General features: G+C 63.2%; 42 protein-coding genes and 1 tRNA gene (2 of these 43 running past the window's edge). 22 read left to right on the plus strand and 21 right to left on the minus strand.

The features are described 5' to 3' along the window. A protein-coding gene (locus tag OOZ51_RS07520) for a 4-(cytidine 5'-diphospho)-2-C-methyl-D-erythritol kinase (RefSeq protein WP_265978646.1) crosses the window boundary here: on the plus strand, positions 1-559 show its 3' portion. 419 nt of this gene lie to the left of the window's left edge; only the last 559 of its 978 coding nucleotides appear in the window; its start codon lies off the left edge, out of view; it ends in the stop codon at positions 557-559. A 71-nt stretch (positions 560-630) separates the two neighbouring features. Further along, positions 631-2,472, plus strand: a complete 1,842-nt coding sequence (locus OOZ51_RS07525; RefSeq protein WP_265978647.1) for an ABC-F family ATP-binding cassette domain-containing protein — start codon at positions 631-633, stop codon at positions 2,470-2,472. Positions 2,473-3,232: 760 nt separating this feature from the next. Here OOZ51_RS07525 and OOZ51_RS07530 read toward each other — a convergent pair. Continuing rightward, complete coding sequence (locus OOZ51_RS07530; protein WP_265978723.1) at positions 3,233-3,832, minus strand: TetR/AcrR family transcriptional regulator; 600 nt, start codon at positions 3,830-3,832, stop codon at positions 3,233-3,235. A 275-nt stretch (positions 3,833-4,107) separates the two neighbouring features. Between OOZ51_RS07530 and OOZ51_RS07535 the strand changes: the two genes are divergently transcribed. The 12 genes from OOZ51_RS07535 to OOZ51_RS07590 all read left to right on the plus strand — a co-directional run bounded on the left by OOZ51_RS07535 (position 4,108) and on the right by OOZ51_RS07590 (position 23,817). Continuing rightward, positions 4,108-4,179: transfer RNA gene (locus OOZ51_RS07535), tRNA-Gln, on the plus strand. A 217-nt stretch (positions 4,180-4,396) separates the two neighbouring features. Continuing rightward, positions 4,397-5,833 carry a bifunctional UDP-N-acetylglucosamine diphosphorylase/glucosamine-1-phosphate N-acetyltransferase GlmU gene (gene glmU, locus OOZ51_RS07540; RefSeq protein ID WP_416346360.1) on the plus strand — a complete coding sequence of 479 codons (1,437 nt, stop codon included), beginning with the start codon at positions 4,397-4,399 and terminating at the stop codon, positions 5,831-5,833. Next, positions 5,830-6,810, plus strand: a complete 981-nt coding sequence (locus OOZ51_RS07545) for a ribose-phosphate diphosphokinase (protein ID WP_265978650.1) — start codon at positions 5,830-5,832, stop codon at positions 6,808-6,810. The genes glmU and OOZ51_RS07545 overlap by 4 nt, the downstream gene beginning before the upstream one ends. Positions 6,811-7,096: 286 nt before the next feature. Then, the gene (locus OOZ51_RS07550; RefSeq protein ID WP_265978652.1) at positions 7,097-7,669 is read left to right on the plus strand and encodes a 50S ribosomal protein L25/general stress protein Ctc; all 573 of its coding nucleotides are present in this window, start codon (positions 7,097-7,099) and stop codon (positions 7,667-7,669) included. Positions 7,670-7,773: 104 nt separating this feature from the next. Further along, the gene (gene pth / locus OOZ51_RS07555; RefSeq protein WP_265978654.1) at positions 7,774-8,358 is read left to right on the plus strand and encodes an aminoacyl-tRNA hydrolase; all 585 of its coding nucleotides are present in this window, start codon (positions 7,774-7,776) and stop codon (positions 8,356-8,358) included. 863 nt (positions 8,359-9,221) lie between these two features. Continuing rightward, positions 9,222-11,519: a LuxR family transcriptional regulator gene (locus tag OOZ51_RS07560; RefSeq protein WP_265978655.1), complete on the plus strand. Its 2,298-nt coding sequence runs from the start codon at positions 9,222-9,224 to the stop codon at positions 11,517-11,519. Then, positions 11,497-14,256 carry a LuxR C-terminal-related transcriptional regulator gene (locus OOZ51_RS07565; protein ID WP_265978656.1) on the plus strand — a complete coding sequence of 920 codons (2,760 nt, stop codon included), beginning with the start codon at positions 11,497-11,499 and terminating at the stop codon, positions 14,254-14,256. Before OOZ51_RS07560 ends, OOZ51_RS07565 begins: the two co-directional genes overlap by 23 nt. Positions 14,257-14,469: 213 nt before the next feature. Next, complete coding sequence (locus tag OOZ51_RS07570) at positions 14,470-17,256, plus strand: helix-turn-helix transcriptional regulator (protein WP_265978657.1); 2,787 nt, start codon at positions 14,470-14,472, stop codon at positions 17,254-17,256. Beyond that, a complete protein-coding gene (locus tag OOZ51_RS07575) occupies positions 17,253-19,934 on the plus strand; it encodes a helix-turn-helix transcriptional regulator (protein WP_265978658.1) in 2,682 nt (893 codons plus the stop codon). The genes OOZ51_RS07570 and OOZ51_RS07575 overlap by 4 nt, the downstream gene beginning before the upstream one ends. A 564-nt stretch (positions 19,935-20,498) precedes the next feature. Next, positions 20,499-21,884 (plus strand): nucleotide sugar dehydrogenase, encoded by a 1,386-nt coding sequence (locus tag OOZ51_RS07580; RefSeq protein WP_265978660.1) that lies wholly within the window; start codon positions 20,499-20,501, stop codon positions 21,882-21,884. A 30-nt stretch (positions 21,885-21,914) separates the two neighbouring features. Continuing rightward, positions 21,915-22,919, plus strand: a complete 1,005-nt coding sequence (locus OOZ51_RS07585; RefSeq protein WP_265978662.1) for a dTDP-glucose 4,6-dehydratase — start codon at positions 21,915-21,917, stop codon at positions 22,917-22,919. A 121-nt stretch (positions 22,920-23,040) separates the two neighbouring features. Continuing rightward, on the plus strand, positions 23,041-23,817 hold the full coding sequence (locus OOZ51_RS07590) for a hypothetical protein (protein ID WP_265978664.1): 777 nt from the start codon (positions 23,041-23,043) through the stop codon (positions 23,815-23,817). Between the two features lie 208 nt (positions 23,818-24,025). On the opposite strand, the gene OOZ51_RS07595 is transcribed toward OOZ51_RS07590, so the two are convergent. Continuing rightward, on the minus strand, positions 24,026-25,186 hold the full coding sequence (locus OOZ51_RS07595) for a chitinase (RefSeq protein WP_265978666.1): 1,161 nt from the start codon (positions 25,184-25,186) through the stop codon (positions 24,026-24,028). A gap of 532 nt (positions 25,187-25,718) precedes the next feature. Between OOZ51_RS07595 and OOZ51_RS07600 the strand changes: the two genes are divergently transcribed. Both OOZ51_RS07600 and OOZ51_RS07605 read left to right on the plus strand, forming a co-directional pair. Then, a complete protein-coding gene (locus tag OOZ51_RS07600; protein WP_265978668.1) occupies positions 25,719-27,131 on the plus strand; it encodes a polysaccharide deacetylase family protein in 1,413 nt (470 codons plus the stop codon). Further along, positions 27,128-28,507, plus strand: coding sequence for a glycosyltransferase family 2 protein (locus tag OOZ51_RS07605; RefSeq protein WP_265978670.1), 1,380 nt, complete (start codon positions 27,128-27,130; stop codon positions 28,505-28,507). Before OOZ51_RS07600 ends, OOZ51_RS07605 begins: the two co-directional genes overlap by 4 nt. Before the next feature lie 166 nt (positions 28,508-28,673). On the opposite strand, the gene OOZ51_RS07610 is transcribed toward OOZ51_RS07605, so the two are convergent. After that, a complete protein-coding gene (locus OOZ51_RS07610) occupies positions 28,674-29,750 on the minus strand; it encodes a hypothetical protein (protein ID WP_265978671.1) in 1,077 nt (358 codons plus the stop codon). 429 nt (positions 29,751-30,179) lie between these two features. Here OOZ51_RS07610 and OOZ51_RS07615 point away from each other — a divergent pair, with 429 nt between their 5' ends. The 3 genes from OOZ51_RS07615 (at position 30,180) to sufU (ending at position 34,806) form a co-directional block, all read left to right on the plus strand. Next, entirely contained in the window at positions 30,180-32,855 is a 2,676-nt protein-coding gene (locus tag OOZ51_RS07615) for a LuxR C-terminal-related transcriptional regulator (RefSeq protein ID WP_265978672.1), read from the plus strand. 122 nt (positions 32,856-32,977) lie between these two features. Next, complete coding sequence (locus OOZ51_RS07620; protein ID WP_265978674.1) at positions 32,978-34,312, plus strand: SufS family cysteine desulfurase; 1,335 nt, start codon at positions 32,978-32,980, stop codon at positions 34,310-34,312. Then, positions 34,309-34,806 (plus strand): Fe-S cluster assembly sulfur transfer protein SufU, encoded by a 498-nt coding sequence (gene sufU, locus OOZ51_RS07625; RefSeq protein WP_265978676.1) that lies wholly within the window; start codon positions 34,309-34,311, stop codon positions 34,804-34,806. Before OOZ51_RS07620 ends, sufU begins: the two co-directional genes overlap by 4 nt. 573 nt (positions 34,807-35,379) lie before the next feature. Here the strand turns inward: sufU and nhaA are convergent. The 3 genes from nhaA to OOZ51_RS07640 form a co-directional block, all read right to left on the minus strand. Further along, a complete protein-coding gene (nhaA, locus tag OOZ51_RS07630; RefSeq protein WP_265978677.1) occupies positions 35,380-36,723 on the minus strand; it encodes a Na+/H+ antiporter NhaA in 1,344 nt (447 codons plus the stop codon). A gap of 193 nt (positions 36,724-36,916) precedes the next feature. Continuing rightward, positions 36,917-37,138 carry an SCO4848 family membrane protein gene (locus tag OOZ51_RS07635; RefSeq protein ID WP_265978678.1) on the minus strand — a complete coding sequence of 74 codons (222 nt, stop codon included), beginning with the start codon at positions 37,136-37,138 and terminating at the stop codon, positions 36,917-36,919. A 1-nt stretch (position 37,139) separates the two neighbouring features. After that, on the minus strand, positions 37,140-37,637 hold the full coding sequence (locus tag OOZ51_RS07640) for a DUF2505 domain-containing protein (protein WP_265978679.1): 498 nt from the start codon (positions 37,635-37,637) through the stop codon (positions 37,140-37,142). A gap of 159 nt (positions 37,638-37,796) precedes the next feature. On the opposite strand from OOZ51_RS07640, the gene mfd reads away from it, so the two are divergent. After that, positions 37,797-41,501: a transcription-repair coupling factor gene (gene mfd, locus OOZ51_RS07645; RefSeq protein ID WP_265978680.1), complete on the plus strand. Its 3,705-nt coding sequence runs from the start codon at positions 37,797-37,799 to the stop codon at positions 41,499-41,501. Between the two features lie 4 nt (positions 41,502-41,505). Further along, entirely contained in the window at positions 41,506-42,312 is an 807-nt protein-coding gene (locus OOZ51_RS07650) for a metal-dependent hydrolase (RefSeq protein ID WP_265978681.1), read from the plus strand. A 7-nt stretch (positions 42,313-42,319) separates the two neighbouring features. On the opposite strand, the gene OOZ51_RS07655 is transcribed toward OOZ51_RS07650, so the two are convergent. The 5 genes from OOZ51_RS07655 to OOZ51_RS07675 all read right to left on the minus strand — a co-directional run bounded on the left by OOZ51_RS07655 (position 42,320) and on the right by OOZ51_RS07675 (position 46,904). After that, the gene (locus OOZ51_RS07655; protein WP_265978682.1) at positions 42,320-43,834 is read right to left on the minus strand and encodes an OmpL47-type beta-barrel domain-containing protein; all 1,515 of its coding nucleotides are present in this window, start codon (positions 43,832-43,834) and stop codon (positions 42,320-42,322) included. Beyond that, a complete protein-coding gene (locus OOZ51_RS07660; RefSeq protein WP_323054706.1) occupies positions 43,831-44,307 on the minus strand; it encodes a hypothetical protein in 477 nt (158 codons plus the stop codon). The genes OOZ51_RS07655 and OOZ51_RS07660 overlap by 4 nt, the downstream gene beginning before the upstream one ends. Before the next feature lie 64 nt (positions 44,308-44,371). Continuing rightward, entirely contained in the window at positions 44,372-45,148 is a 777-nt protein-coding gene (locus OOZ51_RS07665; protein ID WP_265978684.1) for a COG1470 family protein, read from the minus strand. Positions 45,149-45,292: 144 nt separating this feature from the next. Beyond that, entirely contained in the window at positions 45,293-45,775 is a 483-nt protein-coding gene (locus OOZ51_RS07670) for a hypothetical protein (RefSeq protein ID WP_265978685.1), read from the minus strand. Positions 45,776-46,004: 229 nt separating this feature from the next. Beyond that, positions 46,005-46,904, minus strand: a complete 900-nt coding sequence (locus tag OOZ51_RS07675) for a helix-turn-helix transcriptional regulator (protein ID WP_265978686.1) — start codon at positions 46,902-46,904, stop codon at positions 46,005-46,007. 181 nt (positions 46,905-47,085) lie between these two features. On the opposite strand from OOZ51_RS07675, the gene OOZ51_RS07680 reads away from it, so the two are divergent. Further along, positions 47,086-48,297 (plus strand): multidrug effflux MFS transporter, encoded by a 1,212-nt coding sequence (locus OOZ51_RS07680; RefSeq protein WP_265978724.1) that lies wholly within the window; start codon positions 47,086-47,088, stop codon positions 48,295-48,297. Between the two features lie 150 nt (positions 48,298-48,447). Here OOZ51_RS07680 and OOZ51_RS07685 read toward each other — a convergent pair whose 3' ends face one another. The 10 genes from OOZ51_RS07685 to OOZ51_RS07730 form a co-directional block, all read right to left on the minus strand. After that, positions 48,448-48,672: a hypothetical protein gene (locus OOZ51_RS07685; protein ID WP_265978688.1), complete on the minus strand. Its 225-nt coding sequence runs from the start codon at positions 48,670-48,672 to the stop codon at positions 48,448-48,450. A gap of 68 nt (positions 48,673-48,740) precedes the next feature. Continuing rightward, on the minus strand, positions 48,741-49,445 hold the full coding sequence (deoC, locus tag OOZ51_RS07690) for a deoxyribose-phosphate aldolase (protein ID WP_265978689.1): 705 nt from the start codon (positions 49,443-49,445) through the stop codon (positions 48,741-48,743). A gap of 133 nt (positions 49,446-49,578) precedes the next feature. After that, positions 49,579-50,472: an FAD-dependent oxidoreductase gene (locus OOZ51_RS07695; RefSeq protein WP_265978690.1), complete on the minus strand. Its 894-nt coding sequence runs from the start codon at positions 50,470-50,472 to the stop codon at positions 49,579-49,581. A 164-nt stretch (positions 50,473-50,636) separates the two neighbouring features. After that, positions 50,637-51,983 (minus strand): patatin-like phospholipase family protein, encoded by a 1,347-nt coding sequence (locus tag OOZ51_RS07700; RefSeq protein ID WP_265978726.1) that lies wholly within the window; start codon positions 51,981-51,983, stop codon positions 50,637-50,639. Next, positions 51,983-52,441 (minus strand): hypothetical protein, encoded by a 459-nt coding sequence (locus OOZ51_RS07705; protein ID WP_265978691.1) that lies wholly within the window; start codon positions 52,439-52,441, stop codon positions 51,983-51,985. The genes OOZ51_RS07700 and OOZ51_RS07705 overlap by 1 nt, the downstream gene beginning before the upstream one ends. A gap of 7 nt (positions 52,442-52,448) precedes the next feature. Continuing rightward, the gene (locus OOZ51_RS07710) at positions 52,449-52,931 is read right to left on the minus strand and encodes a hypothetical protein (RefSeq protein WP_265978693.1); all 483 of its coding nucleotides are present in this window, start codon (positions 52,929-52,931) and stop codon (positions 52,449-52,451) included. Beyond that, positions 52,928-53,902: an acetoacetate decarboxylase family protein gene (locus OOZ51_RS07715; protein ID WP_265978694.1), complete on the minus strand. Its 975-nt coding sequence runs from the start codon at positions 53,900-53,902 to the stop codon at positions 52,928-52,930. Before OOZ51_RS07715 ends, OOZ51_RS07710 begins: the two co-directional genes overlap by 4 nt. Further along, complete coding sequence (locus tag OOZ51_RS07720; RefSeq protein ID WP_265978695.1) at positions 53,899-54,936, minus strand: alpha/beta fold hydrolase; 1,038 nt, start codon at positions 54,934-54,936, stop codon at positions 53,899-53,901. The genes OOZ51_RS07715 and OOZ51_RS07720 overlap by 4 nt, the downstream gene beginning before the upstream one ends. Then, positions 54,933-56,951 (minus strand): hypothetical protein, encoded by a 2,019-nt coding sequence (locus OOZ51_RS07725; RefSeq protein ID WP_265978696.1) that lies wholly within the window; start codon positions 56,949-56,951, stop codon positions 54,933-54,935. The genes OOZ51_RS07720 and OOZ51_RS07725 overlap by 4 nt, the downstream gene beginning before the upstream one ends. Then, on the minus strand, positions 56,948-57,671 hold the final stretch of the coding sequence (locus OOZ51_RS07730) for a GMC oxidoreductase (protein ID WP_265978697.1). 1,958 nt of this gene lie beyond the right edge of the window; 724 of the gene's 2,682 nt are visible here — the last part of the coding sequence; its start codon lies off the right edge, out of view; it ends in the stop codon at positions 56,948-56,950. The genes OOZ51_RS07725 and OOZ51_RS07730 overlap by 4 nt, the downstream gene beginning before the upstream one ends.

Here is a 57,671-nt window from a genome sequence, read left to right on the forward strand (position 1 = left end):
GAACAGTGGCTTATCACGCGAGGAACTTGCCCATCTTGCGGCTGAGTTGGGCGCGGACGTGCCGTTCTCGCTGCTTGGAGGCACCGCCGTCGGGCTTGGCGTCGGCGACGAACTGTCACCGGCCCTCGCAAAAGCGCAAATGGACTGGGTCTTGGTCTGTGCCGACTACGGACTCTCCACGCCCGAGGTCTTCCACGCGCTGGACAGGCTCCGGAATGCCGAAGGACTCGACATTCCCGAACCGCTCGAGGTCGATGCCAAGATCCTGCAGGCGCTGCGCAACGGAGATCCGGGCGCCCTGAGCAAGGTCCTCATCAACGACCTCCAGCGCGCGTCGATCGACCTGGCTCCGCAGTTGCGGGACACCATCGGGCTAGGGGAGTCGAACGGCGCCCTCGCAGGGATTGTTTCGGGTTCGGGCCCCACTGTGGCTTTGCTCGCGCACAACCCTTCCGCGGCCCAGGGACTTGCCGACGACCTGCGGCATCTGGGGCATAACGCCCTTGCTGTTCACGGACCGGTTCCCGGAGCCCGGATCATCTCCGATACCCTCCTATGACAACCTGCCTTGGCAAATTTTTTCGACAAGCAGCGAATTTCCTGATTGTTCACACCAGAAAGTAGTACCCAGTGGCCCACCTGCTCGGCGGTGAAAACCTCACCGTTTCGTTCGCAACCCGCACCATCCTCGACGGCGTAACCCTTGGTTTGGAGGACGGCGACAGGATCGGCATGGTTGGGCGCAACGGCGACGGCAAATCCACGCTCATGCGCTTGCTGGCATTGCGATCGACGCCGGACTCCGGTCGCGTGACCAAACGAGGCGACGTGAATGTCGGTTACCTCGACCAGTCCGATGTGCTCGACGGCGACCTCACCGTGGGGGCCGCGATCGTCGGTGACCAGGCGGACCACGAATGGGCCGCCAACCCCAAAATCCGCGAAATCATGGGCGGCCTCGTTGCCGACGTGGATTGGCACGCCAACGTGCATGCACTTTCCGGCGGGCAGAAGCGCCGAGTGGCCTTGGCCAAGCTGCTCATCGAGGACCACGACGTCATCATGCTCGACGAACCCACCAACCACCTCGATGTGGAAGGCGTGGCCTGGCTCTCCCGGCATCTGAATACCCGTTGGCGGGCAAACCAAGGCGCGTTCCTCGTGGTGACCCACGACCGTTGGTTCCTGGACGAAGTCTGCAACCGGACCTGGGAAGTGCATGACGCCATGGTGGACCCGTTCGACGGCGGCTACGCGGCGTACGTGCTGGCCCGTGCCGAGCGTGACCGAAGCGCATCCGTCGTCGAAAGCAAACGGCAGCAGCTGGTCAAGAAAGAGCTGGCGTGGCTGCGTCGTGGCGCCCCGGCCCGGACATCGAAGCCCAAGTTCCGTATTGAGGCCGCCAACGAGCTGATCGCCGATGTTCCCGATCCGCGCGACTCCGTGGCCTTGAGCAAGATGGCAACCGCCCGGCTTGGCAAGGACGTGCTGGACCTTGAGGGCGTCTCGCTTGATTTCGTGGGCGGTGACGCCGGCCAGAAGCTCTTCGACAACGTCACCCTGCGCCTCGCGCCGGGGCAGCGGCTTGGACTGGTGGGCGTCAACGGTGCCGGAAAATCCACGCTGCTGAGGCTGCTCAACGGGGAGATCGCGCCGAGTTCAGGCAAGGTCAAGCGGGGCAAGACTGTTGTCACCGCCGTGCTCAGCCAAGACGTCAAGGAGATCGACGACGTATCCGATCTTCGCGTGATCGAGGTCATCGAGCGCGAAAAGCGCTCGTTCAGCGTAGGTGGCAAGGAGTTCACGGCCGGGCAGCTCGTGGAGCAACTCGGGTTCACGAAGGAAAAGCAGTGGACTCCAGTCTCAGACCTTTCCGGCGGTGAGCGGCGCCGCCTGCAACTCCTGCGGCTGCTGGTGGGCGAGCCCAACGTCCTGATGCTCGACGAACCCACCAACGACCTTGATACCGACACCCTGGCCGCCGTCGAGGACGTACTGGATGGCTGGCCGGGTACGCTCGTCGTCGTCAGCCACGACCGCTACCTCCTGGAACGCGTCACGGATTCCCAAATGGCACTCCTGGGCGACGGCAAGCTGCGCGGGCTTCCAGGCGGCGTGGACCAGTACTTGGAATTGCGCGAAGCGGCCCTTGCGAGCGGTGCAGTGTCTGGTGGCGCCTCAAGCGGGAGCAGTCGCCCGACGGCGGCAACCGGCTCAGCTTCGACTGCTGCGGCTTCGGGTCCCAGCGAGGCAGAAAAGCGTGAGGCCCGGAAGGACCTGAACAGGATCGACCGGCAGTTAGGCAAGATCGCCCAGCAAGAAGAGAAACTCCACGTCCAGATGGCTGCCAAGTCCCAATCCGGCGACTTCGACGCACTCGGCGAACTGAACACCAAGTTGCAGGAACTGCTCGAAGAAAAGGAAGTCCTGGAACTCGAGTGGCTCGAGGCGGCGGAGGTGCTGGGGGAGTAGGTCGGCTGGGACCGGAGCCTGAGGTTCCGCGCCTGGTGCCTGGTCACCTCGGGTGCCGGGGGTGGCGCCCTTCCGCGTCGCTTAGCGCGGAGGTTCCTTCCCAAAGCTCGCAAGCCCGCTTCGGGGCCCTCGGAACGCCGCTTCAACGCAAAAGGGCTACTCGCTCGCTGAGCGTGCTCCCCGGCCCGTTGCGCCGCGATGCGCTCCTTTCCGAAGAACCGCCGGCCGGCGGTCGCGAGGGGCGGCGGACTTCCGGCGTCGTCTTCCGGAGGTCTACAAGGTCCAGGGCATTCGGAACTCAAGGCGCGGTAGGGAAAGGGACGACACGCGGGGGTGGGACTGCGGATGGGTTCGGCGGATTTCGACAGCCTGATTAGCCCATGACGCGGAGACGGAACGAGGACACGCGGATTCCGGTGTCGTCACGGATTTTGTGTGTCGGCGGGGCGCATGGGCGTCGAAAGTCGAGGCGCGGGTCGGAAGCGGTTGCTTGGTGAATCGTGGGCGCTTCGCGACACCCAAATGGACACATGACGCGGAGACGGAACGAGGACACGCGGATTCCGGCGTCGTCAGGGATTTTGCGTGTCGACAGGGCACATCTGCGTCGAAACCAAGAACGAAACATTGGCAAGAGCCGTGCCGCGGGCCTTCGGGTAGGAACCTCCGCGCTAAGTGACGGCGAAGGTGATCAGCCGCGTAGGCGACCACGGACACGGTCGCGGGGGGCGACCGAGGCATGATCCGGGGCAACCTGAACCTAGCCCTCGCTCCGCAGTTCCGGTTCCTTTTGCAGGCCTGTCAGTCCGTTCCACGCCAAGTTAACCAGGTGCGCGGCTACTGCGCGCTTGTCGGGCTCGCGGTGGTCCAGCCACCATTGGCCGGTCATTGCCACCATGCCTACGAGCATCTGGGCGTACATCGCGCCATCGGCTGCGCTGAAACCGCGCCGGGAGAATTCGTCGGCGAGCAGGTTTTCCACGCGGTCCGCCACATGGGAGAGCAGGGTGGAGAAGGCGCCTTCGGGCTGGGAAGGCGGGGCGTCCCGCATGAGGATCCGGAAGCCGTCGCTCCGCTCTTCTATGTAGCCAAGCAAGGCTAGGGCCGCCTGTTCAACGAGGACGCGTGGTTTGGCTTCGGCTGCCAGGGACTGGTTAATGGCCTCCAGTAGGATTCGGAATTCGATCTCCACCACTTGCGTGTAGAGGCCTTCCTTCGAGCCGAAGTGCTCGTAAATGACGGGCTTGGACACTCCTGCGGCCGCTGCGATTTCGTCAATGGTGGTGGCATCAAGCCCGCGGGCTGCGAAGAGGCCCCGGCCTATCTCGATGAGCTGGGAACGGCGTTGGGATCCAGTCATCCGGGCACGTACAACCTGGCCTGAGGGCACGTGGTTGATCACCTTGGAACCCGTCGAGCGCGGGGGAAGTCCTGTGCTGTTGCTCACGCATCTATCATGCCTCACGCCAAGCGTGAAGCGGCTCGTGGAGGGCCCGCCAGCTCGGTCGGAAAGGACTCGGTGATGCGCCAAGTCGCGAACACCGCGATGGTCATGGCAAACTAGATTCTTGTGTGTGCGACCCGGTCAATCGGGAACCCGCGGGCTAAGCGTCCGCAAGGGCCACGCGCACACGGTCCGCCCTGGTGTAATGGCAGCACCCCGGCCTTTGGAGCCGTGGAGTATAGGTTCGAATCCTATGGGCGGAACTTGTCGGTGATCTGCCGGCACCGCCTCTGAAGGCACTGTCTCTCCCGAAGCTGTCCATTGGCTGCGCAGAAGGCTGTGAATCGGCAAGAGTAGGATAGAGCAGATGCCGCAGCCGGGTTCGCCCGGACGTAACCGAGCAAGGAGAGCGACTTCGTGAGCCCCGATACTACTGGCCCCGCCGCTGTAATCGTCCTAGCTGCCGGAGCCGGTACGCGCATGAAGTCGCGGACTCCCAAAATTCTCCACGAAATCGGTGGACGTTCCATGGTGGCGCATGCCATCCTTGCCGCACGTTCCATAGATCCCCAGCGGCTGGCCTTGGTAGTCCGCCACGAACGGGACCTCGTTGCCGCGCACGTTGAGCTGATCGATCCCGACGCCGTCATTGTGGACCAGGATGATGTTCCCGGAACCGGGCGTGCCGTTGAGGTAGCTTTCGATGCCCTCGATGCGAAGGCCGAACTCACCGGAACGGTAGTGGTCACGTACGGCGATGTTCCTTTGCTGACCGGTTCCCTCCTCTCCGAGCTTGTCGCCACGCACGAATCCGAGGGCAACGCCGTGACGGTCTTGACCGCCATCCTCGACGACGCCAATGGATACGGACGCATCCTTCGTGGCGAGGACGGCACAGTGCTGGGCATCCGCGAACACAAAGACGCCAGCGACGCCGAACGCTCCATCCGCGAGGTCAACTCGGGTATCTACGCTTTTGACGCACGGGTTCTCCGCACGCAGCTGCACAAGGTGACCACCGAGAACATCCAGCGCGAAAAGTACCTCACCGACGTCCTCGAACTGGCGCGCGACGCCGGGGGCCGGGTTTCCGCCGTCGTCACCGAGGACCGCTGGCAGGTGGAAGGTGCCAACGACCGCGTCCAGTTGGCCGCGCTCGGAGCCGAGCACAACCGCCGGATCATCGAAGCCTGGATGCGGTCCGGCGTCACGGTCGTTGACCCGGCTACCACCTGGATCGATTCCACCGTCACCCTGGACGAAGACGTCCGCCTCTTGCCGAACACGCAGCTTCACGGTGCCACCACTGTGGCGCGGGACGCCGTCGTCGGGCCAGACACGACCCTCACCGACGTTTCGGTGGGCGAAGGCGCGAAGGTTACCCGCACCCACGGCGCGGGATCCACGATCGGGGCCGGGGCCAGTGTGGGTCCGTTCACGTACCTGCGCCCGGGCACGGTCCTGGGGGAGACCGGCAAGATCGGCGCTTTCTACGAGACCAAGAACGTGACCATCGGGCGCGGCTCGAAGCTGTCCCACCTCGGCTATGCCGGCGACGCCGAGATCGGCGAGGACACCAACATCGGCTGCGGCAACATCACGGCAAACTACGACGGCGAGAAGAAGCACCGCACCGTGATCGGCTCCGGTGTGCGGACCGGGTCCAACACGGTCTTCGTGGCTCCCGTGACGATTGGCGACGGCGCCTACAGCGGCGCTGGCGCCATCATCCGCAAGGACGTTCCCGCCGGAGCCCTCACCCTGAGCGTTGCCCCTCAGCGCAACGCCGAAGGCTGGGTCATCGCCAACCGCCAGGGCAGTAACTCGGCCCAGCTGGCGCAAGCCGCGCTGGGCTCCGCTGCCACCCCCGATTCATCAAGTACCCAGGCAATCACAGAAGAGGGCATACAGGCATGAGCGAAATTACCGCACACGGCGAGAAGAAACTAGTTCTCGCTGCCGGACGGGCGCACCCCGAGCTGGCGCAGGAAATCGCCAAGGAGCTGGAAACGGAACTCCTGCCTATCGACGCCTACGACTTCGCCAACGGTGAGATCTACGTGCGATCGGCGGAGAGCGTCCGAGGCACCGATGCCTTCGTCATTCAGGCACACCCGGCCCCCCTGAACAACTGGCTCATGGAGCAGTTGATCATGATCGACTCGCTGAAGCGCGCTTCGGCCAAGCGGATCACCGTGGTCTCTCCGTTCTACCCCTACGCCCGCCAGGACAAGAAGGGCCGTGGTCGCGAGCCGATCTCCGCCCGCCTGGTGGCGGACCTCTACAAGACCGCCGGTGCGGACCGGATCATGTCGGTTGACCTTCACACGTCCCAGATCCAGGGGTTCTTCGACGGCCCGGTGGATCACCTCATGGCGATCCCGCTGCTGGCCGACTACATCCGTACCAAGGTCGAAGCAGACAACATCACCGTTGTTTCGCCGGACACCGGCCGCGTCCGCGTGGCAGAACAGTGGGCCGAGCGCCTGGGCGGCGCGCCGCTGGCGTTCGTCCACAAGAGCCGCGACCTCACGGTGCCGAACCAAGCTGTCTCGAAGACCGTCGTCGGGCAGATCGAAGGCCGCACGTGCGTCTTGATCGACGACATGATCGACACCGGCGGAACGATCTCCGGCGCCGTCCAGGTCCTCAAGAACGCCGGTGCCAAGGACGTCATCATTGCCTGCACGCACGCTGTGTTCTCCGAACCGGCGGCGCAGCGCTTGGCGGATTCCGGCGCCCGCGAGGTTGTTGTCACCAATACGCTGCCCATTCCGGCAGACAAGCGCTTCCCGCAGCTCACCGTGCTGTCGATCGCGCCATTGATTGCACGCGCCATCCGCGAAGTGTTCGACGACGGCTCTGTCACCAGCCTGTTCGACGGCAACGCTTAACAGCTTTCTCGGTTTCCTCGGCTTCCTCGGTTTTCGGCAATCGGGGCGGGACTGCTAAACTCTTGGGGATACCTTGGCGAGGGAGAGCACATCCGGATTGCGTTTCTACGTGATTCCGGATTGCGGGTCTCCGTTATCGACTGGGTCTGAATCTCCTTCAACGAAGGCGGACCGGCTGCTCCTGCGGCTGGGATTCCGCTGGGCGTGGAAGGTCACCACAGACCTCCGCCCTTGCTGATCGACTTGCCTGGCATTGTGCCGGCGCCACAGTAATCAAGGAGTACACATGTCTGAGCAGAAGCTCGCAGCAGAACTGCGCACCGAATTCGGCAAGGGTTTCGCCCGCCGCGCCCGTTCGGCCGGCCAGATCCCGGCCGTCGTCTACGGTCACGGCGCAGAGCCCATGCACATCAACCTGCCGGGCCGCGCCACCACGCTGGCCGTCCGCGTTTCCAACGCCCTGCTGTCCCTGGACATCAACGGCGAAGAGCACCTGGCCCTGGTGAAGGACATCCAGCGCGATCCGATCAAGCAGATCATCGAGCACATCGACCTCCTGACCGTCCGCAAGGGCGAAAAGGTTACCGTTGACGTTTCCGTGCACGTTATCGGTGAAGCTGCCATCGGCGCCGTCGCCAACCAGGAAGCCACTACGGTTTCCCTCGAAGCCGAGGCTACGCACCTGCCGACATTCGTCGAAATCAGCATCGAAGGCCGCAAGGCCGGCGAGCACGTCCACGCCTCGGACATCGTCCTGCCGACCGGTTCGGAACTGCTGACCGATCCCGAGACGCTCATCATCCACATCTCGGAGGCCACTTCGGAAGCCGAGGAAGAGGCAGCTCCTGCTGCCGAGTAGTCTTCGCGACTAGCTGGGGCAAAAGCCTTTGCGAGTGGCCGGGGCCCTGTGGGGTCCCGGCCACTTCTGTTCGTTCAACCCCCTTGATTCCCTAGGATGACTCCATGACAGACACTTGGCTGATTGTCGGCCTTGGCAATCCCGGCAATGAATACAGCCACAACCGCCACAACGTCGGCCAGATGGTCCTGGACGAACTTGCTTCGCGCATGAGCGGAAAGTTCAAGGCCCACAAGTCGCGGGCGCAAGTTGTGGAGGGCAGGCTCGGGATCGGCGGCCCGAGGGTGGTTTTGGCGAAGCCAATGAGCTACATGAATGTTTCCGGGGGTCCTGTTTCCGGCCTGGCCAAGTTTTTTGATATCGCTCCGGACCACGTGATTGCGGTGCACGACGAAATTGATATTCCCTTCAACACCGTCAAGTTGAAGATCGGCGGGGGAGAAGGCGGCCATAACGGCCTGCGGGATATCTCCAAGGCTTTGGCAACCAAGGACTACCTGCGGGTCCGTGTGGGCGTCGGCAGGCCGCCTGGCCGGATGGACACGGCGGATTATGTCCTCAGGGATTTTGGATCGTCGGAAAAGAAAGAGCTGCCATTCCTCCTGGATGAAGCGGCAGACGCCGTTGAAGTATTGATGACCGAGGGTCTGCTTGCCGCCCAGCAGAGATTTCACGCCGTGAAGGCCTAGTCCCCACCGCCTCCCTTGCCTCGCTTCGCTCGCCCAGGGAACCCTGGCGGCGTGGGCCCACCCACCGCCTCCCTTGCCTCCCTTGCCTCGCTTCGCTCGCCCAGGGAACCCTGGCGGCGTGGGCCCACCCACCGCCTCCCTTGCCTCCCTTGCCTCGCTTCGCTCGCCCAGGGAACCCTGGCGGCGTGGGCCCACCCACCGCCTGGAAGGCGCTGATCCTGGCAGCGCGGCCGCCCGGGGATCCCCGGGGCGCGCCGTTGATTCCCATGTACCCAATCCAATTGTTTAACAAGTACCCTGATGGCTCGCCCACTGACTAATTGATTCGGGGGGATCGCTATGATACTTTGCAAATCACTGCTGGGGCTGAGGGAATTACGAAAGCAAACGACCCGCTGAACGTCACGTCCGCCAAAGCTACGAAGGTAGCGTGATCTAAATTGCGAGCAACACCGGAATCTGAAATAGGGCGGCATCCAACGGAGCGGCAAGCCCTTGGCGCCGCAGAACGTCGGAAATGGTCGTCGCTGGTCCGGCAGGATCTTCAGAGCACGGTTATAGAAGCGCTCGGCGAGCCATCTTTTTATGGAGTGGTGGTAGTTGGAGCACCCGGGGTTGGCAAAGCGACGTTTGCCCGCTCCGTAGAGACACGGCTCGCCCCAAAAACACACGTACTGCACCTCCACGGTTCAGCGGACACCACAATTCCCTTTGGGTCGATGGCCCATCTGGTCGCCCGATTGCCCGCTGATGCTGGAGATTCCCCCGGGGCGATCATCCACGGCATATCGCAAATGATAAGTTCGGACGCCGCGGGGCGCGAAGTGCTGTTGGTCCTATCGGAACTTCCTGCAATGGACACCATGAGCACGGCCGTACTGGTGCACTTGTTAATTAGTGGCACGGCGAAAGTCCTCGTTACTGTCCGCCAAGTCACTGACATGCCGGAAGACCTGGTCAGGTTGCTGAAGGACGGACTGCTCCACGAAGTTCAGCTCCAGGTTTTTTCCCGGGCGGAAGTGGCCAAATTGCTCACGGGCGTCCTTGGGAAACGAGTGACCGCAACTGCCGCAAGTGCCCTGCATGCATCCAGCGGTGGAAATCCCTTGGTGCTCCAAGCCATTGTCACCGAGCAGCTTCGCTCGGGGAACCTGCATCTGGCCGGACAGGTTTGGGCGATGAAAGGCGAAATCCATCTTTCTTCCGCGGAAGTCCTCACCGATCTGGTCCGTTCCCGACTTGCCCGGGAGCGCCCGGCGGTCCAGGAAGCGCTGGAGCTGCTTGCCCTCATCCGGACGGCCCCACTCGCCGTGCTGTTGGACGTCCTGGAACCTGAAGTGGTTGCGGAGATGGAGTGGTCCGGTTATCTTCGCATCGAACCGTCAGGCGCCCGCCGTGTGGCGCTGCGTGACGAGTACATGGGTGAGGTCATTCGAGGCTGGATGGACCTGCCACGACGGAATGAACTGCGCCGGCTAGCCGCCGGGGTTATCGGTGGCATTACGCAGGACCTGGACGCCGAGGCCCTCCTGGGGTTTGCCTCCTCCACGTTGAACGTACGCGAAACGTTGGAACCCACTGTGGCCCTGGCGGCTGCGACGGCCGCGAACAGGCAATTCGATCCTTGGTTCGCTTTGGAATGTGCCCGGCAGATTGGGCGGGAAGACAAGGAGTGGGTGGCCGCGGCCCAGCAACGTTGTGTTTCCCACGTCATCCTGGCCGAGCACGAGGCTGCGGTCGCCGCTTTGAAGGATGTGACGCCCGAGCAACTTCAGCGCCTTTCGGCGTACGACTACGCGGACTATGTCCAGGAGCTCTGCAGCGCGCTGCTATGGATTCCGGGTGGGCACCTGCAAATTCCCGGTCTGGTCGCCGATGCGGAGGAGGACCTTGCCCGCCGATCACAAGCGGGCGGCACTGATGCCGCCGAGCTTGAGCGAGCACACGGGATGCTCAAGCTCGCCCGATTTGAGCTTCAGGTCCATCAGGGCGAATATTTGGAAGTTACTGAAGCCTTGGAGCAGGAATACCGGGATGGCAGCGACCTCCAACAAAGGTTGAGTTGCGGAAGCCTGCTGACGATGGCCTGGGCGGTACTTGGCCGGGAAATGGAGGCAATCGAACTGGCGCGCGAGCTGAAGCACAAAATACAGCGGGCAAAGGCACAGCCCCGGTTGCACAACTGGTTGTCCGAAGGCCTGTTCGCCGCCCTGCTGTGCAGCGGACAATGGGAAGAATTGGCCCAGATGCTGACAGCGACACTCGACCAGCAGCCGAAGAACATCCACTACCTCGGCGGCGCGGCCGAGCTTGCCTTGGGGGTTTCCTACACGTACGCCGGCCGGGCCGCAGTGGCGATTGACACCCTTCTGGGAGCCCAGGCGCAGCTGGAGATCAGACGCAACTACTACGGACCCGCACTGGCATACTCTGCGTTGGCCTTTGCCTATGCGCAGGCCGGCGATGTGAAGGAATCCCGGACGTTTCTCGAATTGGCGGAAAAAGGGCAAGGGGAGACGGCGTGGTTTCCCGCATGGATGGCCGAATTCTGTGTCAAGATGGCGCGGCGCTGGTTGAAGGATCCTGGAGCGAAGCAGAGCCTGATCGAGTCGGCCAACCGGGACCTGGCGAAAGGACGGACCACGACGGCGTCCATCAGCCTCTTCGGGGCCACCGTCCACGGTACCGAGGAGGAGCTTTTGCTTTTGGAGCAGGTTTCATCACGCCGCCAAGGCAAGATGGCGGCCGTGAACCGGATGGTGGCGGAAGGAACCCGAAAGAAGGACCCGAAGACCTTGCTGCTGGCCGCCTCCGTTGCCCAGGAGCTGAAGTTGGATGCGGTGGAGTCGCGCTGCGCCGTCCTGGCACTGGACATCGCCCGGGAAGCTGGCGATTCATCATCCGTCAGGTTCGCCCAGCAACGGTTGGACCGCCTGGTCGGCACCGTTCCGGTACTGCCCCTGACACCACATACTTTCGGACCCGAACTGACGGAAAGGGAACGGCAGGTTGCAAAGATGGCCAGTCAAGGGTTGAGTAACAAGGAGGTGGCCAACCAACTGCAGGTTTCGGTCCGAACAATTGAAGGCCACCTCTATCAGATCTTCACGAAAATGGGCATCTCATCAAGGAGCGAGCTTGAAGGAACCGCGCAGGCATGACAACGCTGCGGCGTTGCATGGTCCTGCCGGAGAAGGCGGCACTAGGCCGCTTGAACCTTGGCTGGACTTTGGGCATTTGCTCCCTGGAATTACGGCCGCAATCCGTGCGGATGACTGTTCGGCTGTCTTCATCGTGGGCGATTCAGGCCTCGGCGCCTCATCCCTTCTAGCCCAGCTCGGGAGTATCTTTGGCAAGGACTTTGCGGTAGTCCCGATTCATGGAAGTCCGTCACTTACTGCCGTCCCTTATGGGGTGTTGGCCCCGTATCTGGCACAACTTTCCGTTGCCGACATTTCCTCGCGCGTGGCAGTGCTGCGCGCCCTTTGGGCTCACCTTGAGAGCATCCGCAGAGGTACCGGTCCAGCTTTGCTCCTGGTCGATGATGCGCACTACCTGGACGACGCCACGTGCGCGATGCTTACTGAGCTTGTTCAGGCAGGATGGGCCAAACTCGTGGCCGCATGCGTCCCCCGGCCGGGGGTACCGGGACCCCTCTTGCGCCTGTGGCACGAAGGAAGTGCTGAGTGGTTTGACTTGGAGCCCCTGACGGCTGAGCAAGGCCACGAATTGTGCGAGGCCTTGCTGGGGGGAATCGTGCTGAGCAGCACTAGCCACGGATTCTGGACCGAGGCCGGAGGCAACACCCTGTTGTTGAAGACCCTTGTTCGGGAAGCCGAAAGCTCGGGTTCGCTTGTTCAGCGGCACGGTGTTTGGCTCAAGACAGCCGCAACACCCATCCACACTGTGAAGCTGGAAGCTGTGGTCAAGCTTCAGCTCATGCGCATTTCGTCCGCAGGCAGGGATGCCCTGAGCTTGATCGCACTGGCCGAGCCGGTGGACGAGAAGCTGATCAACGTTGTCGCCGGTGAAACGGCCGTGCAGGAGTTAGTGGACCAGCATTTGATCAAGCCCTCCGGCAATGGGTTGCCAACCCTCCGGCTCGTCTCTCCCGTCTACGGAGAGGTACTTCGCAGCGTCGTCCCAGCTGCCCAGAGCCTGCAACTGCACCGACAATTGATTTCGCGGATGGACGTTTTGGAAGACAACCCGGACTCCCTCCTGCGGATGGTTACGTGGTCCCTTGACTGCGGGGCAGACGTGCCCGACCGTCTCTTGATCAGAGCGGCGGTCCTTGCCGGGAGGCTCCTTCAAAGCGAGGCGGCATTGCGTATGGCGACCGCCGTGCGGGATATGCAGTGGCAAACGGTTGCTCAGGCCATCATGGCTAGGTCGTACTTCAACCTTGGCCGCCGCGACGAGGCCGCGGCAGTCCTGACCCAAGAAACCCTGGACGGCGACGCCGGACCCTCCCACCTGATATTCGGCAGCCTGCTTCGTGCCGTCACGCGTGCCGCTGTGGGTCAACCCGCTTCCCTGATCCTGGCCGATACCAAAGCTTTCCGTGAATGGGGCGAGCAGCAACCCGGCCTCCAGGGGCAGCAGACACCGGAACTGAAAGCCGCAGTGCCACTTGCTGTCGCCCTGATGGGCCTGGTTGCTGGTTCCTTGGACGGTGAATACCGGCGGATGGGCCCGGACCTGGAGCGCGTCCTCCTTCAGGATCGATCCGTAGAAGGTTCCTCGGCGGTTCTGTTCAAGGCCTTGGCGTTGTCCCTGAAGTCAGAGCGGCTCTGCGCCCTCGGCTTCGGACGCCAGGGGAAGCTGCTGGCGTTGGAAGCTGCCGCCGTGGAACAGCCCCAAGAGAACGATATATTCTTCGTCCCCGAGTTCATCGCTGCCCGCCAGGTCGTTTGCGCCTTGGCTGCCGGGGACTGGGCGGACGCTCAAAAGCTCCTCGACAGCTACTACGAATCGTCGGGTGTCGCCATGGCTTCCTTCGGCGGGGCAGCTTACGTAGTACTCGGCTATGTTGCCATCAGGCAGGGAAAATCCGGCGATGCCTTGCCGCTGCTAACTGCCGGCCTCGAAGCCTTGAGGGACAGTGATCCGCAGAATCTCTTCGGTCTGTGTGCCGCAATGGCATTCTATGCGGCAGCCGGCGCCGGGTTGCCTGAAGCTGAACGCTTCAGGGCGGACTACAAGTCCTGGGGGCAACACGGCATGCATCTTCTCTCGGCCCAAGCCAGCAACTTTTTCGAAGCCGCGATTGAACTCCTCAAAGGTGACGGCTCCGGCGTCGAAGGGTTGTATGTCAACGCTGACGATGCAGCGAAAGAAGGCGCTACCTTCCTTGAACTACATGCCCTGGAGCTGGCGCTTGGCCTGGGAGACACCACCAGGCTGGACCGGTTTTGCGAAACTGCGGCCGCAACTGAGGGCGCGTGGGCCCAATCCCTTGCTGAGTACGGGCTGGCACTCAAGTTCGGGGGTGCCGGCCGGTATTTGTCCGCGGGGGAGAAACTTCAATCAGCCGCTGTCTACCACCTGGCCGCGAGGTCTTACAGCTTGGCGCTGGATGCCCCGGATCGTGGACGCACCAAAGAGCTCATGGCGGTCGCGCGGGCGGGGCTGGCCCGCTGCAACGAAGAATTGGGTCAGGGAGGCGAGGAAACACAGCACGAATCGGTGTCTCCAAGACTGACCAAGAGGGAATGGGACATTGTTAATCTGGCGGTCCAGGGCCTCAGCGACCGGCAGATTGCGGACACGCTGCTTATCTCGGTCCGCACTGTCGAAGGACATCTGTACCGGTGCTACTCGAAATTGGGGATCACCGGAAGGGACGAACTTGCCGGGGCTGTCGCCGTCGTACAAGCCTCACCCGAGGCCGGCTGAACCCGAGGAAAGACGCACAGCATTGGTAGCGCACTCTCGCTTCGGGGGGGACGCTACTGCCGGCGCCGAGTAGCCGCCACCCGCGGCAGGGGTACTCATACCCGCATACGAGTATCGGGCCGTAGGAAAGTCGAGTACCCACTACTGGTGTAGGGCGGACGCCTAGCTGGTTAATTGGGGGGTGTCACCACTCGATCACTGGGGGTCTCGCTCATGTTGACAGCAGGCAGTGCATCTACGGTCCACGCCGCTCGGTCCGGAAACGGGTCGCGGTACCAGGCATTCGACGCATCGTCGTCTTCATCCCCCATGGAAGGCGGCGAGGGCAAGTCGGTGGTCTCGATGGCGTGGCCGCCGATTGGACCCAGGGCCACTGTTGACGACATCGCACTTGCGCTCGCAACATCCAAGGGTGGCGTACTCGTTACGGGCCCGTCCGGGAGCGGCAAGAGCTACTTGACCAACCGCGCGGTGAACGAAATTCGTGGGCATTCGTTCGTCGTCGTCATCCGTGGCAGCGCCGCGCTGGCGGGATCACCGTACGGCGCCCTCAATATTCTCTTGAGCGATCTTGACCCGGGGTACCTGGCCCATCCTGTCCTGGTGTTGTCAGGACTCACCGCCTTACTCCGTGAGCGTTCCGAGGGAAAGCCGGTGTACCTGGTCATTGAGAATGCGGCCGAGCTGGATGAGTTGGCGGCCATGACGGTGGCCCAACTCGCGCGGAACGGCGCTGCACAGCTTGTCCTGACCTGCACGGATCCGCAGCGGCTCTGTGGCGAGATCACGAGGCTCTGTGGCGACGGCTTCCTGAACCGGATAGACCTCAAACCACTTACTTTCCAGGAATCACACGCCTGGCTCGAGGCCGGCCTTGGAGCAAAGGTCTCACCGTCGGGTGCCCACGCCCTTTGGGCAGCCAGCGGGGGCAACCCCCACTACCTCAAGATGCTCGCGGCAGAGCTCTCCGAATCGGGAGCGCTTCTGAAGCGCGACGGCGTCTGGGTTCTGACGTCACGGAGCGAACTGCACGGCCGGGCGATCACGGATCTCATCACCACCCGGCTGGGCCGGATGGGCAGCGGCGAGCGCAAAGTCCTGGAGATCCTCTCACTGGCAAAGGCCGTCCCCCTGGAATCCCTGCTGGCGCTCGCGTCACCGGACGATGTGGATTCCCTCGAGAAAAGGGGCGTCCTTGTGGTGGACGATTCGCTGCCCAGTATGGCCAGGCTGCAAAGCCAGCTTGTGGGCGACGTGGTCCGGGCCAACGTTCCTCCCGGCCGCAGCAACGAACTGCGGGACATGCTGGCCCAAGCGACGAATCCGTCCCTTGGCCAGCGCCTGATGTTGCTGCACATGGCTTCCTGGGCATTGGACTGCGGAGCCGAACTCGGTACGGAAGAAGCCCTGGACGCTGCCGCCGTGGCGAATCAGCAACTTGACGCGCGGCTGGCCTTGCGCTTGGTCCGCTCCATTCCAAACTACTCCCTTATGCCCGCGGCTGTAGCCGAGGAAGCCCACGCATTGATGACACTGGGTGACGTAACCGGTGCCCGGAACGTCTTGAAGCAACACCAGGAAGGACCCGGGGATGAACCCACCCTGTCTGCATGGGTACGGCTCAAACTCGCCGAGAGCTCGGTCCTTCTGGCCCGACGCGAAACCACTGCCCAGGCTTGCGAGACCTTGGCACAGGTCCGGCGGCGCCTGGACGACGGAACTGAGACGGTCGGTGGAGGGCAGGATATCGCCGGACTTCGGGAGGAACTTGTCCTGGCAGAATCGCAGGCGGCCAGCTATTCGGGTTCCTACGCTGAGATGGCAGCAAAGCTGGAAGAGGTACTTCAAGACTTTGAGTCCCACGGCACGGAGTTCCGTCTACTCGCCGGAAGCTGGCTGTGCGAGGCCTGGGCCTTGACGGGACGGCAGTCCGAGGCGGCGGACATGGCCGAGCAGCTGATGGCCGACTGTCATGATCCTGCTGTTTCGGTCGCGGCAGCCCGCCGTGCGACATCGCGCCTCAGGTTCGCCTTCGTACTTGCCGGAAGGTGGGATAAGGCAGGGGAAATGGTCCAGCCGGAGGACGACGTCTTGGTCTCGACGGCAGAGGCACTCCCCACGGCCCTTGATCTTCCCAAAGCGATCTTCCTTTGCCTCCAGGGACGGGCCCAAGACGGCATGGAAGCGCTCGTTCCAGTCATAAGCCAACTGCGTGTCCAGGACAACGAAGGCATGCTCGATGTCGCCTGCACTGCGGCTGCCTACGCGTCGGCATTACAGGGTGAGCACGATCAGGCCCTGCGCTACCTGAAGGAAGCGTCCACCCAGCAGCGCAGACCGACTTGGCGGAAGGAGCGGACGAAAAAGTACCTCGCGGCGTTGGCCCGGGAGCGCCTCCAGGGCCCCGAAACCGCCGTCGAGGAACTTCTCCGCTTGGCCGACGCCGACCGGAACGAGGGTGCTCCCGGTCACGAGATATTTTGCCTCAGTTCAGCGGTTCGGCTGGGTGCTGTGGCGGCCGCTCCCCGGCTGCTGGACTCGGCACTCAGTTGCCAGGGACGATTTGCTGAACTGTGCGCCGTGTACGCGAGGGCGATGATATCGGGCAGCGCCGAGATTCTTCTTGAGGCAGCACGGTTGGCCGAAGACATGCAGAACGACAGGTTCGCCTTCGACATCGCCGAGACCGTGTTGCATCTGGAACACGTCCAGTTGGACAAGTCGGCACTCCGGAAGGCCCGGCAGCTTGCGGAGACCTGTAGGCAGCGCCTGCGCACCCCGCAGAGCGGCAACCAAGAGGGACTGAAGCTGACTGCGCGCGAGTTGGAGATTGCCAAACTGGCGGCAAAACGGGAAAGCAACAAGGGCATCGCCGCGAAACTCCACGTTTCAGTACGCACGGTAGAGGGGCACCTCTACCAGATCTTCGGCAAGCTGAAGATCGTGGAACGCTCGGAACTGAGCTTTGCCCTTGGCAGCGTTGAAGGTGGTGCGCGATGACTGAGGTGGTTTCCACCGAACCGTTGGTTGGACGATTCAGCGTCATGGCCGCCGTCGTCGATTGTCTTCTCGATATCAACGGCCCGGGTGTGCTGCTTTTCGGCGATGCAGGCATCGGCAAGACTGCACTGATTAACGAAGTGGTCCATGAACTGGGCCATCGGATCCGCCCCTTCAGGGTCTTTGCCGGCCCGACTCTGGCATCGGTACCCTTTGCGGCCTTGGCGCCACTGTTGACCGCCCTGACACCGGGCCAAATCAACGAGCCGTTGTCCGTCCTCAGGGCCGTCGTGGCGGCATTGAACCCGGCAGGGCAGCCGCACCCGGCACCGGCCGTCCTGATCGTTGAGGACGCACATCACATCGACGACAGGAGCGTGGCTGTCCTGGCCCAGCTGGCGGCAGCGGAAGCCGCCAAAGTCGTATTTTTGTGCCGTCCGTATCCTGCCCCGCCGGCAGAGGTTTTCTCGATGTGGTCCGAGGGACTCGTGGATCGGTTCGACCTGCATCCCCTCAACGAGCAGGAAGTTAACCAACTTTGCGCCCAGGCCTTGGACGGGCCAGTCGTCCAAGGCGCCAGCGCCCTCCTCTGCAAGTACTCCGGGGGAAACCCGATGTTCTTGCTGGAGCTCATTGACCACGCCAAGTCACTTGGCCAGTTGATTTGCCGTAACGACGCCTGGATGCTTTCGGGTGAGCTTCGGGGAACCAGCGTGCGTTTGATGGACCTGGTGAGAAACCAGATCCTCCTCTTGGGACCCGAGCTGCGTGAGACCCTGGAGACCGTAGCGTTGGCAGAGCCAGTTCCGCTGAACGTAGTGCAACAGGCAAGCTACTCCGACGCCGTGGATGAACTGCAGGAGCTGCATTTCATTGAGATCGCGTCCGACCCCGCACGGCATGTCCGGCTGGCCCAGCCGCTGGTCGGCGAAGTGATCCGCCAGCTGGTCCCCACTGCCCACAGCATGACCATTCGACGGCGCATCGTGGACTTGATGGAGGCCAAACCGCAGACCATGGACGGCCTGCTGCGTTACGTTTCATGGGGGTTGGAATCGGGCACCAAGGTCCCGGATGCCGACATCCTGGAAGCGGCCCAACTGGCAAATCGGCTGTTCATCCCTAGTTACGTGGAACGGGTGGCCGGTGCGATCAAGGATCCGTCCCTGCGACTCGCCGCCCAGGTGGAGGTGGCACGGGCCAAATGGTACCGCGGTGATATTAGGGGAGCGGTGTCGTCTCTTGCCGGGGTAGTGGACCGGACGAGTGATCCGCGGACGGTCCGGTACGCATCGATGTTGGCGGCCCAACTTGCTGGGCGGCAAGGCGTCGGGCCGAACGCCATCAAGCAGGCAGCCTACGAATGGGAGGCGGCCCTCGCCAGGCTCGCCGAGGCTCCGCAGGGCATCGACCCCGGGGAACTGGAACGCGGAAAGCTGGGAAGCAGGCTCCTTTCGCTGCAAGGCCTCCAAGCGGAAGGCCACTATGTCGAGACGGAGCGCGAGCTCCGCCAGATTTGGAACGAAACCGACGACGACGAGTCCCGCCTGGTGGCGGGAGCACTCCTCGCGGAGGCCATGGCGGTCACGGGCCGGCCGGTCTCAGCCCTCCAGATTCTGATGGGTATCCAGGAGATGGTCGCCACGAGCGGCGATTGGAGCCTGCAGTACGCGGGCTTTGTCATGCGCTGCTACATCCTGGCCCTGCAACAGGCGGGTGAGTTTGACGTTCTCGACACTTTCCTCAGGAATCATGTTTCCCAAGGACCGAACTCGCTGATCTATTCGGGCGGGATGCTCCATCTGGCAGCCGGAATGGTGGACTTGCGCAGGGGAGACCTGGGGCTTGCGCTGCCACGGCTTCGCCAAGCGGTCAGCATGCTGCGGGTCTCAGACATGGGTAGTGACCTGCCCGACGCCGTTGCTGCCGCCGCGTACGCGGCGTCGATCCTGAAACGCCGTGACACGGCTGCGTCGTACTCAAGCGAGTACGACGCAATGATCCGGGAAGGTGTGCATCCGTCCCTGCTGGCTCAGGGCCATGCGGCAGTGGCGAGAGCCGAACAGACCGGCTCGCAAGTGGCGATCGCGCGGCTCATGTCCCTTGCGGATTCGGCCGCCGCGGACGGCGCGATAGGCGCTGAGGTTGAGATCCTGATGTTGGTTTTGAGGCTGGGAGACCCGAGCGTGGCGCGCAGGCTGGCCGCGGTAGCCGAGGGCACTGAAGGCCGCACTGCGGAGTTTGCCCTGAGCGTTGGGCTGGCCCTCACGCACAAGGACGCGGATCGACTCATTGAGCTCAGCGAATCAGCGTCCCGGGAGGGACTGGAACTCGCTGCAGCCGATTGCGCGGTCCACGCCCTTCGGATTCTGGAGAGCAGGGGGGACAAAGCGCGCCAGCTTGAGGGACAGCGACTTCTCAAACGCCGCACCGCTGCCCTCGACAAGGCAGGTCCGGCTATGGATGGGAGTACCCCCGATCTCCAGAAGCTCACCCGGCGTGAGCAGGAAATCGCAGCGCTTGTGCAGTCGGGATCAAGCAATAAGGACATTGCGCTCAGCTTGGGACTGTCATTGCGCACCGTTGAAGGCCACCTCTACCGGATGTTTGCCAAGCTGGGCATTAGCCACCGTGAAGACTTGATGAACGGTGCCGGCGGTACGGAGAACCTGGGCTAGCCGCTACCGAAAGTTCGGCTGCCCGATGCACTGCGGCCACTCCATTGCGGTGCCCGTTTCCCCTAGTCTCCTTCCGCCGTCGTCCGGGTTCCGAACTCCCGATCCCTTGGTGCGCACAACAGGGATGCGGGCCTTATCTGAACCGCGATGCGCGGGATTCACGGGCACGAAGGCCAAAAGCGAGTACTGAATCGAGTGGTTAAAAGTGCTCGGACGGGTAGTCAGCGGATTCGGGCGGCACAGCGTATCCAAAGACGGGTAGGGCCCACTCGCGCCCGCCCTAGGGGTTGGTTAATACGCTCTTTCTTGATGGCAACCGCCAATCAATTGGGGACGAGTGGGTCTCGAGATGAAACGCAGGAAGAATTCTTTGCTACAGGGAAACCAACCGGTAATCCGGCGAGAAATCAGCTCCAATGCGACCGGTTTCCCGCGCTCTGCGGGTACCCCCACAAACGAGCCGGCGGCGCGCGGTCTCGTGCCCTCTGAGACCAGGGCACATCCCGTTTCGTCGCCGGCTTTTTTTCACGCCGGAGACAACAGGCACCGGGAGGTCGACTGACCATGACACCGAACACGAAGGTAAACACTCTCAAGACAGAGCTCAACGGGAAGTCTCAGTCCGTGCACGCGCCGGTGCCGGCATGGCCGGAGGGCGGCGAAACTCAGACCACAACCACGCAGGACCAGACATTCACTTTCGACGTGGCGATCGTGGGCATGGGATACGTAGGCCTGCCCACGGCCTTGGCCATCAACGCCTCCGGCCGCCGCGTACTGGGCCTGGATGTGTCCGATGCCCGGCTGGCCGTGATCCGCGAGCAGCGGGCAGATCTTCTGGATTCCGACAAGGAGCGGCTCAGCAACGCACTCTTGGACCCGACCTTCATGTTGAGCAGCGATTTGTCGTTGCTTGCCCACGCGGCGGCCGTGGTTGTTTGCGTTCCGACCCCGGTTGACGAGTATTTGGTCCCGGACCTCGGTATTCTCCGGGCGGCCTGTGCCTCCGTAGTCGACTTTGCCACTACTGGCCAGCTGCTGATGCTGACCTCCACAACGTATGTGGGATCCACCCGTGACCTGCTGGCCTTGCCGCTGGCTGCCAAGGGGCTCATTCCGGGCAGGGACGTGTTCGTTGCATTCTCGCCGGAACGCATCAATCCCGGGGTGGACTCGTTCTCGCACGAAGACGTTCCCCGGGTAGTTGGCGGCGTGACCCCGGCATGCGGTGAAGCTGCCGAGCGGCTTCTGAGCGCGAGCACCAAGTTGGTCCACGTAGTGCCGTCGGCGGACGTCGCCGAAATGACAAAGCTGGTGGAAAACACCTTCCGGGCCGTCAATATCGCCTTGGCGAACGAGTTCGCCGATATCTGCCATGAACTCAACATGGAGGTCATGGACGTCATCGATGCGGCCTCCACCAAGCCCTACGGATTCATGCCGTTCACACCTGGCCCCGGAGTCGGCGGACATTGCATCCCGTGCGACCCCCACTACTTGCTGTGGCAATTGCGCAAAGCCCGCTTGACGGCACCAGTGATCGAACAAGCGATGGCAGGAATTGCAGGCAGGCCGCACCAAGTGGTGGAAAAGGCCCGGCGCATCCTGTCGGACCGAAACCACGGTGTTGCCGGCGCGCGCGTGATGGTCCTCGGGGTTGCCTACAAGCCCGATGTCGAAGATCTTCGGGAATCCCCGGCGTTGGAGATCATCGCAGCCTTGATCGCCGACGGAGCGGAAGTAGCGTACTCCGATCCCTGGTGCAAGACCGCGCCCGACGGCCATGGCGGGACGCTCAAATCCGAGCAATCGCCTGCTGACTGGGGGGCGGATCTGGTGATCCTGCACACAAGGCACAGTCAGATGGACATTGACTGGCTGGCCGGAGCATCCGCAGTTTTGGACACCACGTACCGCTTGCCCAAAGCCGACAACGTAACCCGGCTCTAGATCCACCAGGTTTAGACGGAAGCAGGAGAAATGAAGACAGCAGTCACCGGCGGTGCCGGATTCATTGGCAGCCACCTCGTTGAGCATTTGTTGGCGGCCGGCGACCAAGTTGCGGTCTTGGACAATTTGTCGACGGGACGCCTCGAGAATCTCAAGGGCGTGATCGGCCACGGGAATTTCCACTTCGTGGAGGGCACCATTCTCGATCGGGACGCCGTGGACAAAGTTGTGGCGGGTGCCGACAGGGTCTTCCACTTGGCCGCCGCCGTTGGCGTGAATCTGATTGTGGACCACCCGCTGGAGAGCCTCCGCACGAACATCCATGGCACGGAAGTGGTCCTGGACTCTGTCCTGGAGTCGGGCGCCTCACTATTGCTGGCATCCACGAGCGAGATCTACGGCAAGAACACTTCGGACAGCCTTTCGGAGGAGGCGGACCGCATCCTTGGATCTGCGCTCAAGTCGAGGTGGACTTATGCTGCGGCCAAAGGTATTGACGAGGCATTCGCGCATGCATACTGGCGGCAATTCGGGTTGCCCGTTGCTATCGTGCGGCTCTTCAACACGGTAGGACCTCGCCAGACAGGCCGCTATGGAATGGTTGTCCCGCGACTTGTGAGGCAGGCGCTCGTCGGCGAGCCTCTGACGGTGTACGGAGACGGCCAGCAGACGAGGTGCTTCTCCTACGTCGGTGACATCGTTCCCGCCATCACCCGTATTTCGGAGGAACCGCTGGCCTACGGGAATGCGTTCAACCTCGGTGGGAGCTACGAGATTTCCATTCTTGCGCTGGCCCAACGGATCGTTGAACTCCTCGGGAGCGAAAGTCCCATTACCCTCGTTCCTTATGAGCAGGCTTACTCCGAGGGGTACGAGGACATGCGCCGGCGCGTTCCGGACAACAGCAGGTCCCGCGAGCTTGTTGGCTTCGACCCGAAGACCACCCTCGATGAAATCATCCTCAACGTCGCAGCCGACTACAAGCCGGCCAAAGTCCTGGATCCTTCGGGTTGGAAGGTCACCCTGGCCTCTTGAACGAGGGAGCAGGATAGCCTACACCGTACGGACAGGTGGCCGGACACGTGGAGGATCCGCCAACCGGTCGCCTGCCCACGCCAGACGAACGACCTGCCGAACCCACTCCCAGGAGCGCGATGTGAATTCCTCAGGATCCGGACCCGGGCGCCCTGGTCGCGGTGGAGTGGCTGCACTTGCGGTCCTGGCCCTGCTGACTGCGGCGTGCACTGGGCCGGCACCAGGGCCGAGTCCCTCATCCACGGCCGCCGGGCGATACCCTTGGCACACGGGAATCGTGGCAACAACCTTTTGGGTAGGGGAGATCTTCGACCCTAAGGCAGCTGATGGCAGCCAGGTGATGTCCACTTACGACTCCCAGTGGATGCAGAGCTATGGAGGCTGTGACGGTGTCATCAAGGCCGGCTGCACCACCGAGGCAAGAACGCAAGCCAAAGGATTTGCGCCGACCAGCATGACTCCGAAAGAGAACCCGTTTTACCTGGATCTTCCCTATGACGATGTCAACGATGCCACGGCCTTTGCCGAACGGGCCAAAGTGATTCCCTGGGCCAACGACCCCGGTTTTGCGGGCAACGAGAAGAACCGTTCCTTCAGTTACATGAAGAACCAGTGGGTCAGGATCCGCAAGGGCGGCCATGAATGCTATGGGCAGATCGAAGACGCCGGTCCCGGCCAATACCACGACAAGAACTACGTTTTTGGCTCCAGTGACGCCCGGCCTGTCAACACGAACTTCAACGGGGCCGGCATGGACGTCTCACCGGCGCTCAACGGGTGTCTCGGCTTTTCCGAGCTCGACGGCGAATCGGACAAAGTCGATTGGCAGTTCGTGCCGCGGGACCAGGTTCCTTCGGGGCCGTGGCTGGACATCGTCACGGCCAGCCAAGTGAAGTAGGCCAGGCGGCCGGGGCCGGGGCGGTCCGAAACAATCCGCTACCGCAATCCCTCAAACAATCCCTTGAAAACTGGAGGTACCCATGGAATGGCTTAAGAGGCTTTTTCGGCGAGGTAACGGGCGGCACCTTGCCCGCCCGGCCGAAGCCAAAACCAGGGCCGGAACAGAACATCCTGGCCTCGCCTGAAACCTTAGTTGAGCGGCGGGCTCAGGGCAGTTTGCCTTGGAAACCTGCACCCAACACATCAGAGAAACGTTGGCTTCCTTGGTTGATCCCGCTGCATGTGTGGCTGGCCGGTCCTTCCGAGGCGTCCTGCGAGCAGGAAGTGTCCCGGTTCAGGGACCACATGGACACACGTGTCACTCCCTTGCTGAGGGCAAAGGAGTTCAACCCGCGCGCCGCATCCAGGTCAAACACTTCGCCCGGGAGATCGTTCCGGCCGATCATCGGGGTCAGCCCCATCTTCCTCCAGATCTGCTCGCCGTTGAGGGGCATTCCTGCGCGCTGATAAATGATGCTGAGCTGCTCGTGGGTGGCCTGGGCTGCCGACGTTCCGGCATCAAGCATGCTCTGCGATGAACTACGGCTTGAGCCGTAGTTCATCGTCATGATGTTGACGCCGGCCAGCTGAACACCGGCGGCGAGCATTTGATCGACGGCGGAGGTTCCGGCGTCGGTCAATCCCTGCGGCGTGACTGGAAGTGTCAGCCAGACAGCGAGGGAATGTCCCCAGTTGTTTCGCTCCTTCTGCAAGGCAGCGACAACTGCGGCCCGGCGCTGCCAGGCGGCGCTGTCGGCGAGATTGGTGCCTTCGATATCAAAGTCGATGGTCGCGGGGTTATAGCGCTCCAGCACTGCCCGGTAGGCCCTTTCCAGTTCCGCGGCGTTCTGGCAGGAGTTGGCGAGCTCACTGTTCACCGAACCGCCGAAGGACACAGCGATCGCGCCGCCGTTTGACCGTAGCTTGGCGATGCGTTCGTCGAGCTTGAGCGAAGCTTTCGCGGCGTCGAGACTGTAAGTGCTACCCCAGCTAGGCGTGCAGGCCTGTCCGGCGTTTGCCACCACAAACGCCAGCGTGACGTTCTTGGTGGCCTCGCCCAGGGGTGCGTCGAAGGGGTACTGAGGGACTACCGTGACATCAACGTAGCCGGAGAACCATGGCGGCTGGAACGCGCCGTTTGCGTCCGTCGCTACGCGCCACACGAGAAAGCCACCGAGCCCGGCCACGACCAGGCCTGCGGCGATGCAGACCCGTGTAAGGCTTGACGGCCGGCGACGTCCACGGGGCCGGCCGGACAAGTGGCGGACGACCCGTGCGTTGCCTGCCTCAGCCGCAACGGAAGTGTCGCTTCCCCGTTTCTTGGACACTCTCTTCCGCCATCCTTGATACCCGCTCAGAAAACCCCTGATTGTTTTGATGCACCATTTGACCACGAACAGATCGGATTCGCCCGTGCTTCCGCCTTGGTGTTTGATCAGGCGGATTCGATACGTGGCGCACGAGTAGTGGCGTTGTTCAGAAGCCAAGGGTTGAGTGTAAAGACGGGTAGAGCCTACTCGTGTCCGTCGCCTCCCCACTCCATAGGCTGATGGTGTCAGTTGGACGAGGGCAACGGGGGAAAGACAGGTCTCAAATGGAAAAGGACGCTCCGGTGCGAGCGGCATCAGAACCCAACGGATTCTTCCGAGAAGGCGATTGGCTCGGGTTCGAGTCAGTCCTCGACGGTTCCAGCACCTTCCCTCCCAAAGATCCATCGCCAATTGACCGCGCTGCCTCTTGGCAGCGCGCCCTCATAGAGAGGGCCCCTGAGCGGGGGCCGGTGGTGAATAAGCCTTTGAGACCGAGGCTTCCCCCAGTCGCCACCGGCCCCTTCAGGAACCGACTCACCGAGGCTCGGCGATGAACTCCAGGGGGAAGGACTTCGCGTCCGGCCCGGTCCGCACTTCCAGGAAACGGGTAGGCCTGTGGGCCGCCTCGTGGGTTTCGGTGCTGCTCCTGCTGACGGGCGCAACGTCGCTGATCAACGGAACCCAGACTCCGGCTGGCTCCCCCCAGCCCGACGACGCCACGGCTTCTGCCGCCCCGCTTTCATCCGTCAGTCTGACGTTCGATTCAGGCCGGGCAAGCCAGATGGAGGCGGCCCGGATCCTCAAGGACCACGGACTTCGCGGCACTTTCTTCATCGATTCAGGATTTGTGGGCGCACCCGATTACATGACGATCGAGAATCTCCACAGGTTGGCCACTGATCAAAATGAAATCGGGGGCCATACAGTCACTCTTGCCGATGTGACTGCGGTGGAACCCGATGAAGCTTCGAGGCAGATCTGCCACGATCGGGTGAACCTCACGGATTGGGGATTCAAAGTCACGTCTTTTGCCTATCCGTTTGCGGCTTCAACCGCGAAATCGGAGGAACTCGTTGCTGCATGCGGCTACAACAGTGCCCGGGGTCTCAGCGAGATACACAGCCCCCTTGACTGCGCCACCTGTGCCCCGGCAGAAACGGTCCGCCCTGCCAACCTGTTCCGAACGCGGGCAACGTCCGAGGTCGGCAGCGGCTGGACACTGGCAGACCTCCAGGCAACCGTGGTGCAAGCTGAACAGGCGGGCGGATGGTTGCAGCTGGCTTTCTACGACATCGACACCAGCGGCAGTCCCCGCTCCGTCACTCCCGCGTTGTTCGAACAGTTCGCCACCTGGCTGGCAGCGAGAACCCAACAGGGGACCATGGCTGTACGCACCGTGCATGACGTGATCGGCGGCGTGGCGAAACCAACGGTGAACGGTCCGGTGGCGGCACCGGCAGCATCGGGCAAGAACGCGCTGCGCAACCCCGGGCTGGAGATCGCCGGAAAGTACGGTTTGCCGCAATGCTGGCAGGTTTCGTCCTACGGCAAGAATGCGGTGGTGCTGGGCACCTTGAACCCGGGACACAGCGGTGCGGTGGCCCGTCGTCTGGACGTGACCGGATACTCGTCCGGTGACGCGAAATTGCTTCCCGTCCTCGATCTTGGGGCATGCGCCCCTAGCGTCACGGCCGGCCACAGCTATTCACTCCGTGTGTGGTATCAGTCCACGGCGAAGACGCAGTTTGAACTTTATTACCGCAACAAGCTGGGCACGTGGACCTACTGGACGGCCAGCCCATGGTTTGCGGCAAACACCAGCTACGCACATGCAATCTGGGAAACGCCGCCCGTTCCGCCCGGAGCAGAAGCCATCAGCTTTGGTATGAACCTTTTCAGCGATGGCCAGCTTGCTACCGACGATTACGAAATGTACGACACAGTGGGAGCTCCGTCGCCGTGATAGTTCTTTCAATCTTTTTGGTCCTGGGGGTCGGCACGATTTTCTGGTCAGTTGCCGGGCTCTTGCGCCTGGCAACTGAGCAGTCGTGGCGGGCCCAGGTTTGGTCCAACCGGATCCGTGGGTGGATTTCCCTCTTGCTGGGCGGAGGGGCGCCAACCCCGCAACGTCGACGAGCCCGTCATCGTTCAAACGGAGTCCGAATCTACCCTTCGAATGTCGCAGTCCTCGTAGCCGCCCACAATGAGGCGATCGTCATTAACGAGACAATCCTTGCCGCGTCCGCTTTGGTCCCTCGGCGCAACATCCACATCATCTCGGACATGTCCACAGACGACACCGCAGCTATTGCCAGGGCCGCAGGAGTAAAGGTCCTTGAGCTTGAACCGAATCGGGGCAAGGCAGGCGCGCTCGCTGCGGGAATCGCCCATTTCGATCTGTGCAAGCGGTTCAAGGTGGTCATGCTTCTGGACGCGGACACCCGCCCGGCCCCGGATTACCTCGAAACGGGGCTGCCGCTGTTTTCCGATCCCACCGTGGTCGCAGTCGCGGGACGCGCCAAGTCAATCATGAGTCCGCCATCTCCGACGGCGATTGGCCGCCTCTTGGTGGCCTACCGGGAGCGCTTGTACATCGTGGTCCAACTGCTGCTCAAATACGGCCAAGCAGCACGGGGGGCCAATGTTGTTTCGATTGTTCCGGGATTTGCCAGCATGTACAGAACCAGCGCGCTCACCAAAATAGAGGTCCTGGCGCCGGGACTGGTGATTGAAGACTTCAACATGACCTTTGAAATCCATGCGAAGAAGCTGGGTCGGATTGCATTCCATCCGTCCGCCGCTGTTGCGTATACACAGGATCCGGACAATCTGAAGGACTACATCAAGCAGGTGCGGCGGTGGATCCTTGGCTTCTGGCAGACGGTCAGGCGGCACGGACTGCAGGTCGGCAGGTTCTGGTTTGTCCTGGGGTTGTACATCGTTGAGCTCGTTGCCAGCTGCATCTTCTTCGTGCTGCTGGTGCCCGCCTTCTTGCTATCGTCAATCGCCGCTGTTGAGGTCTGGATCTTTGGCAATCGGTCGGAGGTCTTTGTCTTCCTGTCCGGTGTCCTGCGGCCTCAGGACGTTCTCATTGGAGTCTTCCTGCCCGACTTCTTCCTGACAGTCCTTGCCGCCGTTTCGATGCGGAGCCCGCGCTTCTTGCTGATGGCTCCCTTGTTTCCCCTGATGCGGATCCTGGATGCAGTCATTTGCCTCCAGGTGTTGCCAAGGGCGTACTCCTCGCGTTCGTCGGGAGTTTGGGTCAGCCCGGTTCGAAGGATCCAACGCCCGTCCCGGGAAGTGAGTGAGGCCGGACCGTCGGTGGCACGGGTCGGCTAGGGCTACGGACAGCCGGGGTGACAAGTTCCGGAAACGCGGACAAGCGGACGCCCATGCCACACAGCCATCACGGCTGGGGCATGGGCGTCCGCCCGGTTCAAGGGATCGCCTCTCTTTGCGGACCAAAAGGCCCGCCGACCAAAAGGCCGTGGAAGCGGGTTGATTCTTAGTTGGTGACTCCCGCGGTGGTGACGACGGTGAGCCACGGTCCGGCGGGCACGCTGGCGCGGTCCACGAAGCGCCACGATACGTGGTCATTGTCGCCGTTCAACTCAGCGAAGCCCAGGCAGCCGTTCAGGGCAGGGGACGCATCCATGCCCGCACCCTGGCTTGGGTCGCCCGAGAACTGCTTGTTGGCGGGACGGGCGTTGTTCGCCCCGAACACGTAGGCGGAGTCGTGGTAGAGCGAACCGCTTGAGGGACCCGCATCTTCAACTTGTCCGTAGCAAACGCCGCCGTTGGGGCCAGTGATCTGAACCCATGCGTTCTTCATGTAGCTGTAGCTCGAGTCCGCGCAGTGGTTGACGCCCGTTGCGGCGTTGTCTGCGGCGGCCCACGGAATCACCTTGCAACGCTCAGCGAAAGCGACGCTGTCATTGACGTCGTCGTAAGGCAGGTCCAAGTAGAACGGGTTCTGCAAAGGCTTGGGCTGGTGCAGCGGGAAGTATCCATTGCTGGCTACGCGCTTTTCCGTGGCGCACTGGAAACTCGTGCCGGTGCCTGAACTGACACCGTCGCAACCGCCGTAGGGGCTGCCCGGGCAGCCGCTCGCGCTTGCAGGGGTGGTCCCGAGGTTAACGCCGGTGTGCTGGAGTGCCCACTGGCCATTGAAAGTGGAGCAGACTTGTGAGCCGTCCGAGAGGCTGGCATTGAAGATTTCGCCGACCCAGAAGCTGGTGCTCACGATGTTGGTGTGCAGGGGGTAGTTCCCGCCCGTGGCAGGCAAGGGAGCAGGCGCGGCAACGGGTGCACTAGCGGCTGTTGCTGCGGGAGCCGGCGCGGCCGGGGCGGGAGCGCTGGACGGCGTCGCGGCCGGAACATTGCTGGGCGTCGGTGTAGGCGTCGGCGTCGAAATACGCTGGGGGGCGGAGGAGGCGGAAGGCGAGGGACTTGTACGCGTGCTCGAATCCCGCTCGTCAGCCTGGTAGGAGGATTTGTGTGACGACTGGACGGCGGAGATGGTGGCTAGCCCGCCGAAGGCCAGTAGCGCCACGGCTATGAGTGCAGTGAACAGGTGTTTCATATTTTGGGTGACATATCTGTTGGGGACATAGACATAGGAGACCGAGGCAATCGGTAGGGCGACCTGCAGGCAAAAATGCCGCAGGGTCGTACACGGCCAAATGGTGTGTCGCGACAGAGTTGTTGTGAAAAAAGGCTGCGCTTCGACTCCCCAGAAGTAGCCAGCCAGAACTTACTCTTGCGGCACCAGCTTACACAGTCAGATCACAGGACGGTAACAGGGGCTATACATCCGGCCTCGAAGCCAAGCAAAAGTTCCCGTTTGCAAGCCTGCGTGGAGCGCTTGGATGTGGTGCAAGTAGGCCCGGAAAACCAAGTAGTTACCACTCAATCCAGGACAGAACCCCACGGGTAACGTTTGGAAATGACACCGGTCCGTGCCGCGGCCGTCAGGAACACGTGTCCGGCGGCCCGAAGATGAGACAGGACCATGGACGATACTGAAGGGACCCACACCTCGCCCCCGATCATTCGGGCAGCAGAGCTTCAAGAGATTGTTCTTGCCTTGTCAGGGCCGGAACCAGCCGGGATAGTCATCTCAGGCCCGAGCGGCTCGGGAATGACTACGCTCTTGGACGCCGCGGCTTCAGTGCTTGGAGGGTCGTTCAGCGTGATCGCCCGCAACGTGTCCGAGTCATTCGCGGATATCCCGTTTGGAATCGCCATGGCCCTTGTTCCGGACCTGCAGGCCCGCTCCAAGGTGTGGCCGGGTTCCATCGTGGCGGCTTGCCGCAAAGCAGTGCGCGGCGCTTCGATAGACGGATCCTCGGCCCTGCTGGTGCTGGACAACATCGATTTCCTGGACGACATGTCCCTTTGGCTCTTGAGTCAGCTCCTTGGTGAACCGGACATCCGTATGATCGCCACCCACCGCTCAGACCGGCCACTGAGAATGGAACTGATGGAGTCCGTCGTTTCACGGCAGCTTTCGGTGGTGACCCTGGACGAACTCACGCAGGACCAGCTTCGCGAATTCCTCGATGACCGTCTCGCAGGTCACGCCGCGCGGAGCCTGGTCCGGGACATCCATGCCGCCACCGGAGGAAACCTGCAGGCCGCGAAGTTGCTTTTGGACGAAACCGCAGCACGCGGCGAGATCGTGGAGCAGGCTGATTCCTGGATGCTGTCCGGACCGATCCGCTTGGACGGTTCGCAGGCGCTCGAGCTGACCCGGCACCGGCTTGAGGGATATTCAGTGCCGCAGCGTCAGGTTGTGGACCTCCTGGCGGTGGGGGAGCCGATACCGATGGCCGTCCTCGAGCAGCTTGTCCAAAAGCGGGCCATAGAAGCACTCAGGGGCGACAGAACGGTCCGTGTCCAGAAAGACAACCAGGAAACGGCGTCTCTCAGCCACGCCAACGAGGGGAGGTTGGCCCGGCAGCAGCTGGGGCCAGCCCGGATCTTGGAACTTCGGCGAAGCATCTACAACATCTCCGTCCCGGTTGCGGATGACTCGCTCTGGACGCTGTTCCGCCGGGTGGAGCTCGAACAGGAAAGCGGATTGCCGGTAGCCGACGCTGACCTTCTGGCCGTGGCGATTGCGGCGAACGACATTCACGATAACCGGCGGGCCCGGCGGTCTGCGGATGCGGTGCGGGCGCCGGAACTCGGATTGGTCGCAGGGGTGGAGCTGGCAAGGGCCCTCTATCACACGAGGGACTTCCCCGGGGCTGTCACGGTCCTGAAGGGTTTGGTCGCAAATACCCCTGACGTCTTGACCGCGGACTTCGCCCACGCCGTGTGGCTGCTGTTGCTTGCCCTCTTGCCGACTTCGCCGGGGGCAAATGTGCTGCAGTCGGTTCTACAGGATGCCCGACGGCGGCTGGAGACTGCCGCCGTCGGGGTCCAGCCGGGCGAGCCGGCCTATCTTGGCCAGGCGGCCGTCCGGGACGAACTGGACGTTCTCCAGCTGTATCTGGATGTGCAGAACGGAAGCTGGCCATCGGCGGGTAGCGAGCTGTTCCAAAGGCTTTGCCGCAGCCAATTGATTGACGTTGGACTGCGTTCGGAGAACCATCCGCCACCGCCTACCCAGGCCTCGGTGCTTTTGATGGCGCTTGTCGCCCAAGGGCTCGCCGTCAGCGGGCGGTTCTCTGACGCCGTCGCTCTCTCGACGTCGGCCCTCGAAGCTTTGGGGAGGCTGCCACGGTGCCCAGTGGACTTCCTCTCCACCGTCTTGATCATCCACGGATCGAATTTGATCTGGCGCGGGCAATGGGGCGGCTCCGAAATGTTCTGCGTCGGCAGTTCCAGCTACAGCAACCGGATGAGCTATTTCGGCGGGGCGGCCCACCTCTACAGGGCGCTAGTGCTTGCCAGGCAGGGGAGCCTGGAACTGGCTTGTGAACAGTTCCGACAGGCCAAGGCCCGGCTGGACGAAGCCGATCCCGACGGGCTTCTGCCACCGGCCCTCGGTGGACTTGCCGCAGCTGCGTGGCTGCTGGGCGATGTCAACCAGGTGCGTCGCGCCCTGGCTGCCTACGACTCGCGCCGCAGTTCAGGAAATTACCTCGCATCGCAGCTGGCCGAAAGCTATTCATCCGCAGCACGGTCAGTGCTGATTGGCGCGGAACACTCACACAGGAAGCTCCTTCAACTTGCGGGTTCGGCTGCCAAGAAGGGACACCGGGCACTCGAAATGCTGAACCTGGGCCTGGCAGCGCGTACCGGCAGCCGCGGCTACCGGCAGATGGGTCCAGGGGTGTCTGAGGTTGTGTGGAGTGTCGAGTCCGGAGTGCCGTCAGGACAGGAAGGAAGACAGGAAATGGGACAGGGACCAGGGCTGGGAACAGAAGCGAACACGGGTGCGCCTCAACAAGACCGGGCTTTTGACCAGGAGGAGGTGTTTGCATATGACGACTCCGGTCCAGAAGGGGCGGAGTCCAGGCCCTCTACTCTTCCCGGGATCGTCAAGCTCTCCCAGCGCGAACGCGAAGTGACTGCCCTGGTCGCTTCCGGGCTGAGCAGTGCGGAAGTCGCCGCTCGGTTGGGTATCGCGGTAAATACTGTCAATGCGCACCTTCAGCGGGTTTACGGGAAGCTCGGAGTCTCACGCCGGCAGAAGCTCTCGGAGCTGTGGGACGAGTTGGCGAAGCCGGAGGAGTAGGCCGGGCAGCTCCGCGGATGAGGCAGCGAAGCCAAATGGTGGGACAATTACTAGGTGACGCCGCCACTCCTGGCGGTCAGCCGCTGGCGATTGCCACGTATTCCTAACAAGGAGCACCGGTTTTGACGATGGTTTCCACCCCTGCGTGGGGAGATGCCCAGGTTTCAGCACTCGATGACGATGAAGTCCGTCGCATCCGCAATGATTTCCCTGTTCTTGACCAGGAAATCAATGGCAAACCGCTGGTCTATTTGGATTCGGGTGCCACCTCGCAGAACCCTCGAAGTGTGCTGGAGGCGGAGCAGGAATTCTATGAGCAGCGAAATTCCGCTGTCCATCGGGGTGCCCATCACCTAGCCGTCGAAGCAACGGACTCTTTCGAAGACGCGCGCGCCACCGTGGCACGTTTTGTGGGCGTGCAGGATGATGAGCTGATCTGGACGGCTAACGCCACCGCCGGGCTGAACCTGCTGGCCTATTCGTTTTCGAACGCCAGCGTGGGCCGGTCAGGTGCGGAAGCCGGGCGCTTTGCCCTTAAGCCAAGCGACGAAGTGCTTGTCACTGAAATGGAACACCACGCCAACCTGATCCCATGGCAGGAACTGTGCCGGCGCACCGGCGCCACCCTCAAGTACATTCCCATCGACGACGCCGGTGCGCTGCGGCTTGAAGAAGCATCGCGCCTGGTTACCGCGCGCACCAGAATCCTGGCCTTCACCCACACTTCCAACGTGCTCGGCAACATCAACCCGGTGGCCGTATTGGTCCGGATGGCTCGGGAAGTGGGTGCCCTGGTGGTCCTGGACGCCTGCCAGTCCGCGCCGCACCTCCCCTTGGATTTCAAGGCCTTGGACGTTGACTTCGCCGTATTTTCCGGCCACAAAATGCTGGGACCTACGGGAATCGGCGCGGTCTACGGCCGCAGCGAACTGCTCAACGCGATGCCACCGTTCCTGACCGGTGGTTCCATGATCACCACCGTGACGATGGAGCAAGCCCAGTACTTGCCCGCGCCCCAGCGTTTCGAGGCCGGAACGCAGCCCATTTCGCAGGCTGTGGCCCTGGCCGCGGCAGTGAACTACCTCAGTGAAACAGGGATGCAGCGGGTGGCCCTTCGTGAAGCGGAGCTTGGCCAAAGGCTTGTCACGGGCCTCAGCGCCATCGACGGCGTGCGCGTGCTGGGACCCGGGCCAGGAGAGGAACGGACCGGGCTCGCCGCGTTCGACGTCGCAGGGGTGCACGCCCACGATGTGGGGCAGTACCTCGATAATCTGGGCATCGCCGTCCGGGTCGGCCACCATTGTGCGCAGCCCCTGCACCGCAGGCTGGGCCTGACTGCCTCCACCAGGGCCAGCACCTACCTGTACACCACATCCGGGGAAGTAGACCTGCTGGTTGGGGCGGTTGCCGGGATTCGGCCGTACTTCGGGGTAGCGGCGCCTGGAGCCAAGTCATGAGTGGTCTGGATTCCTTGTACCAACAGCTGATCCTGGAGCACTCCAAGACCCGCAGCGGGGGAGACCTGGCTGAACAGCCGGCCACACCGACGGGTACGGCCGGCACAGGGCAGAGTCACCAGCTCAATCCCATCTGCGGGGACGAAATCACCCTGCGGCTCAGGGTCGGGGCCGCCGGAGACGGACAGAGCGTCACTGAAATCCACTGGAATGGCGATGGCTGTGCCATTTCGATGGCGTCGGCCTCCATACTCAGTGAAATGGCACCAGGGATGTCCCCGGCGTCCCTTCGACGGACCATTGATCATTTCCGCGAATTGATGCGCTCGCGCGGCAAGTTGGAAGCGGATGAGGAACTCCTACAGGATGCTGCCGCGCTGGCCGGGGTTGCCAAGTATCCCGCCCGGGTAAAGTGCGCCATGCTTGCGTGGGTGGCTGCGGAAGACGCGCTACGCCAGGCTGAGGCCGGCCAAGAGGTGTCCCGGATTCCCTAGCGCGGCCGGCCCTAGGTCGAGTAGCGTCCACTCTATTTTGGACTCGTGGCCCGGACTTAGCCTCGAACCATGATTACCTTGGAGAGCAGGCGCGAATGGCGCCGGAGCCAGCATAGGGTCCGCAGGGCGGAATTTGTGGTTGTGGGATTGTTGCTCGCCCTCGTCGCGGCGACGATTCTTGCCGCCTTTATGGGCATGATGCATTAAAGACCGAAGGCCATAACGCAGTCAAGCTGCGGCGATGGCGGCTGGGCATGGCCGCAAACATTGGAATTGTAGGAGACAAAGAAAAGCTCGGACCCGCGAAAACCGGCCCGAGCTTTTTTGTACCGTTGGCCTAGTCATCGCATCATTTGGGTACCGCTGCGATGAGCACCGAAATCGACATGAGACCGAGAATCGCCCAAACAAAGATCAATGACCAGTTCTTCTCTTGGGCTTTCCTGTGGGCCCCATGCCACACTCGTTCCATACTATTCGCGTCCATATCAGTAAGGTATTCCAGCCGATACCGCTCAAATAGCGTGCCAACCACCCTACTTGGAAGCCTCATTACTCCATTGGAAATATCGGCTACTCGTACTCGGACCGGGTGTCATTGGCGCGGGTAAAGACGTCTGGCACGCCGTCGCCGTCGTCGTCCGTCTGCTCCTCCCGCGCCACGCGGCGGTAGTGCCGGTTACGGGCTTTGAGCACGACGGCGGCAAGCGCCGCCCCGGCGAGGGAACCGGCCAGTATGGCCACTTTCGCGTGGTCATCATGCGGGGAACCGGTACCGAAGCCGAGCTCGGCGATCAGGAGGGAAACGGTAAAACCGACACCGGCCAGCGTGGCCAGCCCTGCGACGTCGATCCACGCGAGGCCGTCGTCCAGGCGCGCGCGAGTGGTCTTGGTGATGAGGAATGTGGTGCCGAAGACGCCCGCCGTCTTGCCCACCACAAGGGCCAGCACGATGCCCACCGCCACCGGATCGCGCAAGGCGGCGCCCAGTCCCTCGCCGCCGCCCAGCGCCACGCCGGCAGAAAAGAAGGCGAACACGGGCACGGCGAAGCCCGCCGAGAAGGGACGCAGCCGGTGTTCGAAGGTTTCCGCGAGTCCGGCCGCGGGCTCGCCCTCCCTTCCTGAGGCTCTCACGGGTACGGCGAACGCCAGCAGGACCCCGGCCACGGTGGCGTGGATTCCCGAAGCATGGATCAAGGCCCAGGTGGCTGCGGCCAGGGGGAGCAGCAAATACCGGCTACGGACGCGTTTCTGGACTGGCTTGTTCACGAGGAAGGCAAAGAGGGCAAGCGGCACGGCTGCGGCCAGCAGCATGAAGGGCTCGAGGCCGCTCGAGTAGAAGAACGCGATGATGCCGATGGCAATCAAGTCATCCACCACTGCCAGTGTCAGCAGGAAGGTGCGCAGCGCCGCTGGCAGGTGCGTATTGATGACGGCAAGGACGGCCAAGGCGAAGGCGATGTCCGTGGCCGTGGGGATGGCCCAGCCCTTGAGCGTTTCCGCGCCCGAACCGAGATTCAGGACCACGTATATGAGCGCGGGAAGGGCCACCCCGCCGACTGCCGCCGCTACCGGGACGATCGCTTTTGCAGGCCTTCGCAATTCCCCGGCCACGAATTCGCGCTTCAGCTCCAGTCCGGCGATGAAGAAGAACACGGCAAGGAGCCCGTCAGACGCCCAGTGGCCCAGGCTCAGTTCCAGATGCCATGCGGCGTAGCCGATCTTGACATCGCGCAAGGCGAAGTAGCTATCGGCAAGGGGTGAATTGGCCCAGACGAGGGCGGCCACTGTGGCGGCGAGCAGGAGCGCACCACCAACGGTTTCGGTGCGAAGGATGGCCAGGATTCGTTGATATTCGGGGAAGCTGGAGCGGCTGAAAACCTTGGGAGGGGCAGCAGGGTGCGGGCGATTCGCCATGGTGGCTCCTGTGGAGGTTGGGAAGCTCGGGGTCGACAAAACTATTGCCGACCAGACTTCCCGGCGCACCTGTGTTCCATTTTAGCCGAAGGGGCGCCCACACCGCCGAGGCTCCCCAACTAGCTAGCATTTGTTGTCGTTAAGAGCCCTCATAACGACGTTAACTGCTAGCTAGTTGGGCCCGGAAGGGGCGTCAGGTGAGCAGGCCCGTGATTCCGATGACCGCCGTCGCGAGTCCAAGCACCATGGAGATGGTGACCAGCACGATGTGGACGGTGAGGAACTTGGTGGCCTTCCCGCTGGCGTCGCGGGCGCGGACGTCCGTCATGACACGGCGCAGGAACTGCGGCCACACGATGAGGGACCATGCCCCTGCGACGATCAGCACAACCGACAGGCCAGCCGCCAGCTTCACGCTAGTGGCTTTCGAGCCAGGCCTGGGCCTGCTGGGACTGGATGTTTAGGGCCTTGCCAACCATCGGTTCGGCCGTTTCGGCGATCTTGCCGCCGAGGAACGGAACCGACGACGTGACGGCACCTTCGAGCTCGACGCGGGTGTTGCCGACGTCGGCCACCAGGCGCTGGACTGCGGTGACATCAAGGGGGGCGCCGGAGATCTTCAGGGAGATGTTGCTGCTCCGGGAGCCATCGGCTGCCGGAGCATCCCACTTCTCGGTCTGGGTGACGGTGAGCTTCTCGCCGACGAACTTGCGGGCGATCTCCGGGAGGCGCGTGGTGGGCAGGGTGCGGACCGTGACGGTGGTGAAGGCGCCGGAGGTGTCGCCCTCGATCTGGAATGATTCCAAAGTGCCGCCGACATACTCGCTCGTGTGGCGCAGGAAGTCTTCGTCGATGAAAGTAGCGGCTACGCGGTCGACGCCGTAGGGCAGGGTGGTGGATGCGTTCAGGGCCATGGGGGTCCTCCGTGAATATCTCGGTTGAAAGCTCTTGCGGCTCCCAAACATCCTACGGTGTGGGCGGGGTAGGCTAGGAACGCCCCGGGATTCGAGAGAATTTCGGGTTTTCGTGCTGCCTCCACCCATCCGACTTCCCTCTTCCGAGGAGTGCCATCCATGAGCCCCAAAGGCCAACCGTCAGCGGTCAACTCCGGAATCAGCCCTGCCGGCACTGTCGCATCCCTTGATGGATTGCGGCGGGCCTTGGGTGAGGACCGGACCTTCGCGCGGGTCAGGCCCGAGGCTTCGCGGGTCTTCACCGAACGCAGCTCTGACTACCAGATCAGCGCTCCCGCAGGCTTGAGGGCGGCGCTGCTGGCGGAAATGGCCGATGGCCTCGCCTCCCAAGGTCTTGATGACAGCGCGGTGGTTTTGGCCGTGACGGCCACTGGCCGCGAAGCCGAGGATCTGACCGCGGCACTGGCGGCCTATCTTCCGGCTGATTCGGTGGTGGCCTTCCCCAGCTGGGAGACCTTGCCGCACGAAAGGCTCTCGCCCCGCTCGGACACGGTGGGCCGCAGGCTCTCAGTCCTTCGCCGCTTGGCCCACCCGGAAACCTCGACGGCGGGTCCCCTGCGGGTGGTCGTGGCGCCGGTTCGCGCCGTGGTCCAGCCGGTCGTGGCGGGCCTGGGAGAACTGGTTCCGGTGACCTTGAAGGTAGGGCAGGAAATGCCCTTCAGTGACGTGGTACGGCGCCTTGCCGACGCTGCCTACTCGCGCGTGGACATGGTTACCCACCGGGGTGAATTCGCCGTCAGGGGCGGTATTTTGGACGTTTTCCCGCCCACCGAGGACCACCCGGTCAGGGTGGAATTCTTCGGTGACGAGGTTGACCAAATGCGCTGGTTTGCAGTGGCCGACCAGCGTTCACTCTCCGGTCCGGCCGTGCACCACCCCACCGAACTGCACGCTCCGCCGTGCCGGGAAATCCTCATCACGCCGTCGGTCATGTCCCGGGCCGCCAGGCTCAAGGCTGACATGCCGGCAGCCGCGGACATGCTGGAAAAGATCGCAGGCGGCATCGCCGTCGAGGGCATGGAGTCATTGGCCCCCGTCCTCGTGGACTCCATGGTGCCTTTCGTGGACCAGTTGCCCGCCGGTTCCATCGGTGTGGTCATCGAACCGGAGAAGGTCCGTACGCGCGCGCACGACCTCGCGGCCACCAATGAGGAGTTCCTTGAGGCGGCCTGGTCCACTGCGTCCGACGGCGGGACCGCACCTCTCGATCTTGCCTCGCAGGCCGCCACGGATCTGCACGCGGCCAGCTTCCAATCTTTGACGGACACCCGGAGCGCAGCCCTGGCCCACGGTGTCTCCTGGTGGTCCATTACGTCGTTGGCGACGGACGAAGAGCTGGTTCTCGATATCGACGTCCTCAACCTGCACGCCCGCGAACCGCGGGGCTACCAGGGCGACGTCGCGGAGATGCTCGAATTCATCGGTTCCCACGTGCGCGACCAGTGGCGCATTGTGGTGGCCACGGACGGACCGGGCCCGGCCCAGCGTCTCGCCGAGTTGTTCCATGATGCAGACATCCCGTGTTCCCGCGTCGAGTCCCTGGCGCACGAACCCCAGGCCGGCATCATCGAGGTGACCACGGCCGCCGTCGGACGCGGTTTTGTCCTGGACGGACTTAAGCTGGGGCTGCTCACGGAAGCGGACCTCCTGGGCCGCACGTCGGCCGGGTCCACGAAGGACATGCGGCGCATGCCCTCCAAACGGCGCAACGCCGTCGATCCCCTTCAGTTGCACGCCGGCGATTTCGTGGTCCACGAACAGCACGGAATCGGGAAGTTCGTGGAGCTGATCCAGCGCAAGGTGGCGGGCTCCTCTTCTGGTCCCTCCGGGGGAGACGCCGGTCTTCGCGAGTACCTGGTGCTTGAGTACGCGGCGTCCAAGCGCGGCGCCCCCGGCGACCGGCTGTTCGTCCCGACGGACCAGCTGGACCAAGTGACCCGCTACGTTGGCGGAGACACGCCGTCCTTGAGCAAGATGGGCGGGGCGGACTGGGCGAGCACCAAGTCCAAGGCCCGCAAAGCCGTCAAGGAAATCGCGGGGGAGCTCATCCGGCTGTACTCGGCACGCATGGCGTCGCGCGGACATGCCTTCGCGCCGGACACCCCGTGGCAGCGGGAGCTGGAGGAAGCTTTCCCGTACGTGGAGACGCCGGACCAGCTCACCACCATCAACGAGGTCAAGGCCGATATGGAACGGGAGATCCCGATGGACCGCCTGGTCTCGGGCGATGTGGGGTACGGAAAGACCGAGATCGCAGTCCGCGCCGCATTCAAGGCCGTACAGGACGGCAAGCAGGTGGCAGTCCTGGTTCCCACCACGCTGCTCGCCCAGCAACACTACGAAACGTTCACCGAGCGCTTCTCCGGATTCCCCCTGCGCGTCAAGCCGCTGTCCCGGTTCCAAGGTGCGAAAGAAGCCAAGGAAACCATAGAGGGGGTCAGGAACGGTTCCGTGGATGTGGTCATCGGCACGCACCGCCTGCTGTCCAAGGATTTCGAGTTCAAGGACCTTGGCTTGGTGATCGTCGATGAGGAGCAGCGCTTCGGTGTGGAGCACAAGGAAGCCCTCAAGAAGATGCGCACCAACGTGGACGTCCTTGCCATGAGTGCGACGCCGATCCCGCGGACGCTTGAGATGTCGCTGACGGGTATCCGAGAAACGTCCACGCTGGCCACGCCCCCGGAAGAGCGGCACCCCGTGCTGACGTACGTGGGGCCGTTCACCAATAAGCAGACCTCGGCGGCGATCCGGCGTGAACTCATGCGCGAAGGCCAGGTGTTCTTCGTCCACAACCGCGTGTCCTCGATTGAGCGCATCGCCGCCCAGATCCGGGAACTGGTCCCCGAAGCCCGGGTGGAAGTGGCGCACGGGCAAATGTCCGAGAGCCGCCTGGAAAAGATCATCGTGGACTTCTGGGAGAAGCGTTTTGACGTCCTTGTCTGCACCACCATCATTGAGACCGGCCTGGATATTTCCAATGCCAACACCCTGATTGTGGACGGCGCGGACAAGTACGGCCTCTCCCAGCTCCACCAGTTGCGCGGCCGGGTGGGCCGTGGCCGCGAACGCGCCTACGCCTACTTCCTGTACCCCTCGGAGAAGCCCTTGGGCGAGGTGGCCCTCGAACGACTCAAAGCCGTGGCGGCCCACAACGAACTCGGCGCGGGCATGCAGTTGGCCATGAAGGACCTCGAAATCCGCGGCGCCGGCAACCTGCTGGGCGGGGAACAGTCCGGGCACATCCAGGGCGTTGGCTTCGATCTCTACATCCGCCTGGTCGGTGAAGCAGTGGCCGAGTACCGCGGCGAGGCCGAAGAGAAGGCCGCCGACATGAAGATCGAGCTGCCTGTCAACGCGCACTTGCCGCACGACTACGTGCCGGGAGAACGCCTGCGCCTCGAGGCCTATCGGAAACTGGCCGCTGCCATCACCAACGAGGCCATCGACGAGGTCCTGGCGGAACTCGTGGACCGTTACGGTGAGCCGCCGCTGCCCGCGAAGAACTTGATCGCCGTCGCCCGCTTCCGGGTGGGGGCCCGCGAAGCCGGGTTGTCCGACATCGCGCTCCAGGGCAACTTCATCCGCTTCTCGCCCGCCCAGCTGCCCGAGTCCAAAGTCATGCGCTTGAACCGCATGTACCCGGGCTCGCAGACCAAGCCGGCCCTCGACGCCGTCCTGATCCCCAAGCCGAAAACGGCGAGGATCGGTGGCCGCGACCTGCAGGACGCCGAGATCCTGGAGTGGGCCAACACCGTGATCGAAGCAATCTTCGCGGCTTCGCCCGCTTCGCAGACCGCAGGCTAAAGCGATGATGGGAGGACACCACGCCGCGTCCGGGGCCGCGGCGTGGATAGCTATTGCGTCAACCGGCCCGTACGCCTTGGGCTGGTACCCCTTGGACGCCACCGGAATCCTTATTGGGGCGATGACGACGGCGGGGACTGCCTTGGTATGCGATTGGGACCACCGGGCGAGCACCATAGCCCACTCGCTGCCGCCGTTGTCGAACGTAATCGCAGTCGGGATTGAGAAGGCCAGCGGAGGGCACCGGCAGGGAACCCATTCACTTTTGGGCGCTTCGGCTTTTGTGGTGCTCGCGGCCATGGCTGCCCAGTTTCAGCTGGACACACCCGTGGGCCGGTTATCCGTGGGCGCCGGGCTGTTGTGCATGTTCATGATCAACCTGGCAGCCAAGGCCCTCAAGCTGTTCCCGAATACCGGCTGGATCGCCAACTGGGTTTTCGGTCTAGCCATGGCTGGCCTTGTCACGTGGTTCGCTCCGCATCAGTGGAGCTGGCTGCCCTTGTCCATGCTGACCGGCGTCGTGGTCCACATTGTGGGTGACATGATCACCACCGGGGGAGTGCCGCTGCTGTGGCCCATTGTCATCAAGCCGCCGAAGTTCTGGCGCAAGCTGCCCCTGGTCAGCGGGATCTGGCGGGCCAATGGCGCATTCTCCATCCCTCTGCTAGGCAAGGCCGGTTCGCGGCGGGAGTGGCTGGTCCTGATTCCCGTGAGCGGCTACGCCATGGTAGGACTTGGCCTGGCGGTCTGGACACTCGTCCGGAACCAGTGGCCAGCCGTCCAGGCCCTGATGCTGGGCCTGGGCGGGTGAGCGAAGCTCAGAATCTCGAGGGAGAGCTGGCCGTGAAGGTGCCAGTCAGAGGGTTGCCCGCTTTGTCCGCGGCGCCTGCAGGCGGGGTGTAGATCGGACTCTTCTGCGGGTTGACAGTTCCCGCGGTACCACCTGTTCCGTCCGAGGTGAAGGTGATGACCAGTGTCCCGGAGGACTGGGTCCAGGTCACCCTTGCTGTGAAGCTCCGGGCCGAGGTGCCCGTGTTGTAGGCGCCAACGAGGTCTACGCTGCCGATTGACGGCGCCGAGCACGTTGTGCCGCCCGTACTGGCGAAAGTCAGCACGTTGCCGGCGCTGATGCTGGCGATCCCGTCCACGGTCTGGGAAGGGGACGAAGAGTTCCAGCCGCTGCACAGAGTGTGTGGGTCCATGTCATTGGAATAAATGATGGTGAGCGTGTCTTTGTTATCGGCCACCTTGATCGCGCCGCCGCCGTTGGCCATGGTGACGGAGCTGACCGTCGGCGGAAGGTCGATGGCTATGGCCTGCGTTTGGGTGCCACTGGAGTTACCGGCCGCATCGGTAGCGGAGTAGTGAATGTTGTGGGCTGCCTCCCCTGTGACGCTCACGGAGGCGGTTGCGCCGGCGACCGTGACTTGGGTGCCGGTGTCCACCTGGTAGGTGATGGACGCTACGCCCGAACCGCCAACGTCCGTGGCACCGAGGTTCACTGTCACCGGGCTGGTGGCGTAATAGCCCTGGGAGTTTGGCGATGGCGAGATTGAGGTGACCCCGACGAAGGGCACAACGGTATCGATCTTGACGGTTTGGGTCTGCGGTGTACTGGCGTTACCTGCGACGTCCGTGGCGAAGTAGGACACCGTGTGGGTGCCGTCGCTGCCGCTGACATTCACCGCGGCTGTGGCCGCGTTGACCGTCACAGTGGTGCCGCCGTCGACAGCGTACTTGATGTTCGCAACGCCGGAACCGCCTGTATTGTCAACGGCGGCGAGATTGACGGTGACCGTACTGGTGCGGTTGAAGCCCGCGCCATTCGGCGCCGGGGAAACCGAGGTCACACTGATGGTGGGTGGAGCCGAATCAGTGTTGACTCCTGCGCTCCGTGTGCTTTCCGTACCCGTCCACAAAGAGATGACTGGTGTGACCGTGTAATACCAGGTCCCGCCGGACAGGTTTTGTTCTACGCAGCTGAGGCCGGACACCGTTCCTGCGCAGCCTCCTCCAGCGGCGATTTTGGTACCGCCGGAGGGCGCCGAGTAGCGGGCCACGGTGTAGCCAGTTACTGCGTGTCCGCCCGGTGTGGCCGCGGCCGCCCAGTTGACCGTGGCATTTGTACCGCTCAGCGAGGCCGCCGGAGCGCCGCCCTGCGGCATGGTGTCTCCTTTGGCCGCGCCGAAATTGCTGCTGCTCAACGACTGCCAAAATGCATTGGCCGCCGGACCGCCCCAGGAGATGAACAACGCTGCCAGCAGCGTCCACGTCACGCGACGGCGGAGTGCGTGCCTGTGTCCGCGGCCTGCAGAGTGCTTGGGCTTGTTCATTTGCGGACCGCCATCGTCACTGGTAGGTGGAACACGGCGCCTTGGCAGCTGGACTGTGAAGCCGTCGACATTGACGCCGCTGCGGGCAGGGTGATCAGAATCGAGGAATTTGCCGGGACGGACACCGTTGGCGTGAGAGGCGCGGCCGGGGCATTGAACGTCACGCCCGTGGTGGTGCACAGCGGGTGGGATGAATCCGCCGTAGCGGCTCCGTTGGCGGTGAAATTGTACACCTGCACCATGAAGGCATTTGGATTGCTCGCCCGCACGATGACTTCCGCGGTACCACCAGGGACGAGGGCGGTTGCGGGACTGTCACCGGCCACCAAGGCGTCTACGGTCACGGTCTGCATGGTGCCGTTGGCGGCCGAGCCGCTGCCGATCCCGACGGTGGACCAATAGGCGTAGGCCGATCCGACTCCCAGTACCAGGCTCAGCAGGGCAGCCGTCACGGCCGCTTTGGCTGCCGCCAAGGAGCCCCTCTTCATCCACCTTTTCGCTTTCATGTCAGTTGACCGCATCTCAGTTACCCGCATTTCAGTTACCCTGTCCCGTTCCGGAGTAGGAAAGCTGGAGGGTTGCCCCTTTGCAGCCGTCCTGGTTCAGCGAGGTGTCCAGCATTCCTATTTGTGGCCACCGAGCCGCGGGGATGCCGCTCGTCGAAAGCGATGAATTGCCTGGCGGGGCAGAGATTGGATAGCTGCCGCTGAATTGGGTGACGACGTAGTCAGACGGATTGCAGGGCCGGTTGTTCGCTGCGGCTTGGAGGGTCCGGGTGACTCCCGTGACCGAAACAGTCAGGCCGGTGACGTTGAGGCTGGAATTACCCGGGTTTGCCAACTGAAGATCAATCGACACGGCGGAGCCTGGCGTCAGGAGTCCTGCGGGCCCGCCTGAGATGGTGAACGGTTGGTGCTGCCCGGCGGTCACCGTCAAGGATGCGACGACGGCGGACTGCAGCGTCCCGCTGGTGCCTTTGGGGCTCAGGGAGTAGGTTCCGAGAGGTGTGGCGGATGTTGTGGATACGTTGAGGCTCGTTGGCGCCGATCCTGGGCCGACGGCGACGACTGCGGGCGAAAACGATGCTGTGGCGCCTGCCGGCAGCCCCGAAATTGACAGTGAAACGTTGCCAGCAAACCCGCCTGTGGGCTGGACCACGACGTTGTAGCTTGCCGAGGTCCCCTGTGTGACGGACCTGCTGGGGGGTGCAAGCTGCAGCGTGATGCCTTTTGGCGGGTTTTGGTTGCCGTTGCCATTGGCGGCAAGCACGACGCCCGATGTGAGGATCACCAAAAGGAGGCCTGCCAGGAGCATTTTGGCTCCCGTGCGAACGGTGCGGATTGGCGATCGGAATAACTCCGGAATGCGTGGCACCGGTTCCTCCTCTGGGTTTGTTTTGCGTGGCTTCTGTAAGGACAGCACAAGCCGGTGGGCCGCTGCCGGCCCACCAGCTCTTGACTAGTTGCTGGTGTAGGTGAGGTTGACAGTTGCGCCCTTGCAGCCGTCCTGGTTGGTGCCGATCTTGTCGTTGAACACGATCGTCGCACCGCCCCAGCTGCCCACACCCGTACCGCTGGCCACTTCGTGGGCGACGGTCACGGTCGGTGAGGCGAGGGTGAAGTCGGTCGCGTCGCAGGCCCCGACTGCACCAGCGGCCTGGGTGATGCTCGCGATGCTTGCCGTCACGCTGGCAACGTAAACCGGGCTGGTGTTGCCGTTGTTGAAGTTGCCGCTCAGGGCCTGAGGTGCGCCGCCCGGCTTTAGATCGGTGACGGAGCTGGTCTGCACGACAGTGATCGGGACGTTGGTACCTGTTGCTCCGGAGGCGACACCGCTACCGGTGTTGGTCCAGTATGCGAAGGCTGCTCCGCCGCTTGCCGCTACAAGCGCAACGGATGCTGCTGCCGCGTATACTTTTCCCTTTTTGCTCAATTTGCGCATGGTGAGACTCCTTGTTAATTGGTATTCCCCGGAATGGGCGAAAGCGGCAAGGAATTCGGAAATACCAATCCTGCTTGGACTGCCCATTCATTTGATGACCAAATGCTGGCATGGGCAGTCTTTAACTAACAACGAGTGGTGCTACCCGTCTTTCCCAACAAAAGCGAGTGGTACTACTTGGTTTGCGATCCTTCTGTGGGAAATCGCTAATGGGGGCCTTGCTGCTTGTTCAAGGCTGGTGGACCCCAAGTGGCTGGGTTGTACCGGCGAGATCCTGGATTCTCTCGGTCGCGGCCCAACTGGCAAGCAACCGGAGGCGTTCATCGGACGGGGATCCAGGTACTGCCGGGTAGACCGTAAGTTTGAAGCCAGGGTCTTCCGCAAGGTCCATGGATTCGTAGGCGAGTTCGAGGTCACCTACCACCGGGTGGTGGAAATACTTGGTCCCGGCGTAGTGGCGCCGGACGTTGTGGGCGGCCCAGCGGGTTCGGAATTCTTCGCTGCGCATGGACAATTCTCCGACGAGGTCTGCTAAACGTTTGTCGAAAGGATTGCGTCCGGTCTGCGTGCGCAGGATTGCCACGTTGGTATCGGCTGCCAGTTCCCAATTTGGGTAAAAATCCCTGGCCCGGGGGTCGAGGAAAATGAACCGTGAATGGTTGGCGGGCCTTGCCGGTCCTCGGTACATCTCCGAATAAAGCGCAAAGCCGAGTTGGTTGGCCGCGACGATGTCCATGTGGCCGTTGCCGATGAAGGCCGGAGACGTGGTGATGGAGTCCAGCATGAATTGGAGAGTCGGGCGGACGGTCCCGCTTTGGAGGGGGCGCCGTCGAGCCTGGCCGGATATGCTCGCGGCACGGGCAAGGTTGTAGAGGTGGTCCCGCTCGGCGTCGTCAAGCTTCAATGCCCTGGCTATCGATTCTAGGACGCTTTCGGAGGTACCGGCCAGGTTCCCGCGCTCAAGCTTCGTGTAGTAGTCCACGCTGACCCCCGCGAGCATTGCAACCTCTTCACGGCGCAGGCCGGGGACCCGGCGTCGACCCCCTATGAACGTCAGCCCGGCCATTTGGGGAGTGATTTTGGCGCGCCGAGAGGCGAGGAATTCTCGCACTGCCATCTTGTTGTCCACTCATTCACGCTACACCGGGCTTTGCGCCGTAGGGAGGTACTGCCAGAACCCGGATAAGCAGAGCTCTCGCTAGGGATGGATTCCTTCGCTTCCATTGAAGGTGAACCAAAAGCCCGCCCACAATCCTGGGCCGAGCCATGACCACCAGAACGGAGTCAGCGTGACCGCCATCAACACTCAGATGCCCGAGCGCGAACAGATCGCCGGCCGTCCGCTCGCGGCGGTGCTCGGCTTGCTCACCATCTTCGGTCCGATTTCCATGGACCTGTACCTGCCTGTCCTTCCAGCCCTCACGGCCGAGCTTCAAAGCACGACGTCGGTGGCCCAGCTGACAATCACCGCTTGCCTTCTTGGCCTCGCCATAGGCCAAGTAATCGCAGGGCCCCTTTCGGACCGCTTCGGACGCCGAGTGCCGCTGCTGATTGGAGTACTCGCCTACACCGCGACATCGGCCCTGTGTGCGCTCGCCCCGACCGTAGAAACACTCATCGCCGTGAGGTTCGTCCAGGGCCTGGCGGGCGCCGTGGGGATCGTGATTGCCCAAGCCGCGGGCCGGGATGTCTATTCGGGCGGCAAGCTGCTCCGCTACTACGGACGCCTCACGGTGCTCGGAGGACTGGCCGCGATTGTCGGCCCGGTGATTGGCGGCCAACTCGCGGCAGTCACAGACTGGCGAGGTGTCTTCCTGTTCCTCGCAGCCATCGGTGTCGCCATCCTTGTGGCATCCTTGGCCGTTTTCCGGGAGACCTTGCCGGGGAGCCGGCGGATCACGGGAGGTCTTTCCCATACGGTCAGGGACTTCCGCCGACTCCTTGCGGACAGGGTGTTCGTTGGGGCCGTTCTGATCACCGGCTTCACGTACTCGGCGATTTTCGCCTACTTGAGCGGGGCAACCTACATCCTCCAAGGCATGTACGGGCTCTCCCCGCAGGGCTACTCGTTCGCCTTCGGCCTGAACTCCCTGGGCTTCATGGTCTTTGGGTTCATCGCCGGACGCCTGGCTGAACGATGGTCCGAGAAAGCAACCCTCGTCCTGGGTCTGCTCATGACTCTCTCCGGCGCCCTCGGCCTGCTCGCGACTGCGCTCCTGCACCTGCCTTTGATCGCCATCGTCCTGTCCCTTTTCACCATGGTCAGCGGAGTGGCCGTGACCAGCCCGCCGGCAACGTCGCTCGCACTGAAGGACTACCCGGACTTGGCAGGCACGGCGTCATCGCTCCTTGGTTTGGCCCGGTTCGCTTTCGGTGGCCTCGCCGCACCCCTGGTCGGCATCGCGGGTGCCAACAATCCGGTTCCCTTCGGCATCGTCGCCTTCGTTTCGGCTGTGGCGGCTGCGCTTTGCATCGGACTGATCAGGGTGCGCGCCGTGAACCGGCTCGACCACCATTTCTGACCTTCTTTGGTGGGACAACGACGGCGACACGCCCTTCTTCGTGGCGAGTCGCCGTCGTTCGCGTTGAAAGGAGGTCAAAAGTGGTGGAACCACACTTAAAGTACTGTGGCCCCGGACCAGGTCCGGGGCCACAGTATTTGCGGTTAAGTCTTAGCTTTCGCCGGCCGAGTTGGAGCGGCCGAGGATGGTTTGCGGAATCCAGAATGCGAGGGCAAAGAGGCCGAGGCACACAGCCATGGGCCACGGGTTGCTCAGCGTCAGGAAAGACAGCGAATACAGAGCGCCGAGGAACAGGACCATGATGACCGCGAAGATCAAAATGCTCTGGCCCAGATTGTTCTCTTTTTCGACGGGCTTGCTGGCGTTCTGGGACATGCTTTCCTCCTCGGCCCCTGGGGGCTCAAAACTTTGGCGGCTGCGGGGCTATTCAGTACTGGGTAATTTCAGTACGCGGATGAACCTTGTTCACCCTTGACGATGGCAATCCCGGAGCTCGCACCGATACGTGTTGCACCAGCAGCAATCATAGCCTGTGCATCAGCCAGGGAACGCACTCCACCGGAGGCCTTGACGCCGAGGTCCGGGCCAACTGTCTTGCGCATGAGCGCAACGTCTTCCACCGTGGCGCCGCCACCGTTGAAGCCGGTTGATGTCTTGACGAAGTCCGCGCCGGCCTCCACGGAAGCCTCGCAAGCCAGGACCTTCTGCTCGTCATTCAGCAGCGCGGTCTCGATGATGACCTTCAGGATGGCCCCGCCCGCGTGGACCGCCTCCGCCACTGCTGTGATGTCATCCACCAATGCGCCCTTGTCCCCGGCCCGGGCTGCCGCGATGTTGATCACCATGTCGATTTCATCCGCCCCGTCCAGCGCGGCACCACGGGCCTCAAAAGCCTTGACGTCGCTGGGAGTAGCACCCAACGGGAAGCCAACCACCGAGCAGGTGAGCACACCGGAACCCTTGAGTGCCTTCGTGACGGTCTTGACCCAAATCGGATTGACGCACACCGATTTGAACTTGTATTCGGCTGCCTCGGCACAGACCTGGCGCACCTCGGCCTCGCTGGCCTCCGGCTTGAGAAGAGTGTGGTCGATGTATGAAGCGATGCCTGCACTATTGTCCAGTGCGGTGGAGGCTTCGTTGCTCATGGAGGTCCTTCCGTGGCGGGCCCGGTGGCTTCGTGCCGCAAGGGTCGCGGCTCGTCAAATGACCATCTTGCCACACTGCCCGGCCGCCGCGGAGGCTGCCCCGAAACGAGCGGATACCAAGTGCCGGGCCGTCTCAGGCAGCGGCGACGGCGGTCCGCCCAGCCTTCGGAGCGCGGAACCTGGCGTCTTCTTCAAGCCGGGCGGCGCAATGGGCCGCTGCCGCATCGGAAGACAAGACGAGCCCCAAGCGCATGCCGTCCCAGGAGGCGGCGTCGCCGATCGCCCAGATGCCCGGCACGGAGGTGGTGAAATCGCGCCCCACCCTGATGCCGCCGTCGGGAGCTGTTTGCAGGCCGGCACTTTCGGCGAGCTCGTTGCGGGGGAGCCGTTCTTCGGCGAGCACCACAAGATCGCCGTTCATGCTGCTTCCGTCTTCGAAGACGATCCCGGTGGCCGGGAACACCGAACCGGCGACGGAAGGCATGACGGAAGCGGGGCGCAGGGTGGTGCGGACTGGCCGGACTCCGCGGGACCGCAGCACGGCCTCGGCCTGGCCGGCCGCAGGACCAGTGCCCACCAGGATTCCCAGGGGCCGACGCCCCAGGACCCGGGTAATGTCGTTGACCGCGGTGCCGATCTGCTCAGCGTCGTCGATGGTGGAGTAGCTCAAGCCGCGCGCAGCGCCCTGGACCGGCGGAAACATCGGCGCGGAGCCGGTGGCGATAACCAATTGGTCGTACGGGAACTCCATGCCCTCGGTGGTGGTCACTGTGCGTGCCTGGACGTCAATGAAGCTCGCGGCCTGGCCGAAGCGAACGGAAACCTGGGGGAGCGCAGCAAGCTCCAGGAGCGCATCGGAACAATCGTCGCGGTTGCTCAGAACGGTGATGGTGCCGTGGAAGGCTGCGGTGCCCGGCTGTCGCGCAGCTGTGCTGACCCCTGCCAGCCGACGCACGAGGGCCTGGGCTGCGGGCCCGGCTCCCGCGATGACGAGGTGGACGGAATCTGCGGACGGGGTGATGGACATGATGGGTCCCTTCGCTGGATTGACCCGTGGGTACGTGCCTGTGCCCAGCGTAGGCGTTGGGTTTTTCGGCGGTGTTTCCCTGTTGTTGCCATTTCGCAGGCGCCTGTTCCCTGATGGTTACCCACCGGTAATGAGCTGCGTCACATGGTGGACAGCGCTGATAGTCAATACCGCCGCAGGAGCTCCCGGAGTCCATTGGATACAAAGGCCCTGACTGCCCCGGCGCGGTCGAGGAACCCGTGGGCGCCCACGGGTTCCACGGAGGCGATCAGCCCTGCGGCGTCGTCCAGGCTCATGCGGACTTCGGTATCCAGCCGCCCCTCCACCACCAACCGGGCTCGGCGGGAATCTGACCACGCGTCGGGTCCGGGGTCATCGTGGAAGGTGCGGGTCACCGACACGTCCCGCCAGCCGCCGTCGAGCTTCACATGCGCCTGGTAACTGACGGTTTCCCCCTGGGTCTCAACGCGCCCGTCCGCGAGGAACGCCCGGGCTCCGAAGGGCCGGTGGTCAAGGAAGCCGGACACCTGAGGCGCGGCTCCGGCGTCGGCGGATGGCAGCACCACGGTGGCCGTAAAAATCAGTAGCTCACCGTCTGCTTCGCCGCGGAGGGTGTCGTTGAAACGGACGCCGGCAGGAGGCTCGGTCATGGCCGTGCAGGAGGAATCCTTGGGCAAGCCGCCGGTGGTCATCGAGCCCAGGTACTTCCGTGCGTCCCGGTAGCCCATGCCGATCAAGGTGTCTGCGTTGATCCTGTCCAGATAGAACTCGGGATCGAGCGGCAGGGGATGTTCCGGGCGCACCACATGGAGAATAAACTCGCGTCCGGTGGCCTTGGCCGCCTCGAAATCCGTAAGGAGCGCTCCCATGGCACTCATTTCAATCATATGGACGTACTGCTCCAGCGGGCCGTCGCCCCAATAGGGGGAATTCCCAATGCACCAGATGAGCCAGATTTCGTCCGCACCCCGCCTTAGCGCTTCCTGGACGTTGGCGTCCCGCACCCAGACGGCGTCGGTCCAGATCTTGCCGTCCCTGCGGAGCGGTGTGAGGAAGATGGGCAGCGACATCCCGGCGGCCATGAGCTCCGGATCGATCTCCGTGGCGTCGATCGGGTGGCAGCGCTTTTCCACGAACTCCACCACGTTGAAGGAGCCTCCGACGGCGCCCGGTTCCGCCGCGCGGCGACGGATCTCGGCGGCGTCGATCCCCAACGCCGGGAACACTTTGTTGAGGAGGCCGTCGGCATCGCCAATGGCGGGCAAGGACCACGGTCCCTTTAGGTAGTCGCCCAGGGGGAGGGCCGAGCCGAAATCCTTGACGTTGACGCCGGACCACTTGCTGCACATGTCCTCCGGAGACACGCCGGAGAGCATCATCCCGGCTGTCAGGATCCCGCCGGACGTTCCGTCCACATGATCGAACGCCAGCCCTTCCTCCGCGAGCGCGCGCACCACTCCGGCCTGCCAGGCCACACGCATGCCGCCTCCGGCCAGCACCAGGGAACGCATCACGTACCCACCCTCCCTGCGGCTGCAAGGCCGCGCCAATAGATGAAGCAGAGCACCGCCGTCGCAAGGTCGAAGAAGGCAACTGTCAGCGCCAGTGGCGCGAACACACCGTTCAGCACTCCGATCCCGACGGCGGCAAACGCGCCTGCCTTTTGCACCCCGGACCACAGGACTACTTCGTGCGAAGCCACGGGGTTGAGCAGGGTGTGCAGGAGCAGTCCGCCGACCACCACCATGAACATCCCCACGGTGCCGAAGAGCTGGTGCGCCTCGGGCGTTGGCTCTGCCCCGATCAGCCGGAGAATGGCCCCGCCGAACGGAATCTGCGCTGCCCCTGAAAAGACGGTGATGATGGCGATGGCGGCCAGGACGGCCCGCAACGGATCGGCGGCGGCCCAGTTCAGGACCCCCGGAGCGTGTTCCTTGTGCGGGTGCGGGTGCGGGTGTGCTGTGCTCATGGGAATCTCACGAGTAGCTTGCCAGCAGCCTGCCGCGGTCCACGAGCAGCCAGAGCATGGACAGCCAGGTCAGGGTGGAGACGTAGAAGCGGATGTCGTTGAGGAACATCCAGCGCAGCAGCAATTGGCGGAGCTCGGTGTCGTCCTTGAAATCGCCGCCGCGGATCCTGATGTTGATGGGGATGATGATTCCCTGGCCAACTACCGTCAGCGCGATGATGCCCAGTAGGCAGATGATGGCAGGGATGACCCGGATGCTGCCCCACTCCGTCCATACCAGGATGGCCCCGGAGACAAACATGATCGGCACCACTACCGTGAAGAATTTGGTGGCCGCGCGGGTGGGGATGCCAAAGTGCATGTCCACGTTGTCTCGGGAGAGAGATCGCCAGGTGGGGTAGAGGAACCATTTGAGGACCCACATGGTGCCCACGTACATGGTTGATCCGAAGAGGAAGTACAGGGCGTTCAGGAGGAGGAGCCAGTTCATGATGGCCTCCCTTGGGCAGGCTGGGAATCGGCGACGCGGGAGCGGTCCGGAGGTGCCAGCCACTCCTGGCTCTGGCCAAGGCCCACCACGCGGTCCATCATGTCTCCGCCGCGGAGGGCTGCCGCTTCCGCCTCCGTCGTTGCCGTGAGGAACCACGCTTCGTAGTGGTCGTCCAACACTCCATGCGCTTCGGGAAGCCATGCGGTGAACAAAGGCTTGTTTCCCACCTGCAGGGTCTTGAGGGGTGCGACGCCGGGAGCCTCACCCAGGACGAGGCGCGCCTTGGCCTGCCGGCCGAAAGCGACATTCGCCGTGGCCTCAAAATAGATGTCTGATTTCCAGAGCATTCCACGGAAGGCGCAGTAGTTGGAGGCAGCCAGCCTCACCGGGAGCCCGATGGGAGCGGGTTGTTCGATTTCGATGTAGCAGCCCAGCATTCCGTCCTGGTCGTACTGGGCCGAGACCGTGGTGTCCGTGACCACGAAGTCGAGGTTGGCTTGGTGCTTGGGCATGCCCCAGATTCCTTTGCCGCCCTTGACTGAGATTTCGGTGCTGACGGGCAGGTCCACCACGAACTGGCCCAGCTTGAACGTCTTCTGGAAGATGAGCGGCAGAAACGGCGGGACGGGCCGGCTGCCGTGGGTGATGGCGATGGCCATGGAATATTCGATGTATTTGCCGATGTCCGTCGATTTGTAGTTGACCACCGTGACAACAAGCAGTCCCTTGCCCCCCAGGCTGAATGGCCGCATTTCCTTCCCAGGGAGCAGTGCGGCGGCGGCACGCTTGTTGATGGGGAAGGCCGCCATCAGCACAGGGGAATCGTCCGAATTGACTGGCATGACGTACTTGATGCCGTCCACCTTGGCGTATTGGCCGGTGAGTTCGGCTTGGCGGCGGGGGACCGGGGAGGGGAGGATTTTCTGAAAGGATCTGTGCAGCGCTGCATGCAGCTGGGCGAAGTTGTTCATGAGTTCAGCTCCTGGACGATGATCGGGAAGGTATCCCGCCACGCCCGGGCGCCGAAGAAGACGTCCAGATGGCCGTAGCCGGGAATGAGATGCAGCGAATCCTTGCCGGGCCTGTGGGCTTGGAAGAACTCGAAGGTGCGCTCCTGGCTTTCCGGCAGGAAGCAGAGGTTGTCCTTGCCCGCCATGAAGACGAACCGTGCGTCGGTTTGCGGCGCCTGGGCCACGAAGTTCTCCGGGAGCTCGGGGTGGGTGCCTGCCGCCACCATGTGTCCGGCCTTGATGCTGCGGCCCATTTCCTCGAAGAAGCTCACCGGTACCTCGGCAAACTCGCCCTTGAGCCATTCGTGCGTGGCGTCGTCGAGGTTTTCATGGGACCACAGGGCCGGCCTGCCGCTGCCGTAGGTGAAGCTGACCATCTTGCAGACCGTGTTGTTGCATTCGTGGTGGCCGGCCTTGACCAGGAAGCGGATGAGGCGGGTGAAGTAGCCCTCGGACTTGTAGGCCCACGACGGCGACAAATAGGGAGTGAACAGCTTCACCACGGGCGTCAGGTAGTCGATCTTGAGCCGCGAGAACACCGGAACCACCGGATGCAGGGACACCGCGTTGGAGATGATGGTGTCCACTTGCGGCAGCAGCCCCGCCACGGCAGACATGGCGAACGACGTGGAGCCCTGGCAATGGATCACGGCCTTGAGGGTCTCGGCGCCGGTGGCCCGGAGCACGTGCTCGACGGCGGCAGGATGGTCGTAGACAGCGGCGTCACCTAGCGTCCACGAAAGGGGGTCGAGGTCGATCGAGGCGCGCCAGTTGAGCATCCAGACGTCCCAACCGTCCTCCAGCAGCACATCGACCACGGTGGTGGGGACTGGCGGCCGAAAGAGTTCTGCGCGTACTCCCGATCCATGGACCAGCAGCACAGGCCCCTTGCCGGGGTTGACCGGAGAAGTCACGTGCACAAGGCTGAGCGGCGTGTCGTCGCGTGCCCGGAAGGGGATGACCTCGGTGTGGTGCTCGGCCCGGGTGACAGTCATGGTGAAATTCCTTCCCGGGAGATGGAGATGGGCGTTTCAAGTAGCCGGACTGCCGGGAGCCCGGCGGCGGTGCCGCCCTTGGCCGGCACCGGACGGACGCCGTCGGACGTGGTTTCCAGTGCCCAATCGCGGCAGATTTCATCGATGGCCAGCGGGTACACCGTGAGCGCGCCGTCGGGGGCCAAGTGGATGCGCAGGAAACCCTTGTGGTCCTCCACCGACTGGCCGGACATCATCCAGGTGGCCACCTCACCGCCGCGGGTGCCTAGGATGAAGAGGGCAAAGGCCTCACTGCCGAGGACCCAGCCGCTCACGAAGGTGACCGCGAGGGCGAAAAGGGCACCCAGGAATTGAGGCCAACCGGGAGGCCAGTGCAGGACTGCGACAACCACCAGGCCCACTCCCATGGCGGTGAGTTGGTACAGCACTCCGCGCAGGAAGGTGACAAGGCCTTTGCGGTCCCGGATCACCGATGAAGTGCCGAACAATTTCCAGAGCAATGCCAGCGCGCCGAGCACTACAAGCGGTCCCAACACGCCGAAGATCAACGGCCGGGCCAGGCCGGCCCCTTCAAGGGAACCCAGGGTGTCCATGAGCGACCGGCCGCGGAAGCTGCTGAAGACAGTCCATCCAGCCAGGAAGAAGAGCACGTGGATCAGTCCCAGAAGCGGTCCGAAGCCCGGATTCCGGGCAGGAAGCCAAAACGGGGAGAACGGGTTGGCGAGCCGGCGCCCCAGTTTCCGGCCGTCGTCACAGCTGGGGTAGCTGACCGGGGTCCGGCTGAACTTACGGCCGCCCGAGCCGAGGTCCGGCGTCGGGAGCGACGCCGAGACGTTCGGCGATGTGATGGGCGTCGGCAGGATGATTTTCTCGGGAAGTTCCGAAGTGTCAGCGAGGTAGGCGCCGCCCAGCCCGCACGTGACTAGCTGCGTCCTCAACCCCTCTGGGACCGCACCGCTTCCATCTCCGGGCACGTCTTGCTCGAAGCGCGAGTAATGGTGCAGGTCCCCGCTGAGCCAGAGGCGGACAGAGGCGCCGGTATTCTCGAAGCTGCCCGTGGCCGGGTTGAAGCGGCGGCGCAAGTAGTCCTGCTCGAAGAAGTTGACTTGGCGGAAGGCGCTCGCCGACGGGGAATCGGAATAGACCCAATACGGCGAAGCCAGGCACAAAATAATGGCATCGCCCGGCTGCAGTTGCGTGGTGACGTTCTTGTAGAAGTACTCCAGTTGCGGCTCATCAATGTACTGGCCAAGTTGGCTGTCCAGGCCAAGCACCCACCAGCCAGGGCTGCCGGGGCCGCCGGTGAGCCGCACGCCGAAATAGCTGCGGCTCTGGACCGTACGCCAGGCTCCGATGCTGCGCTGCCTCGTGAACAGCCGGATGAAGGAAGTCAGTCCGTCGTACCAGTCGTGGTTCCCGGGCAACGCCAGCATCAACGTGGCAGGCGGACAGGTGCCGGGCGGCGGAGCTGCCGAGTCGCCGGGCTCGGGAGCCGGGAACGCCTTGCGGTAGGGACCCACCATCTTGTCCTCGTAGCGTTCCGGCGAAGCCACGGGATAGACCTCGTCGCCGCCAAGCACCAGCACGTTGCCCCGCGGCAGCGTGTCTCCGGCTACCTCGAGCCTCTCCTGGGCGAGCAGAAGAGCCACCGAGTAGGTCGCGTCGAAGCCGTCACCAAGGTCGGCAGTGAAATCGAGCCACAATTCCTTAGCCTGCGTTGCGGCCACTTGTGCCAGCGCTTCGTCCCGGCTCCGAAGTTCGTCTGGTGCGGGCAGGCCTTTGTCCATGACGGCCGGTTGCGCTGCCTGGCCGGGCAACGGGAGCCGGTCAAGATAGAGCGGCTCACCGGGGAGTCCGGCTTCGAGCTCGCGTTTGTCGCCGAAATCGGCGAAGAGGGTTGCCGCCGCGACTTTGAGTCCGGTGCGGCCCAGGGCGATGGGCGAGAGCCAGCGGACAGCATCGCGGGGCGTAAACCCCAGCTCGGCGCTGTGTTGTGCAAGCTCCCAGTGCTTCATGATCGTTGCCGGAAGGGGTACGGAATCTTGGAGACAGTGCGCCCGTAGACCTGCCAGAGCTCGCCCAGGAACAATTTCCCGAACGCCGTGAGCCCAGCCGCCGGAGCCGGGCCCACAGCCCGGAAAGTGGTGAGCTGCCGTGCGAAGTCCAGCGGCCTGATGTGCAGTATCCCGGCGCCGACGACGGCGGGATCGTCGTCGTGCTTCCTCGCCGCTGCGGCCGGTTCCGGCGGCGGGACATGTCCCCTCAGGATCGTGGCATACAGGATGGTGGTGTCCGGCCAGACGTCGAAGCCGGTCCCGTTGTGGATGAGCTTGTAACCGGTGAACGTCAGCGGGGTGCCCCCCGGATCGCGCAGCCAGAGCCGGTACAGCATGCGCCTGCTCGGCGTGCCGTCTGGAGACTTGTCCTCCACGAAGAGGTTGAACCAACCCTTCTCCACCGGCAATCGTCCACCGAACTGGTCCGCCAGCACATAACCTTCGGCAGTGGCAGGGTGGGCCGGATCTGCGACGAACGCGTCGATGTCCTTCGCCGTGATGGTCAGCTCAAACATGATCCGCCGCCCCCGGTCGCGGCCCAGGCTGCGGCCCTTTTCGGGATCGGACAGGCCAGGGCTGAACCAGCCGTGCATCTGCTCTGTGAAGCTGACTGAGGTGAGACTGACCGAGGTGGAACTGACTGAGGTGGAACTGGCGGAGGCTTCCATTGGTCCGGCG

It is taken from the genome of Arthrobacter rhizophilus, from assembly GCF_026241105.1.
Classification (GTDB): Bacteria; Actinomycetota; Actinomycetes; order Actinomycetales; family Micrococcaceae; genus Arthrobacter.

What these genes read in the sequence shown, in the direction of transcription:
- OOZ51_RS07530 (WP_265978723.1), bottom strand. Translation starts at nt 3,832, where the DNA reads ATGACTGGATCCCAACGCCGTTCCCAGCTCATCGAGATAGGCCGGGGC.
- glmU (WP_416346360.1), top strand. Translation starts at nt 4,397, where the DNA reads ATGAAGTCGCGGACTCCCAAAATTCTCCACGAAATCGGTGGACGTTCC.
- OOZ51_RS07545 (WP_265978650.1), top strand. Translation starts at nt 5,830, where the DNA reads ATGAGCGAAATTACCGCACACGGCGAGAAGAAACTAGTTCTCGCTGCC.
- OOZ51_RS07550 (WP_265978652.1), top strand. Translation starts at nt 7,097, where the DNA reads ATGTCTGAGCAGAAGCTCGCAGCAGAACTGCGCACCGAATTCGGCAAG.
- pth (WP_265978654.1), top strand. Translation starts at nt 7,774, where the DNA reads ATGACAGACACTTGGCTGATTGTCGGCCTTGGCAATCCCGGCAATGAA.
- OOZ51_RS07560 (WP_265978655.1), top strand. Translation starts at nt 9,222, where the DNA reads ATGAGCACGGCCGTACTGGTGCACTTGTTAATTAGTGGCACGGCGAAA.
- OOZ51_RS07570 (WP_265978657.1), top strand. Translation starts at nt 14,470, where the DNA reads ATGTTGACAGCAGGCAGTGCATCTACGGTCCACGCCGCTCGGTCCGGA.
- OOZ51_RS07575 (WP_265978658.1), top strand. Translation starts at nt 17,253, where the DNA reads ATGACTGAGGTGGTTTCCACCGAACCGTTGGTTGGACGATTCAGCGTC.
- OOZ51_RS07580 (WP_265978660.1), top strand. Translation starts at nt 20,499, where the DNA reads ATGACACCGAACACGAAGGTAAACACTCTCAAGACAGAGCTCAACGGG.
- OOZ51_RS07585 (WP_265978662.1), top strand. Translation starts at nt 21,915, where the DNA reads ATGAAGACAGCAGTCACCGGCGGTGCCGGATTCATTGGCAGCCACCTC.
- OOZ51_RS07600 (WP_265978668.1), top strand. Translation starts at nt 25,719, where the DNA reads ATGAACTCCAGGGGGAAGGACTTCGCGTCCGGCCCGGTCCGCACTTCC.
- OOZ51_RS07610 (WP_265978671.1), bottom strand. Translation starts at nt 29,750, where the DNA reads ATGAAACACCTGTTCACTGCACTCATAGCCGTGGCGCTACTGGCCTTC.
- OOZ51_RS07615 (WP_265978672.1), top strand. Translation starts at nt 30,180, where the DNA reads ATGGACGATACTGAAGGGACCCACACCTCGCCCCCGATCATTCGGGCA.
- sufU (WP_265978676.1), top strand. Translation starts at nt 34,309, where the DNA reads ATGAGTGGTCTGGATTCCTTGTACCAACAGCTGATCCTGGAGCACTCC.
- nhaA (WP_265978677.1), bottom strand. Translation starts at nt 36,723, where the DNA reads ATGGCGAATCGCCCGCACCCTGCTGCCCCTCCCAAGGTTTTCAGCCGC.
- OOZ51_RS07640 (WP_265978679.1), bottom strand. Translation starts at nt 37,637, where the DNA reads ATGGCCCTGAACGCATCCACCACCCTGCCCTACGGCGTCGACCGCGTA.
- mfd (WP_265978680.1), top strand. Translation starts at nt 37,797, where the DNA reads ATGAGCCCCAAAGGCCAACCGTCAGCGGTCAACTCCGGAATCAGCCCT.
- OOZ51_RS07650 (WP_265978681.1), top strand. Translation starts at nt 41,506, where the DNA reads ATGATGGGAGGACACCACGCCGCGTCCGGGGCCGCGGCGTGGATAGCT.
- OOZ51_RS07655 (WP_265978682.1), bottom strand. Translation starts at nt 43,834, where the DNA reads ATGAACAAGCCCAAGCACTCTGCAGGCCGCGGACACAGGCACGCACTC.
- OOZ51_RS07665 (WP_265978684.1), bottom strand. Translation starts at nt 45,148, where the DNA reads ATGCTCCTGGCAGGCCTCCTTTTGGTGATCCTCACATCGGGCGTCGTG.
- OOZ51_RS07670 (WP_265978685.1), bottom strand. Translation starts at nt 45,775, where the DNA reads ATGCGCAAATTGAGCAAAAAGGGAAAAGTATACGCGGCAGCAGCATCC.
- OOZ51_RS07680 (WP_265978724.1), top strand. Translation starts at nt 47,086, where the DNA reads ATGCCCGAGCGCGAACAGATCGCCGGCCGTCCGCTCGCGGCGGTGCTC.
- OOZ51_RS07685 (WP_265978688.1), bottom strand. Translation starts at nt 48,672, where the DNA reads ATGTCCCAGAACGCCAGCAAGCCCGTCGAAAAAGAGAACAATCTGGGC.
- deoC (WP_265978689.1), bottom strand. Translation starts at nt 49,445, where the DNA reads ATGAGCAACGAAGCCTCCACCGCACTGGACAATAGTGCAGGCATCGCT.
- OOZ51_RS07695 (WP_265978690.1), bottom strand. Translation starts at nt 50,472, where the DNA reads ATGTCCATCACCCCGTCCGCAGATTCCGTCCACCTCGTCATCGCGGGA.
- OOZ51_RS07700 (WP_265978726.1), bottom strand. Translation starts at nt 51,983, where the DNA reads ATGCGTTCCCTGGTGCTGGCCGGAGGCGGCATGCGTGTGGCCTGGCAG.
- OOZ51_RS07705 (WP_265978691.1), bottom strand. Translation starts at nt 52,441, where the DNA reads ATGAGCACAGCACACCCGCACCCGCACCCGCACAAGGAACACGCTCCG.
- OOZ51_RS07710 (WP_265978693.1), bottom strand. Translation starts at nt 52,931, where the DNA reads ATGAACTGGCTCCTCCTCCTGAACGCCCTGTACTTCCTCTTCGGATCA.
- OOZ51_RS07715 (WP_265978694.1), bottom strand. Translation starts at nt 53,902, where the DNA reads ATGAACAACTTCGCCCAGCTGCATGCAGCGCTGCACAGATCCTTTCAG.
- OOZ51_RS07720 (WP_265978695.1), bottom strand. Translation starts at nt 54,936, where the DNA reads ATGACTGTCACCCGGGCCGAGCACCACACCGAGGTCATCCCCTTCCGG.
- OOZ51_RS07725 (WP_265978696.1), bottom strand. Translation starts at nt 56,951, where the DNA reads ATGAAGCACTGGGAGCTTGCACAACACAGCGCCGAGCTGGGGTTTACG.